Genomic DNA, 54574 nt, shown 5'->3' with positions numbered 1-54574 from the left:
AGCCGACGGCTCGGGGGGCACCGCACACGCAACGGGTCCTCTCCCGGTCGGCGGACCCACCCGCTGACCTTCGAGGTCCCGTCGCCCACCGCGGGTCCCCACCGCCCCTCCACGGCGGCGGGGACCCGTTCGCACGGCACCGCACCGTGGGGCGGGGCGGCCGGGGCGGAGTAGGGTCTGCGCCGTACCACCGCTCGGCGTCCTCCGTGGACGTCGTCACCGCCACGGAGGGCGTACCCGAGGAGATGACGGATCCCGGCCCGCACGGCACCCGGGCGCTCCCCGGTACCCCCGGGTCCGCCAGTACGCCCTGGAGCGCGTACCGGGCCCTGACCCGTGCGTACCCGCGGGCCTGGAAGCTCGGCCTCAACCTGGCCTTCTGCCGCTGCTTCGCCGTGCCGTCCGTCGCGCGCGTGCTGATGTCCACCGGCCGGATCACCGGCGATCCACTGCTGCGCGCGAAGGCCACCGGGGCCGCGCTCTTCCAGGTGCTCGACGAGGGCCCCGACAGCCCGGCCTCGCTCCGTGTCCTGGAGCACCTGCGCCGCGTCCACGCGGGACTGCCCGTCGGCGACGACGCCTTCGTCTACGTGCTCGGGCTGTTCTGCGTCCACCCCCTGCGGTTCATGGCCGCCCACGGGCCGCGCCGCCCCACGGCGGCCGAGGAGGAGTCCGCGCACGCCTTCTGCACGCTGCTCGGCCGGCGGATGGGCATCGGACCCCTCCCCGCCACGTACGGCGAGTTCGCCGCCGCCCAAGACGCCTACGAGGAACGCCACTTCGGCCGGTCACCTGAGGGCCTGGCCCTGTGGGCGGCCTCCCGCCGGGTCTTCAGGGAACGGCTGCCGGGACCGTTCTCCGCGATCGGACCGCTGCTCGCCGAGGCGCTGATGGGCACGGCCGCCCCCGCCCTGGGCATCCCCGCCCGGCCCCGCACGAGTGCGGTGGCCTGGCGGCTGCTGCGGCGCTACCTGGACCGCTGACCATCGCCGGGCCCGCCGCGGCAGCGGCTGCCGCCGGTCAGGACAGGATCTCGACGTACCCGTCGGTGCCGTGCACACGGATCCGCTGCCCGTCGCGGATCAGCCGGGTGGCCCGTTCCACGCCCACGACGGCCGGCAGGCCGTACTCCCGGGCGATCACCGCGCCATGGGTCATCAGGCCGCCCACCTCCGTCACCAGGCCCGCGATGCCGACGAACAGCGGCGACCAACTCGGGTCCGTGAAGGTGGTGACCAGGATGTCGCCGGCCTCGAGATCCGCCTCCCCGATGTCGAGGACGACGCGGGCCCGCCCCTCGACCGTCCCGGCGGACACCGGCAGACCGGTCAGGGCGCCGGCCGGCACGTCGTCGCGCCGGTACGCCCCGGTGAGGGCCTCGCCGTCCGAGGTGAGCACCCGGGGCGGTGTGAGCGCGTGGTACGAGCGGAACTCTTCCTTCCGCTGCCGGATGAGCCCGCCGTCCACCTTGCGGGAGCGCACGACCTCGTGGAACTCCTGGAACGTGAGGTGGAAGACGTCCTCCGCGTCGGCCAGCACACCCTCCCGCACGAGGCGCCCGGCCTCACCCATCAGGGCCTGCTTGTAGACGAAGTAGCGGCTGACGATGCCGTACTTCGGGTACTCCCGGTACCCGATGAAGGTGCGGACCCGGTCGATCATCCATGCCGCCTCGTCGGCCTTCCGCTCCCCGTCCGGCAGGGCCCGCAGGCGCGACAGCACGTCCCGTTCCTTCTCCTCCGCCTTCCGACGCCCCTCCTCGAAGCGCCGCCCGGCCGCGCCCGGCGCGAAGTTCCGGACGTTGTCGAGGATCGCGGGCACAAGCGCGGTGGGGCGTTCACGCCAGCGCGGCCGCGTGATGTCGATCTCGCCGACGCAGCGCATGCCGTACCGGTCGAGGTAGTCCCCGATGGCGTCGCGCGCCTCGGCCCCGCCGGGGAACTTGGGCAGTTCGTCGAGGAAACCCTCGTCCAGGGCGCCCTGGAGGAACGCCACCACCTCCGTGTGCGGGCGGATCACGTCGGCGACGTCGAGCAGCGCCAGTCCCATCTCCGACGTGATGTTGTCGGGGGCGGACAAGGTGAGCGTGTCGGCCGCGTTCTTCTCGCCCAGCCACTCACCCAGCGTGTCGTTGAGCCACCAGGTGGCCTCCATCCCCGCCATGATCGCCTGCATGCTCAGCGGTTCACCGAGGGCGCGCTTGTGCTCCGCGAAGGCCTCCAGCAGGAAGTCGAACAGCGCCGGCCCGGTCTTCGCCCGGATGTCGCGCTCCAGGGCGGCGACGGACGCCCGGCTGCGCTCGATCAGCCCCGTGACGACGGCCGGGTCGTTCGCGATCGGGTCGGGCCGGCCGCCGCCGGGCGGACCGCCGGGGGCCGGGGCCGGCTCGGGGTCGGGGAGCAGGGGGACGAAGTCGTCGCGGTCGAGGACGGTCTCCAACGCGTCCCTGACCAGCGGGTCGCCCTTCCCCATGACGTCCAGGAGGGCGGCGCGGCTCGCGGGGGAGGCCAGGCGCCGGGTGACGTCGACGAACAGCCTCCCGCCGGCCTCGTGCATCGGCACCATGGCCGTCAGCTGCCACATGGAGTAGCCCAGCGGCTTCATGGGGTCGGTCATCATCTGCTGGTGGCCGACGGAGACGTAGACGTGGTTCTCCTGGTCGTCGCTCTCGGGGACGGGGAAGAGCGTCGTGATCGGCCGGCTCTGCACGATCGCGAAGCCGTCGTCGTCCAGGCACCATTCGATGTCCTGCGGGCGGCCGAAGTGCGCCTCGATCCGCCGCCCCAGCGCGACGAGTCGAACGGCCTGCGCGTCCGTCAGCGCCGGCTGCTCCTGGCGCCGCGCGTCGACCTCCACTTCCCGCGTGCCGCCGGCCGGCAGGGCGTGCACCGCACGCTCCTTGGCGGCGATCGTCCTGGTGACGACCTCGCCGTCGCGCACCGTGAACACGTCGGGGTTCACCAATCCGGAGACCAGGGCCTCGCCGAGGCCGAAGCCGGCGTCCACGGTGGCGACCTTCCGGTTGCCGGTGACCGGGTCGGCCGTGAACAGGATCCCGGACGCGTGCGGGAGGACCATGCGCTGCACGACCACGGCCATGTGGACCGTGCGGTCGTCGATGCCGTTGCGCCGGCGGTAGGTGACGGCCCGCTCGGTGAACAGCGAGGCCCAGCACCGGCTGATGTGCCGGAGGACCGCCGTCGGCCCCATGACGTTCAGGTACGTGTCCTGCTGGCCCGCGAACGAGGCGGTCGGCAGGTCCTCCGCCGTCGCGCTGGACCGGACGGCGCAGGCGGCGCCCTCCCCCAGCTCCGCGAACGCGCCGACGACCTGCGCCGCGACGTCGTCCGGGACGGCGACGCCCTCGATGACCCGGCGGATCCGCGCGCTGAGGGTGGCGATCGCCTCCCGGTCGTCGGGGTCCACGCGCGCCAGTTGATCGAGGCGGTCGTCGATCGACGGCGCCTGCGCCATGATCCGGCGGAAGGCGTCCGTCGTCACGCAGAACCCGCCCGGCACGCGGACGCCCTCGATCCGCGACAGCCTGCCCAGGTGCGCCCCCTTGCCCCCGACGAGCGCGACCTGCGTCCGGTCGACGTCCCGGAGATCCAGCACGTACTGCTCAGTCATTCGCGTTACCTCCGAGGCGGCCGCGCTCCGTCGCACCGCGCTGGGCGATCGAAGCACCGGCGCCTCCCACTCTGTCTGCCTCTTGCCGAGCCCGTCCCCGTCCCGGGTGGCCGTCCCTCTGACGGGTCGGGCGGCCCGGTCGGACGACGATTCTGCGCCGTGACCGGGGCCTTGCGGCAAGCCCCCCAGTGCGCTATAAGTTGAGAGTGGCAAGGAGAGGTCTCCTTGCCCTTTCTGTTTTCCGCCTCCGCTCGCCGTGGAATTCACCGGCACGCGGGCGCCCACCCCGGGAGCACGGGCCAGGTGAACGGAACGCGCGAGCACCGGCGCACGGTGAACCGGCTGTGGCAGGAACATCGGCGTGCCCCCTTCCCGCCAGGGCTGCGAGGTGCCGAGCCGGCGGGCGTCGCCATGGTGCTGCTCGACGCGACCGTCGCAGGGTGCGCTCTGTCGCTGCCCTCCCCCGTACGCCGGCACCCCCCGCGGACCCTGCCGCTGGAACCCGTCAAGGTCGCCATCGACCGCATGCTGCGGCAGGACCTCGACGCCCCGCCCGGCGCCCGCCACACCATCAGCCGCATCATCGAACGCCTGCGCACGGAGGAGGACTTCACCGGCGCCTCGTACTCCACCGTCCGCGACCACGTGCGCGCCCGCCGGATCGCCCTGGCGGCGCAGTCCGGACCTCCCGAGGGATGACGCGGTGTGTGTGTTCGTCACAGCCCCTCCGCGGTCGCCGACATGGGCGTGCCGCCGCCGATCGTGCGGCCGGAGCCCGTTCGACCATGTGCGACGATCACCCCATGACCTCACGCCACGCATCGGCCGCGCTGGTGCTCTCGGCGCTGTTGGACCGCTCGCTCGAGCAGATCGCGGAGGCGGCGGCGGACGCCCGCCGGTTCGACCGGGAGACGGTCATCACGGCGGCGGACGTGTGGGACAACAACCTTCGTCCCCTCTTCCTCGCCGTGAGCACGTGCCGGGCCCGGGAACGCGAACGCCGCGCGCTGGCCGCCCTGCGGTGGATGGCCGTGCTCGGCATGAACAGGCGCACCTGGATGACCGAGCAGGCGGCCCTGGCCGGACACGAACTCGACGCGGTCCTGCCGCCGACGGAGCCGTACGTCCCGGGCCGTGACTCCCGCGGGCACGTCATGGCCCCGATGGGCCGCATCACCCGGCAGGACCTCGACGAGGTGCTGCCGGACTACGACCTGCCGGGTGCCACCGTGCGCGGCCTCAGGGTGGAACGCGCAGGCGCCGGCCTGAGTGCCCACCTCACGCTGGTCGTTCCCCGTGCGTACGCCGTCGGGCAGGACCCGCCACCGGAGCCTGCCCTGCTCCACGTATGGCTGGACGACGTCGCCGCCGGAGCGTTCGAACCCTCCGACACGCGAGGAGCGACGTTCTCCCCCGGCCCGGACGGGACGGAACTGGCCCTCGGCACGGACGGCCATCTCCGCGCCGCATCGGGCGAGTTCCGTCTCGACGACCGATCGTGGCACCTGTCCACCGCCGGCCGGCGCGCCGACGCGGTCGTCCCGCCCCGCACCGAGCGATCGGGCCGGCGGCCCGCACCGCCGGTCCGGGGCCGGCTTGGCACCGACGCCGACGCTGCGGCCGCCATGCTGCACCGTGCCATGCTGGAGATCCGTTCGGTGCGCTACGCCACCCGCGCCGACCACGTCCCCGTGCTCGAATTGTGCCGGGCCTACTCCGGTGCGGGCCGGGCGGTCCTGGCCGCGGGGTCCAGGCACGGCAGCCGCCGCCGTGAGGCGGCCTTCCGCGACCTGATCCGGACCTGGACCGACCGGGGCGGACCGGGTCTCGTCGGCGCCCCCCGTCCACCGGACGACAGCACGCTCGTGCCAGGGGCGCCCTCGGAAGCCGTCCTCGTCATGGCTTCCTGGACCGCTGCCCACACCAGGTACGGCGCGGAGCGCCAGGCCGAGGCGCTGCTCCAACTCGCCCTGCCGCCCCGCCCCGACACGGCCCGGCCGGCGGTGTGGCGGCTGCGGACCGTCGTCTGCCCCGGACCGGAGGCGTTCCGGCTGCGCACCGCCGCTTTCCGGGGCCCCGGCGTCCTCCTTCGGTCAGGGCCGCCGGGCGGGGCCGGTGGACTCGACCTGCACGAGGGGGCCTTGCGTGTCGCCGCCGAGGGGCGGGACGCGCCGGTGGGCTGAACCCCGCGTGGCGGTCACTTGGTGGCGTAGACGGCCGTGTAACCGCCGATGAGGGGGCGGGACTCCGTCGTGGCGAAGCCGGCCTCCCGCAGCCACCGGGTCGCGTCCGCGACCGTGTACTCGGAGCCGCCTTCGGTGTCGATGAGCATGTTCAGCGAGACCAGCAGACCGTAGGTGTTGTGGCGGCGGTCGTCGTCGATCATCGCGTCGTACACGATCAGGGTGCCGCCCTCGGGCAGGGCGTCGTAGGCCTTGCGGAGCAGGAACCGGCGCTGTTCGAGGTTCCAGTCGTGGAGGATCTGGCCCATGACGTAGACGTCGGACGGCGGGAGGGGGTCGGAGAAGAAGTCGCCTCCGTGGAAGGAGAGCCGCCCGGAGAGGCCGTGCGCGGCGGTGAACTCCTCGAACACGGGCCGCACCGGGGGAAGTTCGAAGACGGTGCCGGTCATCGCCGGGTGGGCGCGGAGCACCGCGGCCGGCACGGCCCCCAGCGCGCCGCCGAGGTCGGTCACGTGCCGGCGGCCGGTCCAGTCGAAGTCGGCGGCCAGTGACCCTGCGAGGGGGGCGCTGACACCGTTCATGCCGCCCAGGAAGTTGCGCCACGCCACGGGGTCCTGGCTCAGCGTGGCGAAGAAGGGGCGCCGGAGTGCGTGACTTCGTTCTGCTGGATGCCGCTGCGCAGGGCCTCGGTGAGGTTGTCCCAGAAGCCGAAGAGGCGGGTGTTGGCCATCTCCAGGATCTCGCCGACGTAGGAGGGCTTGGCCCGGTCCAGGAACACGTCGGCGGCGGGGCTGTTGCGGTAGACGCCCGCGTCGTCGCGGTCCAGCAGGCCCAGCGACACCAGGGCGTCGAGGAAGTCCTCCGAGGACCTGGGGTGCAGGCCCACTTCGGCGGCGAGGGACGCACGGTCCCGGCCGCCCCGCGCCAGGACGGTGAAGACTTCCAGCTCCACCGCGCTCAGCAGGGTCTTCGACGCCATGAATCCGAGGCCCAGTTGGAGGATGGGCTCCGGTGTGATCGGTTGGTCGGCGGTCATGCGTGTCTCCATTCGCTGGGCAGGGGTCTCTCGGGTCGATCGGGTGTCCGCGGTCAGAGGGTCTTGATCTGGCCGCCGTCGATGAGCACCTCGGCGCCGGTGATGTTTGCCGCCACCGGGGAGGCCAGGAAGAGGGTGAGGCCGGCGACCTCCTCCGGCTCGGTGATGCGGCCCGAGGTGATGCCCATGCTCTGGGGCACCACGACGTCCAGCGCCTCCTGGGCCGTGGTGCCGGCGGCGGCCGCGGTGGCGTCCGCGAAGGCGCCCGGGGCCGTCCAGAACGGGGTGCGGACCGGGCCGGGAGAGATCGTGTTGACCCGCACGCCCTTCGGCCCGAACTCCTCGGACAGCGACTTGCCGAGGTTGTTCAGCGCGGCCTTGGCCGCCGAGTAGTCCACGACCATGGGGAAGGGCGTACGGGCGTTGACGGAGCCGATGTTGACGATCGCCGCGCCCTCGGCCCCGACCAGGTACGGGAGTGCGGCGCGGCTGGCGCGGACGGCGCTGAAGAAGGTCAGGTCGAAGATCCGCTGCCAGTCGGCGTCGGCGACGTCGAGGAACCCGCTGCGGGGTTCGGCGGCGCCCACGTTGTTGACGAGGATGTCGATCCGGCCGTGGCGCTCCACGGCACGGCGGACCAGTGTGTCGGCCCCCTCGGGGGTCCCGAGGTCGACGGGCACGACGGTCACGTCGTAGGCGCCGGCCAGCGCGTCGAGTTCGGGCGTGGAGGTACGGCTGCCGGCGACGACGCGGACGCCTTCACGGGCCATCGCCTCGACGACCGCGAGGCCGATGCCCTTGCTCGCCCCGGTGACGACGGCGACCTTGTCCTTGAGGTGCAGTTCCATGACGTTCCTTACTGGATTGATTGATACAGAATTAAGGTGGACGGAGACCCCGCACGCACCGTACGGGCCGAAGTCCGCCTACGGCCGGTCCAGGGCGCGCATCGCCACGGCGAGGGCGTCCTCGACGAAGGACCGCCCGAGCCGGGCACTGCCCACCACCCGCAGCCCCTGGACGAACGTGGCCAGGAAGCGGGCGAGCTCGACCGGGTCCTTGCCCGGCGGCAACTCGCCCCGGGCCTTGGCCCGTTGCAGGGCCCGGGCGAGGGACGACTCGACCTGGCACAACGCCGCGGCGGCGCGCTCGAGGGAACCCCGTGAGGGGATCGCCCGATCGGCCTCGACCACGACGGCGAGGACGTGCCGCACCGCGGGCCGGATCTCGGTCGCACGGTCGAGGATCTCCACGAGGTCCTCCACCCGGAGGGCGGAGGACCGCCCGAGGGTGCGACAGAACAGGTGCGCCGCCCGGCCGACCGCGCGGTCGGCGTCGAATTCCCCGTTCTGTCCCATGTGGGAAGCGTAGCATGATTGTGGATCGTTCAATAAAGTAATCGCGCCGTTACCTTCGACCCCTCCCCTGACCTGCGGCGATCGCGATCCCCAAAGGAAGGGCCGGGAGGGGGCCGTCCGCCGTAGGGTGAGGGGCGCCGATGGAGGCCACCAGCCGAGGGAGCCACGGATGACGCGATACCTGATCTCGTCGATGACGGCGCGATGACCTTCCCCGAGGAGGACCTGCGCGAGGTGGCCAAGGCCTCCCATGAGGTGGTGCGCGCGGCTCAGGACGCCGGCGTGTGGGTCTTCGGCGGTGGGCTGCAGAGCCAGCGGGCGAGCGTCGTGGCCAGCGACGGGACCGTCGCGGACGGCCCGTACCCGGAGACCAAGGCCGTCCTCGGCGGGTTCTCGGTCATCGACGTGCCCTCACGCGAGGACGCGTTGGAATGGGCCGCCAGAATCGCCGCCGCGTGCCGCTGCGCGCAGGAGGTCCGGGAGATCATGCCCGACGAGGCCGTCTGACCGAAGACCACCCGCCGCGGCGGGTACCCGGGTCCCGTCGGCAGGTCGCCCGGGGTGCCCGGCAACGTCCGGCGACGTCCGGCGGGTGCGAACACGGCCGGGGTCAGAGGGAGGCCAGCCAGGCAGCGGTCTCCCCGGGGCGGCCGAAGCGGTGGGTGTCGAGCGGCGCGAAGCGGGGGTCACCCGTGCGCCGTTCGATCTCGAGGCGACGGCCCGCGTGTTGCGACCAGGCCCACCAGGCCGGATGCTCCCGGCTGAGCCACCCCGTCCAGGACTCCCGGTTCCCGCCGAAGAGCGGCTCGCGCATGACGGTCCGCCGCACGGACCGCCGCAGGACGCGGGGCATCACGACGCGCCGGGGGTAGTCCAGCCACACCACCGTGTCCGCCCTCCCCCACAGCAGGTCGCGGACCTCCGGATAGCCGAGGGAGTCGACGACCCAGCGCGGCCCGGCGGCGAGCCGCGCCACGTCCTCGGGGAACGCGGCGTTCACCGCCCAGCCGGGTCCGTCGAAGTACAGGGCGTCCATCTCGTGGTAGGGCAGGCCCAGGCGACCGCTCAACGCGCGTGCGAGCGTGGACTTGCCCGCGCCCGTGACACCCACCACCAAGATCCGCTCCACGGGGGTGCACCCTACCCGGGCCACGGCGGCACCTACCGCGCACCGCGGTGGAGGAACCGGGCGCGTCACGGCGCGGGCGAAGCCCCACGACACCCCCTGACCGGCCGCCGAACGACAAAGGCGCCCGTTTTGTCACAGAACGGACCCCGGCCCGGTCTACACGGGTGAATGGGGCGGATCCACGTCCCGGCCACTCCGCACCACCCACCTCCCCCAGGCGAAGGCGACAGTTCGATGACTACGAAGAGCAAGGGAACCAAGACGCTCGGTAAGCAGTCGAACAGGCTCGACATACCCGACACGGCGATCGCCGTGCTCGACGAGCGGGGAACCGTCGCCGGATGGACGCAGGCCGCGGAACGGCTGGTCGGCCACCCGGCCCGGGACGTGGTGGGCAGGTCGGCCGCTCTGGTGCTGCCGCTGTTCGAGGAGGGCCTGCCCACCGCGGCCTTCGTCCAGCACTGCCGGGCCCTCAACGGCTGGCCGGGCACCACGGCGGTCCGCCACCGGGACGGCCGGGTGATCGACGTGTGCCTGCGGATCACGATGCTCCGCGGCCTCGGCGGGGCGGCGTGCTGGCTCCTCTCGCTGGCCGACACCGGCACGTTGTCCGGGGACACGATGAGCGGCGTGGTGCGCGGACCGCTGCTGTCCCGCGAGCCCATCGGCGTCACGGTGCGCGACCCGCAACTGCGGTGCGTCTTCGTCAACGACGCGATGCAGGAGCACGACGGCATCCCCTGCGTGGAACGGCTCGGCCGCCGGCTCACCGAGGTGCTCCCCGGCCCCAAGGCCGAAGCCCTCGAGGCCATGAGCCGGCAGGTGCTGCGGAGCGGCACCACCAAGGTGCACGAGTACCGGACGTGGCTGCCGGTGAGCAAGGGCCTCGAGCATCCGTTCGCGGTGTCGTTCCAGTGCCTGCAGGGCGCGGACGGCGAGTCGCTGGGGGTGTGTGTCATCAGTGCCGACGTCGTCGAGAGCCGGCTGGCGCGCGAGCGCCTCGCCGTCGTCGGCGAGGCCGGCGCGCGTCTGGGCGGAAGCCTGGACGTGATGGAGACCAGTCAGGAACTGGCCGACCTCGCCGTGCCGTTGCTGGCCGACTTCGTCGCGGTCGACCTCGGGCAGCCCTCCCCCTCCGGCGACGGCTGGCCGGTCCACGTCGGTCCGGTCGGCGAGCGCGGCCTTGCTCTGCGCCGTGCCGGGGTGGCCTCGATCCACGAAGAGGCCCCGGAATCGCCGTGCGTGCGCGGCAATCCGGTCACCGTCCCGCCGGCCTCGCCCTTCTCCACCGTCCTGCGGACGGGCAGGTCGCATCTCGAACCGGTCCTGGACAGCGCGCCTGGGGTGTGGATCGACCAGGTGCCGACCCTCGGGGAGCGGATCCGGACGCACGGGGTGCACTCGCTGATGGTCGTCCCGATCCGCGCTCAGCGTGCCCTGCTGGGCCTGGTGCTCTTCGTGCGCACGCAGGACCCCACCCCCTTCCAGGAGGCCGACCTGCTGCTGGCCGAGGAGCTCGTCGCGCGCGCCGCGCAAGCGCTGGACAACGCCCGCCGGTTCACCCGCGAACAGACCGCGGCCCTCACCTTGCAGCGCAACCTGCTGCCGCGCCGGCTGAGGGGCGGCACCGCGGTCGAGGCCGCCTCGCGCTACCTGCCGGCCGACATGGACCACGGCGTCGGCGGCGACTGGTTCGACGTCATCCCGCTGTCCGGCGCCCGGGTCGCCCTCGTCGTCGGCGACGTCGTCGGCCACGGGCTGCACGCCGCGGCGACGATGGGCACGCTCCGCGCCGCCGTACGCACCCTCGCCGACATGGAACTGCCGCCCGCCGAACTGCTGGCCCGCCTCGACGACACGCTGCAGCGGCTGGCCGAGGAGGACACCGACACCGTGATGGGAACGGCGGCGGTGATGGTGGCCACCTGCCTGTACGCCGTCTACGACCCGGCCACCCGCCGGTGCACCATGGCCAGGGCCGGGCATCCGCCGCCCGCGGTCATCGACCCCGAGGGCCGGGTGAGCTTCCCCGACCTCCCCACCGGCGCCCCGCTCGGCGTCGGCCTCGGCGACCCCTTCGAGGCCGTGGAGTTCGAGCTTCCCGAGGGCAGCCTCGTGGCGCTGTACACCGACGGCCTGGTCGAGTCCCGGGAACACGACATCGAGGACGGGATGAAGTGCCTCGGTGCCGCGCTCGCCGACCCGGACCGGGCGCTGGAGGAACTCTGCGACCGCGCCACGGAACCCTTCATGGGCCAGGCCTCGTGCGACGACGTCACCCTGCTCCTGGTCAGGACCCGCTCGCTCGGCACCAGCCGGTCCGCCTCCTGGACGCTGCCCGGCGGCGAGGGCGCCTCGCGCCGCGCACGGCAGCTGGTGAGCCGTCAGCTGAGCGCATGGGGCCTGGACGAACTCGCCGACGCCACGAAGCTGATCGTCAGCGAACTGGTCACCAACGCCGTCCGCCACGCGTCGGGACCGATCGGTCTGCGCCTGAAGCGGCACCAGGTCCTCACCTGCGAGGTGTCCGACAGCGAGGTCTGCGCCCCGCGGATCCGCAGCGCGGCGACCACGGACGAGAACGGCCGCGGCCTGTTCCTGGTCACCCAGCTCTCGCGCCGCTGGGGCTCCCGCTCCGCGGCCGACGGCAAGATCGTCTGGGCCGAACAGGACCTGCCTCCCGCGCCGGGCCCCGGATCACGCCTGCTGCGGGCGGGTTAGGGGCCCCGGGACCGGAGGCGTCCGCGGCCGGCATGAAGGATCCGCCCCGGCGCGCCGCGGGCTGGTGCAGCGCACCGAGTACCAGGTCGACGGGCCGCTCACCCAGCTGGCCCGAGACGTCCTGGGCTTCGGGGACACCGCCGAGCTGGGCCGGCGGGCGCAGGAGGCGGAGCGGGCCTCGCACTACGCCGGCGTGCGCTTCCGGCCCGGGTACGCCCGCGGGCAGGACGTCCACGAGGGCTACATCGGCCCCCGGCCGGGGGAGGCTGCCGCGCGGCCGTAGTCGCCCGAACGCTTCGGTCCGTCCGCGACGGTGCGACCACCGCGGACGGACCGACGTGTGCGCCGGCGACCGGACGGGGTGCGGCGGCTCAGCCGGTTCCCGCGTCGTAGGCCTGCTGGTGGCGGCGGATCTCCGTGTGCCGCTCGGCGGACCAGGACGCCAGCCCCAGCACGGTGGACAGCAGCGAGCCGCCGAGCATGGTCAGCGAGTACTCGACGCGCGGCGGGACTTCGGGGTAGGCGGTGCGGTCGACCAGCCCGCTGCGCTGGAGCTGCTTGAGGGTGAGGGTGAGCATCCGCTGGGAGATGCCGGGGATGGCGTGCGCGAGGTCCGAGTAGCGCACGGGCCCGTCGGAGAGCGTGCCGATGATCAGCACGCTCCACTTGTCGCCGACCAGGTCGAGGATCTCGCGGATGAAGTCCGCGTCCTCGTCGCCCCAGTGCGCGCACGGTCCTGGCACGCGCCGCACACTCGCCCTCACGTCGGTGCGTCCCCTCCGCATGTCGCTGCCGCTGCCCACGTCCGCCGCCTCCCTCTCGTGACCCACGCACATCAATGTGCCTTTTGTATCGCTTCTCACACTAATGCAGAGTGTGGCTACGAACAGAAAGTGAGTTTCAGGAGGAGTCCACCATGCAGATCGACTTCTGGTCCGACATCGTCTGCCCCTACTGCGCGTTGACCGACAACCGGCTGCGGCTGGCGCTGGAGCGGTTCGGGCACGCCGACGAGGTGCGGATCGTCCACCGCTCGTTCCAGGTCCATCCCGACCTGCCCCGCGAGGGCATCACGCAGCGCCGGCTCCTGGAGAGGCACGGGATCACCGCGTCGAGGGGCGAGCAGATCTTCGCGCCGATCGAACACGCCGCGCGGGCCGAGGGGCTGGAGCCCTTCCACGCGCTGGAGCGCACCCTGGGGCCGACCGGCCTCGTCCACGAACTGCTCGCCCTCGCCGACGACCTGGGGCGCGGCGGCGAGGTGTGGACGGCCGCGTTCCGTGCCCACTTCGGGCAGGGACGCGAGCTGTGGACCGGGGAGCAGGTCCTCGACTTCGCGGTCGAGGCCGGCCTCGACCGCGAGGAGGCCGCCGGGGCGTTGCGCGAGGGGCGCTACCGCGCCCGGGTGGCCGCCGACCAGCGCGAGGCGGAGCGCCTGGGGGCGCGGGGAATCCCGTTCCTCACCCTCGACGGCGCCTTCGCCGTCCACGGAGCCGTCGGCGTGGACGAGCTCCTGGCCGCGATCACCAGGGCCTGGGACGCGGCCCACCCGGAACCGGGGCCGCTGCCGACGCTCGCCGGGGCGGCCGACGCCTGCGGGCCGGACGGCTGCGCGGTCCCCCGGCGGCCCGGGCCCTGAGCGCGCCGCCCCGCCGGGGCCCGCCCGCCGCACCCCATTCCCATACGCACACGCACACGCACGAAACGAAAGCGCCACCACCATGTCCTACCTGCTGCGCATCGACGCCTCCGCCTCCGGCGACGCGTCCGTCTCCCGTCAGGTCGCCGACTCCTTCACCGACGCATGGGCCGGAGACGTCGTCCGCCGCGACCTCGCGCTCGACCCCGTCGCCCACCTGGACGCGGCCGGAATCCTGTCCCGTACGACCCCCGCCGCCGAGCACACCCCCGAGCAGAGGGCCGCCGCCTTGCTCCAGGACGAACTGGTGGCGGAGTTCCTCGGCGCCGGGGCGTACCTCTTCGCCGTGCCGCTCTACAACTACGCGATGCCGTCCGTCTTCAAGGCGTGGCTGGACCACATCATGATCGTCGGCAGGACGATCGGGCTGCCCGGGCCGGCGCCCAGCGCCGGGCGTCCGGCCGTCGTCGTCTCCGCCCGGGGCGGCGGCTACGGTCCAGGCGCGCCCCAGCACGGCAAGGACTTCCTGCTGCCGGCGCTGGAGACCATCCTCGGCGATCCGCGGCTGATGGCACTCGACGTCCGTCCCATCACGCCCGAACTCACCTACGCGCCCACGGTGCCGTCGCTCGGCCACCTGCTCCCCCAGCACCTCGCCTCGCTGGAGGACGCGCACGCGCGGGCCCGCCGTCAGGCGCTGGAGCTCTCCGGGGCGGCCGGTCATCCGGCGACCACGGGCCCCGGGGCGCCCTGAACGTCCGGGGCCGCCTGGTTCGGCGCACCTGTCGGGAGGTCTCGCGGACGTCGGCCACGTCGAACTGGCCATAGGGCGGCGCGTGCACGAGGCCGGCGACCCGCTCCCGGCACCGGGCGAGCCGCCCCGCCGGCGCCCGCTCGCGTCGGGTCACAGCGGACGGCGGCGGCGCCGTGTATCGCCGGCGTATCGAAAATCGCATACGCCGTGGCAACGGCGCTCCGGCTCCAATGGGGGCATGGACCACAACCCACCCATGTCGGCACCGCTCCGCCGCGCGAGCGCGGCCGTGCTCCGCGGCCTGGCGCTCCTCGGCGTGGTGAGCGCCCTGTTCGCCCTGCGCCGGCCGCTCATGATGTCCGCTCCGAGGTGCATGGCCGGGCAGTGGCACGGCTGCCTGGGCACCTTCAACGGTGTGGTACTCATGACCCTGGTGACGCTGCCGCTCGCCGTCCTGGTGGCCTGGGCCCTCGCGCATCGCCGCCGTACCGCCGGCGTCGCGTCGGCGTGGCGGCTGTCGCTGGCCGAGGTGGGCATGTTGCACGGGACGGTGCCGTTCCTGTGGATGACCATGATGCCGGGCGCCGGGGTCGGTGTCGTCCCGCCGCGGGTGAGCCTGGTGCCGCTGCGGGACCTGGTCACGATGGGGCCGGGCGGGATCGTGGGCAACCTGCTGGTCTTCGCCTCCCTGGGGTTCTTCGCCCCGATGCGGTTCACGGCGCTGACGTCCGTGCCGCGCGTCCTGGCGCTCGGGGCGGGCTGCTCGGTCCTGGTCGAGACCGCGCAGTACGTCCTGCGGCTGGACCGGGTGTCCTCCGTGGACGACGTACTGGTCAACGCCGCGGGCGCCGCGCTCGCCGCGCTGGCGTCCCGCCGCTGGTGGCGCAGCGGAGCGGCGGCTCCGTCGGACCGGCCTCGCCCCGAACCGGCGCCGGCGGGCTGAACCGCGTGCCCGGCGTGCCCCCGTCCTCGCATGCGCGCGCGACGCGTCGTGCGAGGATCACACCCACGCGAGCGGTGAGGCGCGGGTGAGGGGCCGTGGGTCCGTTGTCGGTGGCCGGTGTTACGTTCTGTGACATGACGGATCACGCGCTGCGACTCCTGCGGCAGGACCGCCGGTCGGCGGAACTGGCCGCCTTCCCCTTCGGCTTCGACCTGGGCCGCGCCGCCCACGGCCATGTCGAGGAGGTCCGCCTCGCCTCGGGCGAGCCGCTGGAGACGCTCGCCGGGGACGACACCGGCGGTACGTACTTCCTGTGCGCGGACGGCTCGGTGCTCTACGCCGACTCGGAGGGCTCCGCGGGGATCATCGGCTCCGGTGTCGACGAGGCCCTGGAGATCCTGATCGGCCTGCCCGGCTGGCGTGGCTGCGCACGGCTGTCGCCGGACGACCGCGAGCAGGAGATCCTGGCGTACGTCGCGAAGACCGAGGACGAGATCCGTGAGCACTACGGGATCGACGAGGAGCGGGCCGAGCTCCGTGCCGCACTGGGCTTCCCCGAACGCTCCCCGGTCGAGCTGGTGGGCAGGCTGCGTGCCGCGCTGCTGCGCACCGAGCCGGACTTCGTACTGCTCAACGCGGACGAGGGGTGCGCGTACGACACATTGGGCCCGGCCGGCCCCCCTCTGTGGGAGCCGGTGCTCGCTGCGGGCCGCGCCGATCTCGCCCTGTTGAGGGAGGGCGAGCCGACCGCATGGCGTGACGTCGCCGAGGACCCGGTGCGGCGCCGGATCACCCTGCGGGCGGCGCAGTTCGACCGCGCCGAGGGCGATCCCGAGCTGCTGCGCCATCTGCTGCGGCACGAGGCCCGGTCGTCGATGACGGACGAACTGCGGCTCGCGGCGGTGCTGGTGGGGCTGCACGGCGACACCGCGGATCTGCCGCTGCTGCTCGAGGTCCGGCAGACGGACTACGACACCGCGATGGGCCTGGGCGGCATGCCCGAACCGGGCGCCGGCGCGGACGAGTTGCGGCGGTGGGCGCGGGAGCTCGACGAGTCGATGTTCGGGACGGAGCCGTCCGACGAGCCGGTGTACACCTGGACCGACCTGGCCCGGGACCAGGGGATGACGAACCTCGCACGGGTGACGCTGATCCGTGAACTCGACACCATCCTCATGGACCAGAGCAGGCTCCGCCTCCCCGGGGCACCCGACACCCTGACCACGGCTGAACTGAGCGCGATCGCCGGGGACTTCGAGGAACTCGGCGACCTTTCCCAGGCGCTGCGCGCCCGCAGCCTGCACGCCGCCCTCCAGGAGAGGCCGTACGAGCGGGCCTCCTCCCGGCACAGCCTGGCCCGCCTGGAACGGGAGGCAGGCCTGCTGTCGCGGGCGGCGCAGAGCCTGGCCGCCGTACGGGACGCACTGGCCACCCCGGGCGACGGCGCACTGCGCCACTGGAAGGAGGTCAATTTCGGCCGCTTCATCGCCGAGGAGCACTACCGGCTCGCCCTCGCCCTGGCCGACGCGGGCCGTCCCGAGGAGGCCCGTGCGCTCCTCACGGCCGCCGACGCGATACGCGGCGCGCTCACGGAGAACGCAGCGAAAGGCGTCCGCGAACTGGCCGAGCGGACCGCTGCGCGAGTGCGCGAGCTCGGCTGAGGACGGCACGGCGGCCCGCCCGGTCCGCTCGGGCCGCCGTGACACCGTGGAGTCGTGAAAGCGCGAGGTTAGGCTTCGGGGATGCGCGTACTGATCGTGGAGGACGAGCCGTACCTGGCGGAGGCAGTCCGTGACGGTCTGCGGCTGGAGGCGATCGCCGCCGACATCGCCGGCGACGGCGACTCCGCCCTGGAACTGCTCAGCGTCAACTCCTACGACCTCGCGGTCCTCGACCGGGACATACCCGGCCCCTCCGGCGACGAGGTCGCCCGGCGCATCGTCGCCTCCGGCAGCGGCATCCCGATCCTCATGCTCACCGCCGCCGACCGGATCGACGACAAGGCCTCCGGGTTCGGGCTCGGCGCCGACGACTACCTCACCAAGCCCTTCGAGCTGCGGGAGCTCGTCCTGCGGCTCCGGGCACTCGACCGCAGGCGCGCGTACGCAAGGCCCCCGGTCCGCGAGATCGCTGGCCTGCGGCTCGACCCCTTCCGCCGCGAGGTCTTCCGCGACGGGCGCCACGTGGCGCTCACCCGCAAGCAGTTCGCGGTGCTCGAGGTCCTCGTCGCCGCCGAAGGCGGGGTCATCAGCGCCGAGGAGCTGCTGGAACGCGCCTGGGACGAGAACACCAACCCCCTGACCAACGCCGTGCGGATCACCGTCTCCGCACTGCGCAAGCGGCTCGGCGAACCCTGGGTCATCGCCACGGTGCCCGGCGTCGGCTACCGGATCGACACCGGCGCGGACGCCGCAGGCCGCGGCAGTGCCCCTGCGTAGACGTCCGGGGCTCACCGCAAGGGCGCACGGCGGCCGCGGTCGGTGCGGGCAGCTCCTCGGGGGATGCGGAAGATCAAGCGCTGCTACGGTGGCCCCCATGGCATCGGTCAAGCAGTTCCAGGTCACCTTCGACTGCGCGGAACCCCAACGCGTCGCGCGTTTCTGGTGCGAGGTGCTGGGATACGTCGCACCGGAGCCGCCCGAGGGGTTCGCCACGTGGGACGACTTCAACGGCTCGCTGCCGGCTGAGGGCCGGGACGCCTGGTTCTCGTGCGCCGACCCCACGGGAGTGGGACCGCGCATGTACTTCCAGCGCGTTCCCGAGGGCAAGGTCGTCAAGAACCGGATGCACCTGTGCGTGCGGGCCGCCACCGGACTCGTCGGCGAGGAGCGGCTGGCCACGCTGGAGGCCGAGTGCGCACGGCTGCTCGCGCTCGGCGCGGTCCGCGTACGCCTCCTGGTCGCCGACGGGGAGAACGAGTCGTGCATCGTGATGCAGGACGTCGAGGGCAACGAGTTCTGTCTCGACTGAGCCCCTCCCGAACGCCCTCCCCCGGACGGCGGTTGCCGGACGGCCCTTAACATGGGCCCATGCCCCACACACCGTCACGGGTCGAACTGAGCCCGCTCACCCTCGCCGACCAGGACGAGTTCTGCTCGCTCGTGCGGGCCAGCGTCGAACTCCATTCACCCTGGATGCGGTTGCCCAGGACGGCGGAGGAGTTCCGGACCTGGATGGACCGCTTCAGCGACGGCACCAACCTGGGCTACCTGATCCGCGTCGTCGAGACCGGTGCGGCTGCCGGCACCGTGAACATCAACTCCGTCATCCGGGGCCGTTACCAGGGCGCGTCGCTGGGCTATGCGGCGTTCGCCCCGTCCGCGGGGCAGGGCTACATGACCGAAGGCATCGCCGTCACCCTGCGCCACGCCTTCGACGACCTGCGGCTCCACCGGCTGGAGGCAAGCATCCAGCCGGCCAACAAGGCGTCCCTGGCCCTGGTCCAGCGCCTGGGATTCCGCTACGAGGGCCTGTCGCCCGCCTACCTCTACATCGACGGGGCCTGGCGCGACCACGAACGCTGGTCCATCACCGCACCGTCGCCGTGGACCCCCGACCCGTCGCTCCCCGAGGTCTAGGTACGTCCTCCGCGATCATGTTCGGTAGCATCCGGCCCATGGCGATACGGGGGTGGCGGCTGGGCGTCACGGCTGCGGTGGCGGTGCTCGCGGCGATCTGTGCCTCCGCTCCGGATCCCCTGCAGCTCGTCCGCACGGCGTCGGACCTCGGTCCCCTGCCGGCCGACCGCTACGGCTTCACGGCACGGGACTACGGGCGATCGCAGCGGGCGACGGCGTTGCTGGTCCGGCAGTGCATGGCGGACAAAGGTCACCCGGACTTCCCGCTCGACCCCCGCGACCCCCGGGACATCACGGGCACCACCGCGGTCGGCATCGCGGTCGGCACCGACTACGGCGTCCTCGACCCGGACGCCGCACGCCGCTGGGGCTACGGCTGGGACCCCGCGAAGGACGCGGCCGCCCGGCCGAAGGGCCGCCGCATGACCATCGCGGAGTACACGGACCTGCCGGAGTGCAGGAACGAGGCGGAGCAGCGAGTGGGGCGCGGCGTCGACTTCGGGGAGGACTGGCTCTACGCGGCCAAACGCGGTCTCGAGGTCGGCACGGCGGTCGAACGCGACCCGCGCGTCCGCGCCGCCTGGGACGCCTGGTCCCGCTGCGTGGCGGCACGAGGATTCACCCGCTACCCGGACCCCGTCGCGGCGTACACGGACGACGCCTGGCGTCGGAACGCCGACGGCAACACCCGCCACACGGAACGCGAGAGGGCCACGGCCGTCGCGGACGCCACCTGCAAGCGCCGCCTCCACACGGCCGAGATCTGGCACGCCGTGCAGGCGCGGGAGCAGACCGCGGACATCGCACGGCACCGCGACCACTACGCCGCCGCCCAGCGGGCGATGCGCAGGTACCGGGCCAACGTCGACACGGTGCTGCGCGATCTCGGGTAGGGCTACCGGTGGACCCGCGCCCCGCCGGCCGGCCCGACCGACCGCCCGGCCATGACGGACCCGTGGTTCAGGAACGGTGCCGGACGAACCGAAGGTAGGCGAAGGACTCGCCCTCGCGGGGAGCGCGGGCCCAGGAACGGGTGGTGAAGGTCGGCAGCCGCCCCTGGGTCAGCGCGAAACGCGGCAGCGACAGCCCGAGTTCGGCGTGCAGGGCCTCCAACGCGCGTCGCTCGCGGTCCCGTTCGGGCTCCTCCGGACGGAACAGCCGTGCGGGCTCCAATGCCTCGGGTATCCCGCCGGAACGCTCGATCTCCGTACCCCGCACGGTGAACGCGTAGAGCTCCTCCCCTCCCTCGGCCACCGACACGTGGAACGCCGCCGGGCGGCCGACCGGGGACCGGCTGTCCGGTTCGCGCCACACGACCACCGCGCGCCCGGACGAGGACGCGGCCGCCGCAGGGGACACGAACCGCTCCCCGAGTCGCCCGTGGGAGTGACCGTCGAAGGCGAAGGCCCATCCCTCGGCGCTGCGGCCGGTGGCCACCACGATACGGTCCTCCCAGGGCTCCACGCCTTGCCGGTCCTCGGGAACCGGCGCCCGCCAGGGCACCATGCGCAGGTGGACGGGCGCGCTCAGTCCGGCCCCCTCCTCGCCGATCAGGCCGGGCAGGCGGGCGGGGTCCACCCCTTCGGCCCAGACACAGCGGTATCCGTCGAACGGCTGCCCGTGCAGCGCGGGTTCCATCAGCCAGGCGAGACCCGGCGGATCGAGGTCGGGCACGGGCTCGGGCGCGGTTCCCGTCTCCCCGGCACGCGGCGTCGCGAGGATCTCCCGTCCGCGTTCCGGGGTGACCAGCGGCCCCAGGACCGGATCGGCGAGCAGGCCGATCGGGGCGATCAGCTCGGGTCCGGGCGCCTCCCACAGCGGGAGCGCGTCCCGCAGGATCCGCCACGCGGCGTCGGTCGCGCCCCAGCGGGCCGACTCCCGGGCCTCGGCGACGGCCCGGCCCCACGGGCCGGGGGGCGCGTAGCGGTGGGTACCGTCCCGCATCGCGTCCAGTACGGCCCTCGCGGCATCCCGGCCGGCTCCGCGGGCGGTCATCGTCACGAGCCGGCGTTCGTCGTCGCCCGCCCGCCGTCCGCCGCGTGCCGGCTCCATGGCGTCCAGCGGCCCGACCTCGGACAGGTAGCGCGGATCGGGCAGCAGGTGGCCGTAGTGCCTGGACTCGCGCGGGGACAGCAGGTGGCGGATCTGCTGCAGCAGGACGGCGCTGCGGGGCCGGGTGAAGGACCGTGCCTCCTCGAGCAGGGGCAGGGCCTCCTCGTACCGTCCGCGAAGGGCCAGCAGGCGCGCCTCCTCCACGTGGGCGTCCTGGGCGCGCGTGGTCGCGTTCAGGAAGTCCGGCCTGTCGGACCGGCTCCCGTGGAAGCCGCGGTACCCGGCCTCCATGTAGGCCCGGAACGAGGGGTGGCGGACCGGGTATTCACCGCTCCATCCCTTGAACACCCAGAGCGCCCACTCACCGTCCTCGTCGAGGTCGCCGGGGTCCAGCAACGCGTGCGACATGTCGGACTCCGTCTCCAGCCGCAGCGCCCGGCGCCACATGCCGGCCCTCAGGACCTCCACCTCGCTCCGGTCGTCGCCCAGTTCCTGCTCGTAGAGCGGTGACATGTCCATCGGGTCACGGAACCAGTCGATCTCCGCGACACCGCCGAGCCGGTACACCCCCGCCGTCTCGTCCACGTGCCACCCGTCGCTGACGGCCAGGAACCCCCGGTACGAGGGCGGCAGCCGGCACCCCAGCCGCTCCTCGGCCGCGGCGATCGCCGCCTCCCCCGCGCCGGGCCTGCCCGGGTCCGCGGTCTGCCCGCCGTCCTCGTCCCCGCCGGCGCGCGGAACCCACTCCTCGCGCCAACGCCCCAGGAACCCGTGCCAGTCGAACCCGTCGCCACCCATGACCGGATGGTCTCACCCGCCACCGACATGACGCCCCGACCACGGATGCCGTCCGCTCACGCAGGCGCACCGTCCCCGCCGGGCAGCGACCGGGCGGTACGGCATCCTTCCATCCTCCGCCCCGGTCCCGGTGCTCACCGCCCGGTTCGCTGCGGCTCGCCCTTGGTGTCGCCGGGGGCGGAACCGTCCTGCGCGGCGCCCGGTGGGACGGCGTCCTGGGGAGGGGCGCCCCGGGCGGAGCGGGTGTCGTGCCAGGAGACGGCGAAGGTGACCGCGAGGACGGTGATGATGAAGCTCAGCGACGCCCAGACGGGGACCTTGTAGAAGTCGGTGAGCAGCAGCTTCACCCCGACGCCGGCGAGGATGACGCCCAGGCCGGTCTGCAGGTGGCGGAACCGGCGGGCGGCACCGCTGATGAGGAAGTACGCCGCGCGCATCCCCAGCAGGGAGAAGGCGTTGGCGGCGAAGACGACGAAGGTGTTCTGGGTGACCGCGAAGATCGCCGGGATGCTGTCGACGGCGAAGACGACGTCGGTCGTCTCGATGACGACCAGTGCGGCCAGCAGCGGGGTGACCGCCCAGGCTCCGTTCACCCTGACCAGCAGTCGCTGGCCGTGCAGCCGCTCCGTCACGGGAGCCACGCGGCGCAACGCGCGCAGCACGAGGTTGCGGTCGGGGTGGACCTGGGCCGCGCCGTGCCGCAGCACCTTGACCGCGGTCAGCAGCAGGAGCGCGCCGAAGACGTAGATGGTGGCGTGGAAGGCGTCCAGCAGCGCCGCGCCGACCAGGATGAACACCGCGCGCATGGCGAGCGCGCCGATGATGCCCCACATCAGCACCCGGTGCTGGTAGCGGTCGGGGATGCCGAAGTATCCGAAGATCAGGGCGAAGACGAAGATGTTGTCGACGGACAGGCTCTTCTCGATGAGGTAGCCGGCCAGGTACTCCTCGGCCAGGACCGGGCCCTTCCAGAGCAGCAGCAATCCGCAGAAGCCGAGTCCCAGCAGCACCCAGACGACGCTCCACACGGCGGCTTCACGCAGGGAGATGACGCCGGCCCGGCGGTGGACGACGAACAGGTCCAGGACGAGCACCACCGCCAGGAAGGCGATGAGGACGATCCAGGCGGTGACCGGTATGTGCATACCGGCCGCCTTCCCGGCTTTGCCACCGCTTTAACCATTTATGACCCATTGCGTACTATGGGAGTTGCCTGCGCGAGGGGTGCCGTCGCGATGCGTCGATCCGCTGGGCAACTCCTCCGGCGCGGCCCGCCGGTCGACGACCGCCGGCCCCCCTTCGACGGCTCCCCGGGCGTCAGCCGGCCGCGGGGCGTGGGGCGCGCAGATGGGCGCGCCGGGCCAGCTCTTCCTCCTCGACCAGGGTGAGCATCGGCTGCCCGGGCGCGCACAGCATGGTCACGACGAACTCGGTCCGCGCGTCCGTCAGGGCGTTGCCGTCCTGGTAGTGGATCACGTCGCCGCCCGGTTCCCAGAAGCTCTCCCCGGCCTTGATCACGCGTTCCGGCTCGCCCTCGAGCTCGAAGAGGACCGCGCCCTCGACGACGTAGCCGAAGGCCGGCCCCGAGTGCCGGTGCGGCGGCACACCGGGGTCACCGGGTTCGCGCCATACGACGATGGTCATCGCCGAGGCGCCTTCCGGGACGAACGGCGGCCTGACGTCCTGGAGCGTCTTCAACTGCGTCTTCCACACCTCCGAGCGCGGCTGCCCGCCCACCCGGCCTTCCGATTCCCTGTCCGACACCGCACCGCACCTCCGTAATGCCGCTGTTCACGCACGAGATGGGGCCGACTGGACGTCGGCCCCACCGGTTCCGCTACCTTCCGCCGCCACCGCCCCCACCGCCGTGACCGCCACCGCCACCTCCGTGGCCGCCGCCACCGCCGCCGTGGCCACCACCGCCACCGCCGTAGCCGCCGCCACCGTGACCACCACCGCCGTAGCCACCGTCACCATGACCACCGTGGCCGTAACCGCCGTGACCATGACCGCCGTAGCCGTAACCGCCGTGACCATGACCGCCGTAGCCGTAACCGCCGTGACCATGACCGCCGTGACCATGACCGCCGTGACCATGACCGCCGTAGCCGTGGCCGCCGTAGCCGTGGCCGTAGCCCCAACTTCCGTCACCCCAGCCGCCGTGGCTCACGGCGGACACGGGCGCGCTGGTCGGTGCGGCGACTGCCGAAGAGGCCGCACCCCCCAGGGCGAGCGCGAGGCCGGCCATCGCGGCGAGGGGCCACCTGGGAATACGCATGACACATCTCCCTTGCCAGGTTGGTTCCTGGGCCTGGAGGCGCGGGACCACTCGCGGCTGTCCGCCCGAGCGGCCCGGGCCTGGTCGCGGGGATCGGAGCCCCGCAAGTCAACTACTGATGCACAAATTGGCGCTTATCGCCACATTCTCACCAGAACCATGCTCTGTCCGTGATGGCGTGGAGTCAATACACCCACGCGCCACGGCCGGCACCTCGGAGCGGTCCCGCCACCCGTCATGCGCCGGCGTCGTCCGGTTGGGGCGGCGTCGTCTTGACCGGGAGGTCCAGACGGAGCCGGTAGCCACCGTCGGCGGTCGGGCCGCAGGTGAGCGTGCCGCCGAGCAGCGCAGCGCGCTGGCGCAGTCCCGTCAGGCCGTAACGGGCACTGGGCAGCGGGATGGTCGGCCGGGTCGGGGCGCCGTTGGTGACCGTGAGGTGCACGGTCTCACCGCTCCGCCAGAGGCGGATGGCCGTGGCGGCGCCCGGGGCGTGCTTGCGCACGTTGGTCAGGCCCTCCTGGACGGTGCGGTAGAGGGCGCGCTGGACGGAGGGGGCGAGGTCACCGGGCAGCTCGTCGGTCAGCCTGGCGTCGATGCCGCTGCCCGCGATGAGGCGCTCCAGGTCGGCCAGGGACGGTTGCGGGGTCAGGTCGGTGGGGCGGTCACCGGCGGCGCGCAGCACGCTGACCATGTACCGCAGCTCGTCCAGGGTCTGCACGCTGAGCCGGCGGATCGTGCCGGCGGCGTCCTTGGCCTGGGCGTCACGCGTACCGACCTGCAGGGCTCCGGCCCGCACGGCGATCAGACTGACCTGGTGGGAGACGACGTCGTGCATCTCCCGGGCGAGCTGCGACCGCTCGGCGGCCAGTGTGGTCTGGGCGATCAGCAGCCGCTCGTGCCGGCGGGCCTTGGAGATCTCCGCGATGCGCTGCGAGAGGTCCCTGCGGGCCTGCACGAGCTGCCCGAGGAAGACCGCCGCGGCCGCGGTCGCCGCGGTGTAGCCCAACGTGACCAGGTCGTCCCCCGAGACGGTGATGTCCGGCGCGAGGTCACAGAGCGTGAACGCCACCACGCCGACGGCCAGGACGACGCGCCGGCGCGACACCGAGGCGAGGGTGTACAGCGCCGCCAGCGAGGCGAAGATCGCGTCGGAGAAGAACACGGCCGGCAGGGTCACGAGGAACGTCACCAGCGGGAAGCCGTGCCGCAGCAGAAGCGCGAAGGCCCCGCCCAGCGCGCACGCCATCTGCCGGGGTTCGTCGACGTGGACGTGGACCCACACGTCGAAGAGCGCCACGAGGACCAATGCGCCGTCGAGCACCGCGGACGGCGGACGGCGGAGATTCACCTGACCTCCTGGTCCCTTGGCGGCCGCGCGCCGCCATTCACGACCATAACAGTCGACAACGGACGAAACCGCGCCACCGCTTGCCGGGGAGGGACCGCTCACAGACGGGGCGCGGCGTTCCAGCTGGCCAGAATCGGCAGGATGCGCGCGGTGGAGGAGTCGGGTTCCGCGGTGTAGACGACGAGGCGCTGGTCGGGCTCGTGGGGTGCGCAGACGATCTCGATGTCGAAGGTCAGCGGCCCCGCGCTGGGGTGCTGGACGCGCTTGGCCACCGACGTGTAGTCGCGGACGGCGTGGTCGTCCCACCAGCGAGCGACATCGGCGTCGGTGGCGCGCAACTCGTCGACGAGCGCCGTGAGGCGGACGTCCTGCGGACGGCGGGCGGTCTCCCGGCGCATCGTGGCGACGGTGGCCGACGCGAAGTCCTGCCAGTTCACGATCCGCTCGCGGGCGACCGGGTCCTGGAACATGAAGCGGACGAACGACGTGCCCGGCTCCAGCGGACGCCCGAGGACCTCCATCAGCAGCCCGTTGCGGGCCAGCACCTCGCCGCGGTGGCCGAGCAGCAGCACCGGCACGTGGTCGAGCGTGCGCATCACCCGCAGCAGCCCGGGGTCGGGGCGCTGGGCCGCGGCAACGTGCGCGGTGGCGGCGCGGCGCCGCGCGGTGGGTGCGGCCAGGTCCCGCAGGTGCGCGCGTTCGACCTCGTCCAGGCGCAGCGCCCGGGCCAGCGCGTCCAGGACCTCGTCGGAGATGTTGGCCTGGCGGCCCTGTTCGAGACGGCTGTAGTAGTCCGGGCTCAGGCCCGCGAGGACCGCCAGTTCCTCCCGCCGCAGGCCCGGTACGCGGCGGGCCCCGGGGAAGGCCTCGATGCCTGCCTGAGCGGGGGTGAGGCGGTCCCGGCGGGAGCGGAGGAAAGCCCCCAGCGCGGCGCGGTCACGTGGCATGGCTCCAGGGTAGGCGGGCCCACGCCGCCCTGGGTGGTCCTGGCATGCCCAGGTACGTCCTGACCTGGCCCGATGCCGAGGGTCCGGCTTAGACAGGGAGCCATGAACACTTCTCTTCGCACCATGGACGGCACACCCTCCACCCCCGGCTCCCGGCTGGCCGGCCGTACCGCCGTGATCACCGGCTCGACCAGCGGCATCGGCGCGGCCACGGCCCGCACCCTGGCCGGCGAGGGCGCCCACGTCGTCGTCAGCGGCCGCCAGGGCCCCCGCGGGCCGCAACTCGTCGACGAGATCCGGCGGGCCGGCGGCCGGGCCGACTTCGTCGCGGCGGACCTGACCGGCGGCTACGAGGAACTGCGCGCCTTCGCCGCCCGGGCCACCGAGGCGCTCGGCGGACGCGTCGACATCCTCGTCAACAACGCGGGCATCTACCCCGCGACGCGGACCGAGGATCTGCCGGACGCGGATCTGGACGCGATGCTCGCGGTCAACGTCCGCGCACCCCACGTCCTGGTCGCCGCGATGGCGCCGGCCATGGCCGAACGGGGCAGCGGTGCCGTCGTCACCATCGGCTCCTGGATGGCCCGGGTCGGCAGCCCCTACGCGGCGATGTACACCGCGACCAAGGCGGCGGACGAACAGCTGACCCGCAGCTGGGCCGCGGAGTACGGCCCGCGCGGCGTACGCGTGAACGCCGTCGCCCCCGGCGCGACCCTCACGCCGGGCAACGAGGCGGCCCGCGCGGAGCTCGACGCGCTGACCGCCACCACCCCGGCGGGCGTGGTCGTCCGGCCCGAGGACATCGCCAAGGGAGTCCTGTACGTCGTCAGCGACGACGCGGCCATGGTGCACGGCATCACGCTCTACGTGGACGGCGGGATCTCCGCCACCCGCCCGTCCTGACCGTCGCGCGCACGCGTCGCCGGAGGCGCTCGGCCGGGGTGTCCCGCCGAGCGCCTCCGGCGTTCCCGGTCCGGTCGGCGGCCGCCGACCGGCCGCCGACGGCTCCCATGTGCGACCGTTCCGCCACGTATCTACGCTTTGGTTGTAAAGCGCGTCGAAGAGACCGGGAGGTGGGCCCGATGGCGAAGGTGCTCTTCATCGTCAGCGGTGCGACGTACTGGGTGCTCAAGGACGGCACCAGGTACGCGACGGGGTACTGGGCCGAGGAGTTCGCGGTGCCCTTCAAGAAGGTCACGGAAGCCGGCCACGAGGTGGTCGTGGCGACACCGGGCGGCGTCGTCCCGAACGTCGACATGATGAGCCTGCGCCCCTCCATGGCGGGCGGTGAGGAGGGCGCCCTGGAACTCGAGGCGATCATCCGTTCCGCGGAGGCCATGCGGCGGCCGCTGGCGCTGGCGAACGTCCGCCTCGAGGACTACGACGCCCTATACCTGCCCGGCGGCCACGGCCCGATGTCGGACCTCGCGTACGACGCCGACGTCGGCCGCCTGCTCACGGCACAACTCGCCTCGGGCAAGCCGCTCTTCATCGTGTGCCACGCCCCCGCCTCGCTGCTGGCCACCCGCATCCACGGCGAGTCGCCCTTCAAGGGCTACCGGTGCACCGGCTTCACGAACGAGGAGGAGGAAGCCGTCGGACTGGCCCCCCGCGCGACGTGGCTGCTGGAGACGGCCCTCAAGGAGGAGATCGGCGTCGACTACAGCCGGGGCCCGATCTGGGAGCCCTACATGGTGGAGGACCGCAACCTCGTGACCGGCCAGAACCCCCACTCCTCCGCGGTCCTTGCGGACCGGCTCCTGGAGATCCTCAAGTGAAGGCTCCCTGACCGTCCCGGGCCGGTCCGCGGGCGGGACGGCGCCTCTTCGTCCGGTCACGGCCCTGCCCGACTCCCCCGACACGGCGCATGATTGGCCCCCTGACACCAGAAGTCGGCCAGGGGGACGCCATGCGCCGTACCATCGCCATCTGCGTGACCGCCGTCCTGTTCGCGGGAGGCGCCGCCGGCTGCACCGACGAGCCGAAGAGTCCGGGCGCCGAGAAGAGGGAGAGGTTCCTCGACGCCGCGCATGCGGCGCACTTCGAGAGCTGGGCGGAGAAGGGGCCCCCTGACGACGAGCTGGCCCCCTTCCCGGGGCAGTGGTGGACGCGCTGGCCGCGGGCCGCAGCGTCGCCGACATCCTCAACCCGAGGGTCCTGTACCCCTTCGGACCGCAGTGGGGCACGAAGGACGAGGACGCGAAGGAGTTGCTGGTGCTGGGGGGGGACGTCTACTGCCCGGACGCCAAGGCGCGGGTGGTCGAGGAGCTGCGGCAGGGCGGCGCGTCCTGACCTGACCGGGGGGGCGGCGCGGTTGCCTCTCCCCCGCCCACGACCAGGGTGCCCGTCCCGGGAACGCGCCCCCCGTCCGCGCGGAAGGACGGGGGGCGCGTTCCCGGGCCCGCTCCGGGCGTCTCATTCGCCGGCTGGGTCCTCGGTCTCCCAGCGCAGCAGGTCGCCGGGCTGGCATTCCAGGACCTCGCAGAGCGCGGCCAGCGTCGCGAAGCGCACCGCCTTGGCGCGGCCGTTCTTGAGCACCGCCAGGTTCGCGGGCGTGATCCCGACGCGGTCCGCGAGTTCGCCCACGGACATCTTCCGCCTGGCCAGCATCACGTCGATGTCGACGGAGATCGGCATCAGATCACCTCGTCCAGCTCGGCCTGCATCTGCTTCGCTTCGACGTCGCGCGCGACGGCCTGCGCGAGCAGCATCCGCAGGACGAGCACGAGCAGCGCGACCCCGAGGATGGCCACGCCGATCCCGCCCATGATGACGGTGACGCCCGGGTCCTCCCGCTGACCCGGCGCGTTGATGGCCGTGACGGTGAACCAGACGAGGGCCGCCGCCACGATCGAGCCGATCACGACGTCCACGTACCGGAAGGCGGCGTGGGAGAAGACGGTTCCTCGGCGCACCATCGTCACCAGCCGCCATACGCAGACCCCGGCGACCTGGACGGACACCATGCCCAGGATCGTGACCAGGCGCAGCGGGGTCAGCGGGAGCGTCCCGTCCTCCGGATCGGTGGCCAGCGCGAACACCATCCCCACCTGTATGAACACGGTGCCGGCGAGCACCACCACGAGCACGGCGCGCAGCGCCCCCACTGTCAGCTTTCCCACAACCCATCCTTTCATCGACTTCCGATGGAAATCTATCGAGTTTCGATAGATGAGGCAAGGCGCGGGACGGACGGGCGACGGCTTCGGCGCGCAAGCACGAAGAGGTGGTCCGAGCGACGCGGACCGTGCCGGCGGGCGGGTGCTCCACGGCACGAAGGACTCCCGGCCCACCGGCAGGCCCGCAGTCGCGGGGCTTCCGCCCCGCCTGCCCCGGCCTCACACTGTGGCGGTGAACTCGTACGAAGCCACCCCCGCGGGGCACGGGCCTCTTCCGCGCAGGCCGGTCCTCCCCGACCTCGCCGCGGTTCGGGAGCGGGGTCCGGACGACCTGCTGGAGGCGAGGTGGCAGGGGGGCTGATCCTGAGCCGGCGGTGGATGCGCGAACGTCACGAGTCGCTCAGGCCGGGACGTCCCTACCCGGGCATCGTCCCCCTCCTGCACGCCGCGTACGCGGAACCGGGACTGCGGCGGCTCTTCCCCTTCACGAGCCACTTCGTCCTGTGCCTCAGCAGTTCCACCACGCACCCGTACGACGTGCGGGTGCCGTCCGTGGAGCCGTTGCGCGACGGCCGGTTCCGCGTCCGTCAGCCCCGCAGTTCCACGGTGATCGGCCACACCGGCACCCCCGAGGAGGCCGTCGCCCTCGTCGCCGCCCACCTTCCGCCCGGGCCCTTCCCGGACCCGGGCGCCCCGGGTGGCAGGCCCGGCCTCAGGGAACGAGCACGATCCGGCCCGGCAGGTTGCCCTCGGCCAGCCGTGCGTGGGCCTCCGCCGCCGCGTGCAGGGGGTAGGTCCGCGCCACACGGGCCCGCAGCACCCCCTGGTCGGCGAGCCGGGACAGCTCGGCGAGCAGGTCACCGTCGGCCCGCACGCCCATGGCGTCGACGCGTATGCCGCGCTCGGGCCGGGGTTCCTGGCCGGGCCACAGACCGGCGTAGGCGCCTCCGTCGCGAACGGCGGCGAGCGCGTCCGGTCCCAGCCGGGCGGCGTCGAGCACGCCGTCGAAACCGGCTGCCCGGGCGGCCTGTCCCCGGGCCAGGGGTCGGCGCCGCGGGAGAGGAGGAACTCCTCGTGCACGGCGGAGTCGAGCCCGGTGACCTCCAGCCCCTGCCGGTGGGCGAGTTCCACCGTGTGGGCGCCGACGCCGCCTGCCGCCCCGGTGACCAGCAGTCTCCCGCCCGGCACCAGGGAGAGCAGGTGCAGCGCCTGGGCGGCGGTCGTCGCGTTCAGGGGAAGGGTCGCGGCGTGGACGTCGTCGAGGGTCGTGGGGGCCGGTGCGAGGGTGCCGGCGTCCAGGACGACGTAGTCTGCGTGGGTGCCGAGCGGCTTGTGATGCCCGGTGGCCAGGGCGATGACACGGTCGCCGGCCGACCAGGACGTTCCGGGCCCGACGGCGTCCACGGTTCCGGCGACGTCGAAGCCGAGGCCGATGCGCTCCCGGCCGCCGAAGACGCCCGACCGCATGGCCGCGTCCACGGGATTGAGCGCCGCCGCCCCCACCTTGATCCGGACCTGGCCCGGCCCCGGGACGGGCACCGGGTGTTCGGTGATCTCCACCGCGTCGGGGCCGCCGAAGCGGGTGACGGTCGCGGCACGCATGAGCATGGTGTTCTCCTGCCTGAGGGGGTGTGGTGACACGTCGAGCGCCGCCGGACGATGCACGGCGGGCGGGTCTCCGGGCGTGCGCACGCCTGTGACCCGGCTTCTTACGTTTGGTGCGCAACCTCATGATGAGTCAGCATGGACGGCGTCACAAAAGGCACAGGCGTGTGCGCAACCGGAAGGACATGGGCGTCATGGACGACGGCACGACGGACGAGCGGCATGCCGTACTGGCGGGTCCCTGCGCCCGCTGGCCCATGGAGAAGGGCGAGGGCATCCGGCACATCGTGGACCGGGCCGGCGACAAGTGGACCGTGCTGGTGATCGGCACGCTGGAGCACGGGCCCATGCGCTACACCGACCTGCAGCGCTCCGTCCCGGGCATCTCCCAGCGCATGCTCACGCACACCCTGCGCCAGTTGCAGCGCGACGGCCTCGTCACCCGCACCGCCTACCCCGAGGTGCCGCCGCGGGTGGAGTACGCACTGACCGACCTCGGCACCACCCTGCTCAACGCCGTCACCGTACTGATCGACTGGGCCGGCACCCACCACGACGAGATCCGCGCCCACCGTTCCCGCTTCGACGAGGCAGCCGCGGCCACGCCCTGACTCCCCCCGCACGACCGCGCGTTGACGGACCCGCACGGCGACGATCACCCGACGGCCGCGCGGGCGGCCACCGGGTCCGCGCTCGTCGCGAACCCGGACACCGGGGACACGCACGCCGTGCCGGCTCTGCCCTAGGGTTGCGCCCGTGCCAAGAACCACCTCCCCCTCTCCCGCGGCCGCGACCGCGCCCTCGGACGCCCGGAGGACCGGGGCATGAGCCACGAAGTGCCGGCGGACCTGCTGGAGATCGCCGACGCGCTGCTGCCCGGCGCCCCACTGGACCGGGCCCGGTTGGCCGCCGACGGCAACATCCATCACGTCGTGCTCCTCCCCGGGGTCGCGGCCGTGCGGATCGCCAGGCGTCCGTCGGCGGCGGAGGCCCTGCCACGCCGGACGGAACTGCTGCGCGCGGTCGCGGCGGCCGGACTGCCGTTCGCCGTACCCGAACCGCTCACGCCGGTCAGCGACTTCGACGGCCGTACCGCCGTCGCCGTGTCCTGGCTCGACGGCACCGCACTGCCCGAAGGCGAAGGGGACCCGGAACAGATCGGCGAACTCCTGCGCGCCCTGCGGGAGACACCCCTCACTCCGGCGCTCCGCCGGGCCCTGGCCGGCTCCCCGGAGCAGCCCCCCGCACGAGGCTGGGCCCGCGTCCTGGCCGAGGACGTCATCCCCCGGATGCCGGCACACTTGCGCGACGAGGGCCGGCGCCGCCTGGACGCCGCGCTCGCCCTGGGTCCCGTCCCGGACGCGCTCGTCCACGGCGACCTCGGCGGTTCCAACGTCCTCTGGGGACCGGACGGCAAGCTGACCGGCGTCCTGGACTGGGACCTCGCGCTGCCCTTCGACCCGGCCGTCGACGCCGCCTGCATGGCCTGGCACGGCTGGAACAACGTCCGCGAAGCCGTCGACCACGAGACCTACCGGCGCGCACGCGTCTGGGACCGGACCTTCGGCATCGGGCACCTCATCGCGGTCCTGCCCGGGAGAACCCTCTCGAACGTGGACGGTTACCTCGACCACATCGTGCCCTGGCTCGAACACGACGCCCGTGAGGACGGGAGCGGGGCGGCGGGCGCCGCAGGCCCCACGCGGCCAGGGCCGTGAGGACCGAGGGCCGCGGGTGTCAGCCGGCCCCGTCCGGGCCGGAGCCGTACCGGCGTTCACGGACGGCGCCCACGACCTGGGCGACCCGGGCGTCGAAGGCGTCGAGTTCCTCCGCCTCCGCCGCGTCGGGGACGAACACCCGACGGTCGCACGGGACGCCTGCCCGCCAGATCCGTTCGACGGCCCGGGTCCCGGTGACGTCGGTCAACGGGTCGCCGGACACGAGGAGGAGGTCCGCGCGCCGACCGGGCGCGACGAGCCCGCGGTCGGCGAGGGCGAACACCCGCGCCGGAGCGGCGGTCGCGGCGTCCAGCGCCTGGGCGGGCGTGAGGCCGCAGCGCGCGAGCAGTTCCAGCTCCCGGTGCAGACTCGCCCCGAACACGGTTCCCGGGTTCGGGGCGTCGGTGCCGGCCAGGATCGTCACGCCCGCGCCGGCCAGCCGGCCGACGTTCTCCTCCGCCCGGCCGTAGGACGGCGACTGCCGTCCGCGCCGCCCCGATGGGCCGGAGGTCAGCCGCCGCAGCTGCGCGTCACCGAGTTTCGCGGCCAGTCGCGGGTCCGCGGCGACGGCGGCCCCGCCCGGTTCGCCGAGGACGTTCTCGAGGGTCGCCAGCGTCGGGCCGACCGCGATCCCGGCCTCGGCGATCCGCCCGGCCAGGGCAGCGTCCAGTTCCCCGTCCACGGGCACATGGGCGATGACGTCGACGCCCGCCGACACGACGTCCCGCACCCCGGCCACCGAATGGGCGTGCGCGACGACCACGAGTCCCCGGCGATGCGCCGCTGCGGTCAGCGCGGTGATCGTGTCCAGGTCCAAGGACGGCGTCGCCCACGGGCCCGCCGCACCCGAGGGGGCGAAGACCTTCAGGTAGTCCGAGCCCTCGGCGACCCGGTCCGCGACGAACAGCTCGGCCTGCCCCGGGCCGGTTACGGTCGGGAACGGGTCGTACATCATCGAGGGATGGCCGCCCGGCGCGGTGGCACCGACGCCCGCGGAACGCACGTCGGCCACGTCCGGCCGGGCGGCGGCCCGCCGCTTGGCCGCCGCCATCACCTCGGCCTGGCTGAACATGTCCAGTGCGGTGGTCACACCGAAGGTGAGCCCCTGCGCCAGAGCGCCGGGCACCAGGTGGATGTGCGCGTCGATCAGCCCCGGCAGGAGGGTGCCGCCCTCGGCGTCGACCACCTCGTCGCCGTCCTGTGCGGTGGAAGCGGTGGCGCAGTCCGTGAGGACGCCGTCGGCGAACCGGACCGACGTCCAGTCCCGCAGCCGGGTGCCGTCGAAGACCCTCGCGTTGACGATCGCCGTTGCTCTGGGCACGGGGCCCCTCCCGGACGGATGTGCTCGATGCTGACCGGGCGGGACGGTAGAGGGTCACGCGACGCGAGGTCAACCGGCCGCGGCGGCCCGCGCGGGGCGATCGTGGGTTCGCCGCCGGCGGACGGAATCAAACACGGGCCCCGGGCGCTGGGGAGTGGGTGAAGAAGATCGGATTCCTCTCCTTCGGCCACTGGTCGGACAGCGAGCATTCCCGGGCCAGGTCCGCCGCGGACGTCCTGCGGCAGTCGATCGACCTCGCGGTCGCCGCCGAAGAGATCGGCGTGGACGGCGCGTACTTCCGGGTGCACCACTTCGCCCGGCAGGCGGCCAGCCCGTTCCCGCTGCTCGCGGCGATAGGCGCGCGGACCTCGAAGATCGAGATCGGCACCGGCGTGATCGACATGCGCTACGAGAACCCGCTGTACATGGCCGAGGACGCGGGTGCCGCCGACCTCATATCGGGCGGACGGCTGCAACTGGGCGTGAGCCGCGGCTCACCGGAGCAAGTGGTCGACGGCTGGCGCCTGTTCGGCTACGAGCCCGCTCCCGGCGAGTCGGCCGCCGACATGGCCCGCCGCCACACCGAGGCGTTCCTCACGGTCCTCGGAGGCGAGGGATTCGCCGAGCCGAACCCGCGGCCCATGTTCCCCAACCCGCCGGGGCTGCTGCGGGTCGAACCGCACTCCGAGGGGCTGCGCGACCGGATCTGGTGGGGCTCCGCGTCGAACGCGACCGCCATCTGGGCCGCCGAGCTGGGGATGAACCTGCAGAGTTCGACGCTCAAGGACGACGAGACGGGCGAGCCGCTCCACGTACAGCAGCGCAAGCAGATCGAGGCGTACCGCGAGGCCTACAGGAAGGCGGGCCACACCCGGGAACCCCGGGTGTCGGTCAGCCGCAGCATCTTCGCCCTGACCGACGACCTCGACCGGGCCTACTTCGGCCGCGACCGCAACTCCCGGGACCAGATCGGCATGATCGACGACACGACCCGGGCCGTCTTCGGGCGCTCCTACGCCGCGGAGCCGGAGGAACTGGTGAGGCTGCTGCGGGACGACGAGGCGATCCAGGCCGCGGACACCCTCCTGCTGACCATCCCGAACCAGCTCGGGGTGGACTACAACACGCATGTGCTGGAGAGCATCCTCACCCATGTGGCGCCGGAACTCGGCTGGCGCTGACCACCGGCCGACGGGCGGGGGGCCGACGGGCCTCCCGCCCCGGCGGTGCCCCCGTCGGCCCGGTCCTCTACGGTCCTACCGTGGTCGCCGGTTGGACGGGCCGTCACTCACGTACGGCCGCCTCCCGCGGCGAGCCGTGCCTGACGGCGGGAGGTGCGTCCGGCCGGCGCGGGGCACGGATGACCAGGACGGCGAGCAGGACGGCGACGGCGGTCACGGCGGCCGCCACGGTCATGGCCGCGTTGTAGCCGGAGGTCAGGGCCTGGGGCAGGGCCTCGTGGGTGAGCGAGGAGGTCACGGTCGCGGCGGCGCCGGAGATGACGGCCAGCCCGAGCGCGCCCCCCGCCTGCTGGGATGTGGTGATCAGACCCGAGGTGACGCCCGCCCAGCGCGCCGGGACCCCGGCGGTGGCGGCGGCGTACATCGGGGCGAAGCTCATGCCGTAGCCGAGGGGCATGATCAGCAGCCCCGGCAGCACGTGCACGAGGTAACCGCCGTGCACGGGAAGGTGGCTGACCCACAGCATCCCGGTGACGACCAGGGCCGGGCCGAGGATCAGGAACGGCCGGAAGCCGAAGCGGCGGACCAGGCCGGCCATCCTGGTGGAGGTCAGGCCCAGGACGACGGGGAAGGGCAGGAAGGCGAGCCCGGTGCGGACCGCGCTGTAGTGCTCGACGTCCTGGAGGTAGAGGGTGAGCAGGAAGAACATGCCGAGGTTGCCGGCGAAGACCGCGGCCATCATGCCGTTCGCGCCCGAGACGTTGCGGATCTTGAAGATGCCGAGGTCCACCAGCGGCTCCCCGGCGCGCCGCTCGTTGACGGCGAAGGCGGCGAGCAGGATCGCGCAGGCGGCGAACCCGGTCAGGGTGCGCACGTCGGTCCAGCCCCATGCGGGCGCCTGGCTGAAGGCGAGGACCCCCGCCATCAGGCCGGCGGTGGCCAGCACCGCGCCGGGCGCGTCCGGCAGGCCGCGCCGCCCGGCACGTTCGGGCCGGTGCTCGGGGACGAGACGGGGCACGAGCGCGAGGACGGTCAGGCCGACGGGAACGTTGATGAAGAAGTTCCAGCGCCATCCGGCGTACTCGGTCAGCACACCGCCCAGGAGCAGTCCGACCGCGGCCCCACCGGTGGCGACCATGGACCAGTAGCCCAGGGCGCGGGCACGCCGGTGCCCGTCCGGGAAGAGCACCAGGACGGTGGACAGGGCCGCCGGGGACATGACGGCGGCGGCCAGGCCCTGCAGGCCGCGCAGCACGATGAGCAGCGGCACCGAGGAGTTCGCCCCGATCAGGAACGAGACCAGGGTGAAGGCCGCCATGCCGACGATCAGGGTGCGGCGGCGGCCGAGCAGGTCGGCGATCCGGCCGCCCAGGAGCAGGAAGCCGCCGAACGCGAGGACGTAGGCGGTGACCACCCACTGGATGGTGCTGTCGCCGAAGTCCAGTTCGCGTTTGATCACGGGCAGCGCGACGTTGATGATCGCGGTGTCGAGCACCACCATGAACTGCGCCGTCGCCACCAGGGCGAACACCGGCCAGGGACCGACAGCCCCGGGTATTCTCGCCGTGCGCATGACAGAGTCCTCACGGTAGGGCTTCCGGCGGGGGCGCGCGGAAGCGAAGGGGATGGGGAGAGCAAGTCGGGCGGTCCGCGTCTTCGCGCCGTCCGTCCGCCGGCGGTTCCGGGTGGCCGCGCCCGGGTGAGGGTGCAGCCCTGCCGTCAGCTCAAGCGGTGACCGAGGAGTTCACCCTCGGACTCCAGGCGACCGGCCGCGGCGTCGTCGCCGGCCTGCACGGCGCGCCAATAGGCGACCCGGTTGTCGATGTAGCGCTTGCGGGCCGCGAGGCGCCGCATCTCCGCCTCCAGTGCCTCGCCGTGCCCGGCCAGCATCTCGATCTTCATGGCGACCGTCTCGGAGGAGTGTCCGCGCGCCGCCATCAGCGCGCGCATCTCCTCGATCCCCAGGCCCGCGGCCCGAAGGTGGGCCAGCGACTCGATGCGGGTCAGGTCGCCGCGGGTGTAGGCGCGGTGGCCGCTGGAGGCGTCACGCGTGACGGGATCGATCAGCCCGATCTTCTCGTAGTACCGCAGCGTCCAGCCGCTCAGCCCGGTGATCCGGGAGACCTCCTGGACGCTCAGGACCGCCTCCGCCGCCTGCTCCGCGGTGCGCTCGCCCCGGGCCGCCCGTGCTTCGTTCATGCATCGAGTATCGAGAACTTGGAGCGCTCCAAGTCAAGCGCCGACTGCCGCCGGCCGTCGGAACGCTTGCGGGGGGGCACCTCCTGGGTCCATCCGCTCGCCCCCGTGCTCGATGCGATCGCCGCTCGGCAGGCGTGGTGCCGATTGCCCTTCGATATGCGGCGGCCGCCCACCGAGGGAGCGAAATGCATTCACGAGAACACGGGCTACCAGGGGCGCTACATCAATGTGGCGCCGGGCGGCCGGATCGCGGACATGAAGAAGAAGGCCCTCGTCGTCTTCCACGGCGACGGTGCGATTTTCGCCAATCCCGGCGAATTCAACGACGTCACGTCTTCCTTCAAGGCCCTGTAGGCGCCATCGACGGCTGACGGCCCGGTCCTGCCGCCCCCACCGGGCGGCAGGACCCGCGGTTCGCTCTGCTACAACGGCACCTCATGGGTGTCAGGGAGCGCGAGCGCAAGGTGTGCCGGCCGCTGAGGCGGGCCGGCCTCGAGGTGATAGCGGACGCCGTGCCGCCCCACGGCTCGTCCGGCGGCTCCATGAGGACTGGTACGAACTCGCCGTCTCCTCGGGGCTTCGCCATGATGGCGCTCGACAGCAGCGTGTTCGTCCGTGCCTCGACGGGCGAGACCGGCGTCGACGTGCTCGCGGTACGCCACCCGGACCGCTCGGCGAACGTCCGGCGGCACCTGGCGTCGATGGCGCGCAGTCCGTACGTCGACCGCGAGCTCAGGGAGCGGCTCGCGGCCTGGCTCGCGGGACGCTGAGGCCGGGGCCCCGGTCGCCCCGGCCCTGACCCGGCCCTGACGGGGCCGCTACTTGGCCATGCCCAGCGCGGTGTCCGTGGGCTTCGGGAGCAGGAACCCGTCGACGTAGAGGTCGACGTGCTCGTTGTAGAACGCGACCAGGCCCGCGATGCGGTTGGCGTGGATGGTCGGGAAGTCGTACCCCCAGGCGATGTCCTCGTGCGAGCCCGTGTCGCCGTCGAACGACCAGTAGCCGCTCGTCGTCCCCTTGTACGGGCAGCGCGTCACGGTGTCCGAGCGCCGCAGCCGCGCCCAGTCGACGTACATGCGCTCGATGTAGTAGCGGGTCGGGAGGCCGGTCTCGAACAGCTTCACGCAGTTGGGCGCCTCCGCCAGCACGACCCCGTCCACCTCGACCCGGACGCCGCTCGACGAACGCAGCGCGTCCACCCGCGAGTAGGGGCTCCTGGGGTGCACGAAGACCGGCTCGTCCTCCTCGAACCAGAAGTCCACCGCGTCCCATTCGAAGCGCACGGTGCCGTGGAGGGCTTCCGGGGCGTCCTCCTCCCACACCCACGCCGCGCCCTCGCGGACCTCCGGGCCGATCCGCAGGGCGTGCCGCCGCGCGGAGCCCGCGCCATGGTGCTCGCTGTGGTGCTCGTCGACGAGCACGCCGTCGACCAGGTCCTCGACCGGGATGCTGAACTGCGGGTAGGCCCGCCACTCCCAGACGTACAGGGCACGGCGGGTGTCGAAGACGACACGTCCCCCGACCAGCCCCCGGACCCTGCGCGGCACCGGCTCGACGTGCCCGACCGGGACGATCAGGCTCGGGTGCAGGACGCTCTCGTTCGCCATGGTGGTGACCTCGGTCCACTCGTTCCTCTTGCGGCCGCCGCGCACGGCGTGTTCCGTACGGCGAACGGCCGCGGGCATCTCCCGAGGGGAGACCGACCGCAGGGGGGAACCGTGACACGCTCCGGGCCTTGGGGGCTGACGGCGACGCGTGCGGGCCGGAGGCGGACGGCGGTGCCGGGTGGCCCCCGGCGTCCACAGCACCACCCCCGGCGAGGCGCGCAGGGGCACGCGTCCGCCGCGGCGGCCGGCCGCGTCAGCCGCCCCAGGCCTCGGTGAACCTCAGGGGGTCGTGGAAGTACTCCCTGGACCACACGATCCTGCCGTCCTCGACGCGGAGCATCGCCATCAGGTCGAGCGCCTCCAGCACCTGGCCCTGCGCGTCGAGGATGTTGTCGGTCCTGTGCATCAGGACGACGTCCCCGTCGGCACGGACGCGGTGGACGTCGATGCCGAAGCCCTCGGCGCCGAGGATGTCCCTGGCGCGGCGCAGGTCGTCCAGCAGCGCGTCCAGGCTGTCCACCGGGTGGTCGTTGGAGGTGACCGACCGCCAGCTGACGTCGGGGTGGACGAACCGCTCGCAGGCGGCGACGGCATCCTCGTAGGTGGGGCCGAAGGCGGCGCAGAAGTCACGCGTCACGTCCATCGGCGATGCGGTGCTCAATGCCTTACATCCTGTTCGTATCGGGCCGGGCGGCTGCCCAGGGCCCTCACTCCCATCCGGCGGAATCGGCTGCCCCCGGAACGGCGGTCGGCGCCCACGGCACATCGCGCCGGGCAAGCGCGTGCCGAAGGTGCTCCCAACTCGGCCTCACGGCCCGGAACCTGATGCTTCCCCTGGCTCGGTAGGGCGGGCGCGAAGTTGACGCAAGGACCATACGCCATAATCGACCGGTCACCTATTCCGTCGGCGCTCTGTTCGCATGATGAGACGCCACCCCGCCCGCGGCGGACGAGGGGTTCCGGCCGCACCCCTCCGCATCTGCTTGACGAATCAAGCACACCCTGGGGTCGATCGTACCGGGTCCGGGCACCAGGCCGTCCCGGTCGCCGGAATCGCGAAGGGGGCGCGCGCCGCCGCGTCGGTGCGACCGCCTGGCGATCGAACATCTCCCCAGGAAACGGGACATGGCAGACGAATCAAGAGTCGCTCAACGTTCGGTGGCCATCACGGGCGCCGGGACGTGCCTCGGACGGCAGGATCACGCCGGCCCTCTGCGACATCACGGACGGGGCGGCGGTGGCGCGTTGGGCGAGCCGGGGCACCCCAGCCGTGGGCACCGCGGGGCTGGACGTGCTCGTGCCTGAGGAGCATGGAAGCCGGTGGGATGACCATCGAGCAAGCGGCGGCGGAGCTGACGGAGCTGATCGACACGGCGCCGCTCCCGGCCCGGATCCCGGTGGGCGAGGAGGCCAGGGAGATCCTCCGCATGGTGCGGGACTCCCCCGCGGCGGAACTCGACGCCCTGCGCCGGGAACTGGTCGGCCTGACCGAGGGCTGAACGGCGCCCCGCACCGGAGCGCGGCTCGCCCAGGTGCGGGCGGCACCGGAACAGGCCCGGCGCGCCCCTGGGGGTGCGCCGGGCCTGTGGCGTGCCCGTTGCGGGTGTTCGCCGGCGTTCCGCCGTCCTGCTCCTCCTACGTGCCTACCACCAGATGACGGCGTATCCGTCGCCGCCGTCGAGGGCCGGCTGCAGGGCGACCAGGGCACCGTTGCCACCGGTGCCCGCACCCGCCGGACTGGGCTCGACGATGCCGTTCACCGCGGGCCGGCCACCCTGGCCCACCACGCCGCTGCTCACGGGCGGCTGGCCCGCCGCGCCCGGACGGGTCGTGCCGCTCCCCGAACAGGTACCGGTTCCACCGGGACTGGGAGTGGCCGCGAGCGAGCCGGCGTGTCCGCCGGCACCACCGGTGGCGGTCGCGAGCGGCCCGCCGGGGCCGGACAGGATGGTGGCCGTACCACCGACGCCGTCCGTGGCGATCGTCGAGGAACCGGCGCCCCCTTGGCCGATCGTCACGGTGTAGGGCGTGCCGGGCGTCACCGGTACGGCGCACCAGGCGAAGCCGCCGGCACCCCCGCCTCCGCCGAGGACGAGAGGGACGCCGATTCCACCGCCGCCGCCCCCGGCGCCCCACACCTGGACGAAGACCTTGGTGACGTCGGCGGGCGGGGTGAACGTCCCGTTGGCGGTGAAGTCCACCAGGTCGTGGGGTGCGGCGCCGGCCCCGGGCGGACCCTGCGGTCCGGGGTCACCCTGCGGACCCGTACCACCGGGGTCACCCTGCGGTCCGGGAGGACCTTGCGGGCCCGTACCACCGGGGTCACCCTGCGGTCCGGGAGGACCCTGCGGACCCGTACCGCCGGCAGGACCCGCAGGACCCGCAGGACCGGCGGGACCCTGCGGCCCGGGGGGCCCGGGCGGACCGGGGCGGCCGGGATAGCCGGGATAACCGGGCCAGCCGTGGTGACCGTTATGTCCGTAGCCGGGGCGGCTCGGGCAGTACCCGGGGAAGTAGGGGAAGAGGAAGCACGGGTCGGCGAGACCGCTCCGGGCGTCGGGCTTCACGGCGCCCGCCTGACCGGCGTCGGCACCTTCCGCATGGGCGGCACCTGTCACAGCACTGGACGCAAGGGCCACGCCGGCGGCCATCGTCCACATCCGCAGAAGACCTCGGCGCCGCCGTTCGGACGCCCCAGACACGGCTATTCGGGACAACACGTCACCTCCAGGAAGGGGCTCGCGGGCGCGCGGCCGAAGCCGTCACCAGGAGAGGGAACCGTCAGGGACAGCGGCGAGCCCACAGCAAGAATCGCCCTGGGTAATGAGGTGTGCACATTCAGTAGCCAAAGCGGGTGACGGGACGTCGCATTCCCCGCGCGGAGCGCCCGCCGGGCAGCCGGCGGCAACGGGCGGCCCCCGACCCGCGCCAGGGGTCCTGGCCCGCAACGAGGCCCCGTGAGGCCGCCGTTGCCGCACCCTCTCCCCCGCGCCACATACTCGTTCGCAGAACCTAGGATCCCTAGGTTAAAGTGAAGCCCCCTAGGAAACAGGAGGGCGCATGGCACGAGCCGGACTGACGGCGGAACGGGTGACGGTCGCGGGCGCCGAACTGGCGGACGAGGTCGGCCTCGACCACGTGACCATGTCCCAGGTCGCCCGGCGGCTCGGCGTCAAGGACGCCAGCCTCTACACCCACGTCCGCAACCTCGAGGACCTGCGGGGCCGCATCGCGCTCCTGGCCGCCGACGAGAAGACCATCCTCATCGCCGAGGCCACCGCGGGCCGCGCCGGCAAGGAGGCGCTCGTCGCGTACGCGAACGCCTGGCGCACGTACGCCCACCGGCACCCCGGCCGCTACACCGCGACGCAGACCCCCCTGCGGATCGACCCCGAACTGGCCGCCGCGGCCCCCGGACCACGACGCGCCGTCGAGCTGACCTACGGCATCCTCCACGCCTACGGACTCGCCGAACCGGACCTCACCGACGCCGTACGGCTCCTGCGCAGCACCTTCCACGGCTTCGTCGCCCTGGAAGCCGCGGGCGGCTTCGCCCACCGGCGCTCGCCGGAACACTCCTGGCTCCGCGCCCTCGACGCCCTGCACACCCTCCTGGAGCACTGGCCCCGGGACCGAGACGGAGAAGCAGCCCCATGACGACGACCGACCCCACCACCGGCACCCTGCGGGTGGACGGCGCCACCCTGCACTACGAGGTACGCGGCCGGGGCCCCCTCCTCCTCCTGGTCCCGGGAGGCACCGGCGGTGCCGCGACCTTCGAGGACGTCGCCGACGACCTGGCCGCCGAGCACACCGTCGCCACCTACGACCCCCGCGGCATGTCCCGCAGCACCCTCGACGACCCGGACGCCGAGCAGCACGTGGCCGAGCACGCCGACGACGCGCTCCGCCTCCTCGACCTGCTCTCGCCCCACGAGCCCGCCTACGTCTTCGGTGCCAGCTCCGGCGCGATCACCGCGCTCCTCCTGCTCGCCGCCCGCCCCGGACGCGTCGCAGGCCTCGTGGCGCACGAACCGCCGGTCGTGGAACTCCTCCCCGACGCCGACGAACACCGGGCGCTCGTCGCCCGCGTCCGGGACACCTACCGCGAGCAGGGCCGACGCCGGCGATGGCGGCGTTCGCCGAGGGCATGAGGAAGGACGACGACGGCAGCGGCCCGGCGCCCGCGATCGAACTGCCCCCGCGCGCGGCGGCACGGGTCCAGCGGACCGCGGTCAACCTCCCTCTCTTCGTCGGACGCGTCGTCCCGGCCTTCATGGCGTACGTCCCCGACACCGACCGGCTCAAGGCGCTGTCGGACCGGATCGTCCTGGCCGCGGGCGAGGACTCGCGCGGCGAACTCCCGCACCGCGCCGTCGCCTCCCTGGCCGAGCGCCTCGGCACCGGGCTGCGCCTCTTCCCGGGCGGTCACGTCGGCCTGACCACGCATCCCGCCGAGTTCACCGCCCGCCTCCGGGACGTGCTCGGCGGCCGTTAGGCCCGGTCCCGACCCGATCGGGTGCGGTGGGGCTGCGGGGCGGCCGGGGCGGCTGTTCGATGGGCGGCAGCAGTCCCCGGCCCGCTCCGGCGCCCCGGCCCCGGCGCCCGGCGGGGCCGTTCGTACGGGCCGACGGCCGGGCAGGTGGTGCACCGTGGCACGCAAGGACGCTCCCGCCGGCCTCGACGCGGTCGCCGACGAGTTGTACCGGCTGCCCCCCGGCCGTTTCACCGCCGCCCGCAACACCCACGCGCAGGCCGCCAGGAAGGCCGGCGACCGGCCCCTCGCCGACCGGATCGCCGCCCTGCGCAGACCCACCGCCTCGGCCTGGGCCGCCAACCTGCTGGCCCGTGAACACCACGAGGAGACCGGCGCCCTCCTCGCGCTCGGCGAAGCCCTGCGCCGGGCCCACCGGAGTCTCGACGGGGAACAACTGCGCCTGCTCAACCGCCGGCAGAGGGAACTCGTACGCGCGCTGTCCCAGCAGGCCGGACGGCTCGCCGCCGATGCCGGGCACCCCCTCACCGCCCAGGCCGTGCAGGAGGTCGAGGAGACCCTGCACGCCGCGCTCGCCGACGCCGGCGCCGGCGAGGCGTTCGCCGGAGGCCGCCTCACCAAGCCGCTGTCGGCGACCTTCGACATCGCGGGCAGCACCGCGACCACACCCGTACGCGAGCCGGCCCGCCGCCCGCCGGGCAAGGAGCCGGCGAAGAGGCAGGCGAAGAAGGCCGCGAAGGCCGCCGACGACGAGGAGCGCGCCCGCCGCGCGGCGGAGCGCCGGCACCGGCGCGAAGAGGCCGCACAGGCCGGACGCCAGGCCCGCCAGGCCGAACGCGAGGCCCAGCACCGGGAGGCCGACGCCGCGGCCGCCCGGGCGGACCTCGACGCCGCCGAGCGCCGCCGCGCCGATGCGCAGCACCGCCTCGACGAACTGCTCGGGCAGGTCGAGGACGCGGAGCGGGCCCTCCGCGCGGCCCGCGACGATCAGGACCGCGCACGAAACCGGCACCGCGACGCCGGCGAGGCCGCCCGTGACGCGCGTCGCCGGGCCGGCGAGGCCACCGCCCACGCCGAGCGGCTGGCCGGAGCGCTCGGGAACGGGTCCTGAGGGGAACGCGGGGACCTCAGCCGGTGGGCCCGGGCCGGACCGGGCGACGCGCCCCGGTATCCCGGGCCCGGATCGCGAACGGCCGGATCGCGAACGGCCTGATCACCCACGGCCGGATCACGACCGGCCGGATCACGACCGGCCGCCGAACTGCCAGGGGTGGACCTCGATCCCTGCGTACGCGCCGGCCGTCAGGACGGCACGCGCGGTGTCCGGATCCGCAGCCCGGACGAGCGCGGCGGTGCCCAGCCATGTGCTGCCGTCGTCGGACAACAGGGGCCCGTACGCGATGAGTTCGTCCTGACCGTCCGGCACGACGAGGTCGGCGCCGCGCCCCTCACCGAGACCGAGCACCAGGTAGCGGCTGCCGCCGGTGCGGCCGCCGGGGAAGTCCCACATGGTGCGCCCCAGGAGGTTGCGCCACCGCCTCAGCAGCACGTCCCGGTGGACGCCGGCCTGGTGACCGGGCTCGTCGAAGGCGAACGCGCGGGCCGCCGCCGGGTCGATGATGTGCACGCTGCCGGTGGGCTCCCCGTCCTCGGCGGTGAGGGTCGGGCCGCGGGCGATCATCTCGCGCTCGAAGCCGTCCATGTAGGACCAGTGCGCTTCGAGCAGTTTCTGACGCAACGTCAGAGAGTCGGCCCGGTCGCGGTGGTAGCAGAAGAACTCCATGCGCCCACCCTCCACCACGGCGCGGGGCCGCGGCGCGGCATTTACCTCCGCTACCTCCGCCCACGGGGCCGACACCGGCTCATCCGCGGCCGGTGCCGCCGTGGCCGGGCGCCGGGGACAGCGCGGCGTCCAGGAGGATCTCGGCGGCCGCCCTCGCCACGTCCGCCGCTTCGGGGTCGGCGTCCATGCGCGCCGAGACGGCGCATCCGTCGTAGAGGAGGTGCAGACGGCGCGCCAGGGTCTCCGGATCCGGGACGCCGGCCTGGCGGGCGAGGTCGGTGAACAGGGCGCGCACCCATGCCCGGTAGTCGCGGGAGGCCCGTTCCGTGCCGCTGCCGACCTCGGCCTCGGCACTCGCCGCGATGAAGGCGCAGCCGCGGTGGCCCGGGCCCCTGAACGACTCCGACTGCGCGTCGAAGACGCCGAGGAGCCGGTCGCGCGGGGTCTCGCAGCGTTCGAGGAAGGCGAGGATGCGCGCGGTGGTGGCGGCGTGCCGCGACTGCAGGTAGGCGTGGACGAGTTCGTCCTTGCTGCCGAAGGTGTTGTAGAGGGAGGCCTTGGCCACTCCGGCCCGCTCGATGACGCGGTCGATGCCGACCGTCCGCACGCCCTCCGCGTAGAACAGTTCGTCGGCGGCGGTCAGCAGGCGTTCGCGCGCCGAGGGCCCGGCCCGGGTGTGCGCTCGCCGTCCGCTTGCGCTGTCGGCAGCCATCACGACCTCCTCCTCACCGGTCACCGGTACTCGTCCGTTCCCCGGGATCACCTTAGGCAATGCCGGGTCGTGACCGGTTGCCGCGCCGTTCGGTGAGCAGTCCGGTCAGGGCCAGCAGGGCCAGGACGATGACGGCCGCGCCGTACTCCCGGGCGGTGGCCAGCAGGCCCCCGGCGTGGACGACGAGGTACCCCGCGATCACCGACGGCACGCCAATGCCCAGGTAGGACACGACGTACAGCAGCGACAGCACCCCGGAACGCTCGTGGGCGGCGGTCAGCGGCATGACCGTGCGGATGCCGCCCTGGAAGCCGCCGCCGAAGCCGATCCCGGCGAGGGCGGAGCCCGCGAAGAACAGGGCGGACGAGCCGTTCTGCACGGAGACCAGGGTCAGGGCGACACCGGCGACGAGGGCGCCGATGCCGGTGAACATGACGCCGCGCGCGGGTGCCGCACGCAGCACGAGGGTCGCGGCGGCGGCCACTCCGGCCAGGACGAACAGGGCCAGCCCGCCGTACACGGCCGACGTGGAGTGGGTGAGGGTCCGTACGAGCGACGGGCCCAGGGAGGCGTAGAAGCCCGTGAGGGCCCAGACCGCGAAGAGGACCGGGGCGGCGTTGAGGACCGCGCGCCGCACCGTCCTGGGGAGCCTGACGTCCGGAACCAGCGTGGCCAGGGCGCCCGGGCCGGGTGTGAGGGTCTCGCGCATCAGGACGACGCCGAGTGCCTGCACGGCCATCACGACGAGGAGGGCCAGGTACACCAGGTGCGTCGGCGCGGGCAGGTACTGGACGAGGAAGGCCGACACCAGCGAGCCGGTGGCGGTGCCGAGACCCGGGGCGAGGGAGTTGGCGACGGTCCCGCGGCGGCGGTCGATGTCCATCATCCCGGCACCGATCGCGCCCAGCGCGGCCCCTGTCGAGAGTCCCTGGACGACCCGGCCGACCTGAGTTCCGGCACGCCGTGGGCGGTGGCGAACACCACCATCGCCGCCGCCTGCGCGGTGAGGGCCGCCAGCAGGACGGGCCGGCGGCCGAGGTGGTCGGACAACCGGCCCAGGGTGAGCAGCGAGACCAGGACGGCGATCGCGTACACCCCGAACACCAGGGTCGTCGTCACGGGGCCGAACCCCCACTCCGCCTGGTACACGGCGTACAGCGGGGTGGGGGCGCTGGAGCCCGCCAGGAAGGACACCACGATCGAGGCGAGCAGGTAGAACGCGGCCCGCGGCGGCAGCACCCCCTTGCGGGAGCTCCTCGACGCCGGTACGGCGCGGGCCGCCCCATGGCCGCCGGGACGGCCATCGGCCCGAAGGGCCCGGACGGTGTCGCGGTCCTGCGCGGTGCATTGCTCGGACATACCGCCGTCCCCTCGATCGAGTAGACAGGTCTGTTCAATCTCGCTGCACAGACCTGTCCAACACCGTCGGGAGGCGTTTCCTTCCCCGGGTACGCCCTGTGACGGGCGGCGCCGCGGCGACCCTCCGCCGCGGCCGTGCCGCAGCTGTGCTCAGGAGCCGGCGGGCCCCTGGCCGTTCACGGCGAGCGCCCGCTCCAGGAGAGCGGGGTCGCCCAGGGACATCGGGTGGGCCAGGCCGTAGAAGACGGCGCCGGTCGCCTCCGCGATGGTGGCGTCCGTCAGCGAGGCCTGCGCGAGCTGCATCATGCCCCAGCGCTGCTTCTGCACCTCCTCGGGCACCTCGGCCCCCTCGATCGCGTCGCGGAGCGCGGCGTCCGAGCCGGCCGACACGGCCCACACGGCGTCGACCGCCACGTCCTGCAGGGCGAAGAACCCGGTGGCGGGCGCGGCGAGGTCGACCGGCCCGTTGAGGTACTCGGACAGGCAGGAGGCGTGGAAGGCGGCGGACGTCATGCCCTGGGCGTAGGTGGCGTTCAGGGACGCCACCGAGTCGCCGACGCTCACCAGACGGGACGGGTAGCGCGACAGCCCCGTGAAGTCACGGCGCCGGCTGTCCGACTGGTGGAAGTTCAGGACGGCCCGGGTGACGGTACCGCCGGTCACCTCTGCGAACGGGTACGGCAGCTTCCGGCACAGCGCGCGGAACTCCTCGATCGTCCGGGGAGCGCGGCCGTCCGCGTGGGTCGTCAGCCCCACGAGCCACTGGCCGCCCTCGACGGGCTTGACCAGCGCGACGGCCAGGCCGTCGGGCCCGGGCGGCAGGGTGAAGCGCGCGCCCGTGAAGAAGGGCTCCTCCGCGTGCCGGCCGGTCCGCTCGAAGAGCGCGGTCGCGTAGTGGACCCCGGTCTGCATGCGCTGCAGCGGGGGCTTGTCGAAGCCCGCCCGCTCGACCCATTCCGGCGCCTTGCTGGACCGCCCCATCGCGTCCACCACGAACTCGGCGGGCAGCGTGCCGGCGACGCCGTCGACGGTGTGGCGCACGCCGGTCACCCCGCCGTCGTCATCGAACTCGAGGCCCGTCGCCTGCGCCGTCAGGGTCTCCACGTTGGGCAGGGCCAGGACCCGGCTGCGGATGCGCGACTCCAGGAACGGGCGGGTGCAGAAGAGGAACTCGGTGTCGCCGACGCGCAGTTGCTCCTGGCCGTCGACGTACATGGTCGTGCGGTCGGGCCGGAGAAGGACGCCGCCCAAGTCCCGCGCCTCCTGCGTGAAGCCCGGCAGCCAGCGCTCCACCTGTGCGAGCCCGCCGGGCTGCAGGCCGTGCACCTGGGCGTCGTGGGCGACGCCGGCGCGGGAGCGCCCGTCCACGTTCGTCGTGTCGCGCTCGACGATCACGACCTTCCGGGCGTGGTCCGCGAGGACACGGGCGGCCAGCAGTCCCGCGACACTGCCACCGAGCACGCACACCGTGTCGAACAGCACGGGGGGTCGCTGGGGCAGGTCCGTACGGACGATCGTGTCGAACACGCTGATGGGCGAGACAGCCACAAGTTCTCCTTGCCCCCCGATGGCGACGTGCGCCATCCCCGGGCTTCTCTCCGTGGCCGGCCACAGGCTCGGCCACTGCGGTGTGCAAGAGCATTGGTGCGGATCGGCTACCGCGACCGGGCGGGGCCGGCGGCGCTCGGGGAGCATGCGGCCCCCCGAGGCGTTCGCCGGTCTCCGCCGTCCCGGCCCGGTACGCCGGTAGGACTCCTCGCCGTGCTCCTGGGTGTGCGCGGGCAGGACCGCAACGGGGCCGGACCGTAACGCCCGGGCGGCGCGAGGAGGGACGGCTTCGGTCGACATGGTTCGAGCTCTCCTTCCCACCCCGCCACGCACGGGGGTCGCCGCACCCGGCCGCGACCGACGCGCGACGGAGCACAGGAGGGGGTTACTTGACGCGGCAAGTATATGCCCCAACCCGCCTGCCCTCCCGCCGCGTTGAGGGGGTGCGACTCACCCCCTCTCGACGCGGCAGCACACCGCCGGCGTCTGCTATGCCGCACACCCGGCGCCGCCACGGTGGAGGAGCCGGGTCGGCGACCGGCACCCGGCCGGGCCGGCCCGCACCCGCCGGCGAAGTCGTGGGCGGCGCCCCCCGACGCCACGGAGGCCGACGGGATCCGCCGCACGCCGCCGGGAGCGCCCGCCGGGAACCGCCTGGTCACGTGCCGAAGGTCACCACGAACGGCACCGCCCCACCGCACTGAGGAGGGGACGGCCGCGCCCGTCACGGTGGCAGCGTCAGACGACCCATGCGGCCGCCCGGGACCAGGGGCATTTGACGCATGCGGCCGCCGGGGAGCGACTGAGACAGTGGCCTGGGCCGCCGGAAGCCGCACTGATCTGCACTTTCCTCCGTCCTGATCACCCTGCGCACTCCGTGTCACCCGGCGGCACCCCGCCCGTGCCACCGAAGGCGGTCCGCACACCGAGGGCCGCCGGCGGGTGCGCGGGGCCTGCCCGATACGGGCCGCCTGGCATCGCGGGGGGATGCCAGGCGGCCATACAAGGAAGAGACAATGGCTCCACTCGTCGATGAACCCGTGGCCGATACGCGTGACATGTACATGGCTCACACCGCGATGCGCCGGGAGTTCAGACTGCTTCCCGAGCTCATCCGGTCCGTCACGCCCGGCGACACCCGGCGCGCCGAGGTCATCGGCGCGCACGCGGAGCTGGTGTGCCGGATCCTGCACACGCACCACGAGGGCGAGGACAAGCTGCTCTGGCCCAAGCTGGTCGAGCGGGCGGGCCTCGACGCGGAAGCCATCGTGCCGATGATGGAGCAGCAGCACCACGCCATCGAGGAACTGCACGCCGAGGTCACCGGACTGCTCAGGGGCTGGGTCCCGACCGCCCAGGGCGGCGAGCAGCTCGCCGAGGCGTCCGAGCGGCTGCTGACGGTGCTCATCCAGCACATGGCGCTGGAGGAGAAGGAGATCCTGCCGCTGGCCGCGAAGCACGTCACCGCGGCGGAGTGGCACCAGCTGGGCGAGCACGGGATGCAGAACACGCCGAAGAAGGACCTGCCCCTCGCCTTCGGGATGGCCATGTACGAGGGTGACCCCGAGGTCGTCAAGGCGGTCCTGGCGACGGCCCCGCTGCCGGTCCGGATCATCGTCCCCTTCCTGGGGCGCCGCCGGTACGCGTCCCACGCCCGGCAGGTCCACGGAACGGTCAGGCCGCCCCGCATCGGCGCCTGAGGCGTCCGGCCGGCACGCGGGCCCGGGAACGGCCGCGGCCTCGCCGTACGGAGCGGGAACCCGGGACCGGCACCCGGCCGCACCGCCCGGCGGGCCGGCCAGCCCCGGGTTCGCCGGGCCTTCCGCCCACGGGCCGCGCGGGCCTGCGGAGTTCCCGAAGAGACGTGCGGCCGGCTGCGGGCTTCCTGCACGTCCCGGGCAGCCGCGCGCGTTCGCCTTCCCCGTCCGCCGGCCGGGCCCGGCGCCCGGAGCCCGCACGACCGCGCTCCAGCAAGGGGACGTCGGCGCAACCGTTTTCGGGTGCGGAGTACGACCCGGTCGAGGTGGCACGACCACCGGTCCGCGCACGGCGGCACGGCACGGCGCCCCCCTTCAGCCCGTCTTGTATGTATTGACCAACAAATGTGAAGAATGTATCAATCACGCCGTTTCGTGTTTGCGGGTGTCCCTCGCAATGTCTGCGGATGTCCCGTATTCCCGGCCGTCAGGGCCGTCGACGGCCGCTGCCCGGCCTACGGTGGCCGCGATGGGGTTCCCCGTGCGGACCGCGCCCGATGCGGAAGCGCCGCCGGGCCCCGGGGAACCGGGCAACTCCGCACAGTTCGCGAGGACATCGTGATCGAAGCATTCTGCACAGACATCCAACCGCCCGCCGAGCGCGCCGAGTACTGGAGGGACGCCGTCCAGCGGGCGTTCACCCGGCTGGACATCCGCACCGCGGAGACGTCAGAGCTCCACGGGGCGATACGCCGGACCTGCCTCGCCGGCGTCCAGGCCGGCTTCCTCGAGGCGAGCCGGCAGCAGATGGCGCGCACCGCGCCGCTCATCGCCGCCGACGGCGACGGCTCGCTCATGGTGAGCCTGCAGCACAGCGGCGGCAGCGTCGCGGTCCAGGACGGCCGGGAGACGCTGCTGTCCGCCGGCGAACTCGTCATCCTCGACAACCGGCGGCCCTACGTCCTGGACTTCACCGGCCCGGTCCGGCAGCACGTGGCCACGGTCCCGCGGCAGATGCTGGACCTCCCCGACTCCCTCCTGCGCCTGGCCACCGGCCGGGCCTATTCCCCCGGCCAAGGGATCGGCGGGGTCCTCGCCTCGTACGTCGACGGGCTGGTGACCACGACGGACCACTGCATCTGCGCGCAGGACGCGAACCGCTTCCTGCGCCAGGGCATCGTCGACGTGCTGACCGCCCTGGTCGCGCTGGAGGGGACCACCGGGGAGCAGTCCGCCGCGGAGCGGGCCCTGCTCCAGCACGTCCGCGCCTACATCCGCGGCCACCTGGACGACCCCGCCCTCTCCCCGGCGTCGGTGGCGGCCGCGCACCACGTCTCCGTCCGCTACCTGTACCAGCTCTTCCAGGACGAGCCCCTGACCGTCGGCCGGTGGATCCGGCGCCTCAGGCTGGAGGCCTGCCGCAGGGACCTCGTCCGGCCGGAGTTCGCCGGGCGGACCGTGGCGGCGATCGCGCACCGCTGGGGCTTCGCCAGCCACGCCCACTTCAGCCGCACCTTCCGGGCGGTCTACGGCCTCTCCCCCGCGGAGTGGCGGCAGGCCGGTGGCCTGCAGGCCACGCCCCTGCAGGCCACCGCCCACGTCCCCCGGCAGACCTGACAGGTCATCAATCCTGCGTCAGCTGCCCCGTGTCCTCACGCCGGGCCTCACCGGCGGGCCGGGGCAGCGCGGCCGCGGCCGGCTCCTCCACCCGGGTCAGCGCGACCATCGCGAGATCGTCGGCCGGAAGCGCGCCGGCGTGCTCGACGAGGTCCCGGAGGATCTCCCCGAGTGCGTCCGGCAGGCGATCGTGGTGGGCCAGGCCGTGCCGCACCCACCGCCACGCGGTCGCACGGTCCAGCAGCGGGTAGCAGTGCCCGGCGGCGTCGCGGGCCTCGACGAGCCCGTCGGTGTAGAGCAACAGGGTGTCGCCCGCGGCCAGTTCGAAGCACTCCTCGACGGCTCCGCACTCCCGCACGGCGCGCAGTCCGAGCGGGGGCGAGGGACAGCCCGCCACCAGGGCGACGCTCCCCCCACGGGCCCGTACCGGCGGCGGATGCCCGTGGTTGACCAGGCGGGCGAGCCGCTCGCCGTCGCGGACCTCCAGCAGCAGCGCGGTCACGAAGCGTTCGTCGGTGTCGCGGGCGCCGTCCTCGCTCTCGGCGAGGTGGCGCAGGAAGCTCTCCTCCAGGCGCGCCGACAGCTCCGTCAGGTTCGCGGCGCGCGGCGCCCATTCACGGAACGCCCCGAGCACGGCGGCGACGTCCTCGAAGGTCGGCAGCCCCTTGCCGCACACGTCGCCGATGATCAGACGCGTCGTCCGGCCGTTCCGTGCGACGGCGTAGAGGTCCCCGCCGACCTGTCCCCGGCCCCCGCAGGCCCGGTAGACGGAGGCGAGCCCCAGTGCGCCGATGCGCTCGGGGAGCGGCCGCAGCAGGGTGCGGCGCACGGTCTCCGCAACGGCACGCGCCCGCGCCGCCCCGTGGCGGTAACGGTCCTTCACACGGCCCATCACCATCGCCACCGCCCCCGCGGTGACCAGGGGGGCGAGTCCGCAGGCCAGACTCGGATGCGAGAACAGCGGCAGCGTCACGCAGACCGCGCACAGCGCGAGGATCCACACCACGCCCCCCACGACGGCCAGGTTCCGCATCTGTCGTCCGTCGTCCGAATCCTCCTCGAACTGTTCGATGTCCGGCATCGGCGTCACTTCCTCAAGGTCCGTGCGCGGGGCCGGGATCCGGCGGATCCACGAGGGTCCCGGACCCGCGCGGTGGCGTCCCACTTGTGAGGGACACCTCCGACCGTAGGAGGACTCGCTCCGGGCACCTTGCCCCGTTGTGCACCGTCCCTTGCCCACCCGTGCAGTGGCCGCGCACCGCGCCTCGGGGGTGGTCCGCCGGCGGCGCCTAGGGCGTGTCGTCAAATGAGCGCCGGCCGCCCGAAGGGCGGGCCCAGCGGCGTCTGGTGTGGTGCATCGCAAGGCGGAGAGTCGTCCTCGTAGTGGGCTACTCGGACGATTCGACAACGCAGCGAGGTGCCGTGCCAGGCGTCGCTGGGCAGGCGGGCATTTGACGACACGCCCTAGAAGACTGGTGAAGATCTTGGTGTGGGGCTGTTCGGCCGTAGGCCGGACAGCCCCTGTTTTGCTATGCGGTGGCCGGGTTGAGGTGCCAGATTCCGCCGGTGTGGGTGAGTCCGAGGTTGATGAGCCGGCGGAGGTTGAGGGCGGCGGCTCGGGTGTGGAGCCAGGTGTCGTTGGCGATGGTGCCGCGGTAGCGCAGGCGGCGGTTGCCGTGCTGGACGAGCCAGGCGACGGCGCGTTCGACCGGTGGTCGCCAGCGGCGGTAGTCGGCCTGCCATGCGGGGTCGGTGGCGGCCTGGCGGCGGGCGGCCGCGAGGAGGTCGTGGTGGGGGCGGATGGTCAGGATGCGTCCGGCTTTGGCCTTGGTGCATCGCTGACGCAGTGGGCAGCCGGTGCACCGGTCCTTGAAGGCGGCCGTGCGCTGCTGGTGCCGGCCGCCGGGGTCGGACAGAGCAACGGTGTGTCCGGCGGGGCAGGTCACCGTGGCGGCGGTGGTGTCGATGGTGAAGTCGTCGAGGGTGAAGCCGCCAGGGACGGCCGCCCGGAGTGGGGCGGGCTTGAGGAACAGCCGGTGACCTGCCTGTTCCAGGGCCTGGCGGGCCTGGCCGGTGGAGTAGGCGGTGTCGCCGAAGGCGTCCACCGGCCCGTCTTCGTCCGCGAGCAGGTGCAGGCCGACGGTGGCTTCGTGGTGCTCGGGGCCGGCGCCGGGCGTGAGGGTGACGGCGGTGTATAAGCCGGTCTCGGGCTCGAC

56 protein-coding genes and 3 pseudogenes are annotated in these 54574 nt (G+C 73.4%); 29 read left to right on the top strand and 30 right to left on the bottom strand.

The window, feature by feature from the left end:
* The first annotated feature begins 206 nt into the window (after positions 1-206).
* Positions 207-983 (top strand): oxygenase MpaB family protein, encoded by a 777-nt coding sequence (locus ACFZAU_RS20305; protein ID WP_500553309.1) that lies wholly within the window; start codon positions 207-209, stop codon positions 981-983.
* A gap of 37 nt (positions 984-1020) precedes the next feature.
* Here the strand turns inward: ACFZAU_RS20305 and rph are convergent, their stop codons facing one another.
* Positions 1021-3630, bottom strand: a complete 2610-nt coding sequence (rph, locus tag ACFZAU_RS20300) for a rifamycin-inactivating phosphotransferase (protein ID WP_500553308.1) — start codon at positions 3628-3630, stop codon at positions 1021-1023.
* A 303-nt stretch (positions 3631-3933) separates the two neighbouring features.
* Here rph and ACFZAU_RS20295 point away from each other — a divergent pair, with 303 nt between their 5' ends.
* Positions 3934-4329, top strand: a complete 396-nt coding sequence (locus tag ACFZAU_RS20295) for a hypothetical protein (RefSeq protein ID WP_500553307.1) — start codon at positions 3934-3936, stop codon at positions 4327-4329.
* Between the two features lie 104 nt (positions 4330-4433).
* Positions 4434-5813: a hypothetical protein gene (locus ACFZAU_RS20290; protein WP_500553306.1), complete on the top strand. Its 1380-nt coding sequence runs from the start codon at positions 4434-4436 to the stop codon at positions 5811-5813.
* Between the two features lie 14 nt (positions 5814-5827).
* Here the strand turns inward: ACFZAU_RS20290 and ACFZAU_RS20285 are convergent, their stop codons facing one another.
* From ACFZAU_RS20285 to ACFZAU_RS20270, 4 genes are all read right to left on the bottom strand, one after another.
* The gene (locus ACFZAU_RS20285; RefSeq protein WP_500553305.1) at positions 5828-6421 is read right to left on the bottom strand and encodes a methyltransferase; all 594 of its coding nucleotides are present in this window, start codon (positions 6419-6421) and stop codon (positions 5828-5830) included.
* A gap of 11 nt (positions 6422-6432) precedes the next feature.
* Positions 6433-6849, bottom strand: a complete 417-nt coding sequence (locus ACFZAU_RS20280) for a methyltransferase family protein (protein WP_500553304.1) — start codon at positions 6847-6849, stop codon at positions 6433-6435.
* Between the two features lie 53 nt (positions 6850-6902).
* Positions 6903-7697: an SDR family NAD(P)-dependent oxidoreductase gene (locus tag ACFZAU_RS20275; RefSeq protein ID WP_499600459.1), complete on the bottom strand. Its 795-nt coding sequence runs from the start codon at positions 7695-7697 to the stop codon at positions 6903-6905.
* Positions 7698-7775: 78 nt separating this feature from the next.
* A complete protein-coding gene (locus ACFZAU_RS20270; RefSeq protein WP_500553303.1) occupies positions 7776-8207 on the bottom strand; it encodes a TetR/AcrR family transcriptional regulator in 432 nt (143 codons plus the stop codon).
* Between the two features lie 204 nt (positions 8208-8411).
* On the opposite strand from ACFZAU_RS20270, the gene ACFZAU_RS20265 reads away from it, so the two are divergent.
* A complete protein-coding gene (locus tag ACFZAU_RS20265) occupies positions 8412-8714 on the top strand; it encodes a YciI family protein (RefSeq protein WP_500553302.1) in 303 nt (100 codons plus the stop codon).
* 103 nt (positions 8715-8817) lie between these two features.
* Here the strand turns inward: ACFZAU_RS20265 and ACFZAU_RS20260 are convergent, their stop codons facing one another.
* Entirely contained in the window at positions 8818-9336 is a 519-nt protein-coding gene (locus ACFZAU_RS20260) for a P-loop NTPase family protein (protein WP_500553301.1), read from the bottom strand.
* Between the two features lie 234 nt (positions 9337-9570).
* Between ACFZAU_RS20260 and ACFZAU_RS20255 the strand changes: the two genes are divergently transcribed.
* Both ACFZAU_RS20255 and ACFZAU_RS20250 read left to right on the top strand, forming a co-directional pair.
* Positions 9571-12057 (top strand): SpoIIE family protein phosphatase, encoded by a 2487-nt coding sequence (locus tag ACFZAU_RS20255; protein ID WP_500553300.1) that lies wholly within the window; start codon positions 9571-9573, stop codon positions 12055-12057.
* A gap of 64 nt (positions 12058-12121) precedes the next feature.
* On the top strand, positions 12122-12340 hold the full coding sequence (locus tag ACFZAU_RS20250) for a hypothetical protein (RefSeq protein ID WP_500553298.1): 219 nt from the start codon (positions 12122-12124) through the stop codon (positions 12338-12340).
* An 88-nt stretch (positions 12341-12428) separates the two neighbouring features.
* Here ACFZAU_RS20250 and ACFZAU_RS20245 read toward each other — a convergent pair whose 3' ends face one another.
* Positions 12429-12800, bottom strand: coding sequence for a winged helix-turn-helix transcriptional regulator (locus ACFZAU_RS20245; RefSeq protein ID WP_500553297.1), 372 nt, complete (start codon positions 12798-12800; stop codon positions 12429-12431).
* 173 nt (positions 12801-12973) lie between these two features.
* Between ACFZAU_RS20245 and ACFZAU_RS20240 the strand changes: the two genes are divergently transcribed.
* The 8 genes from ACFZAU_RS20240 to ACFZAU_RS20205 all read left to right on the top strand — a co-directional run bounded on the left by ACFZAU_RS20240 (position 12974) and on the right by ACFZAU_RS20205 (position 19864).
* Positions 12974-13696, top strand: a complete 723-nt coding sequence (locus ACFZAU_RS20240) for a DsbA family oxidoreductase (protein ID WP_500553296.1) — start codon at positions 12974-12976, stop codon at positions 13694-13696.
* Between the two features lie 82 nt (positions 13697-13778).
* Positions 13779-14450 carry an FMN-dependent NADH-azoreductase gene (locus ACFZAU_RS20235; protein WP_500553295.1) on the top strand — a complete coding sequence of 224 codons (672 nt, stop codon included), beginning with the start codon at positions 13779-13781 and terminating at the stop codon, positions 14448-14450.
* A gap of 238 nt (positions 14451-14688) precedes the next feature.
* On the top strand, positions 14689-15393 hold the full coding sequence (locus ACFZAU_RS20230; protein ID WP_500553294.1) for a VanZ family protein: 705 nt from the start codon (positions 14689-14691) through the stop codon (positions 15391-15393).
* 134 nt (positions 15394-15527) lie between these two features.
* On the top strand, positions 15528-17054 hold the full coding sequence (locus ACFZAU_RS20225) for a hypothetical protein (protein ID WP_500553293.1): 1527 nt from the start codon (positions 15528-15530) through the stop codon (positions 17052-17054).
* A gap of 81 nt (positions 17055-17135) precedes the next feature.
* The gene (locus ACFZAU_RS20220; RefSeq protein WP_500553292.1) at positions 17136-17831 is read left to right on the top strand and encodes a response regulator transcription factor; all 696 of its coding nucleotides are present in this window, start codon (positions 17136-17138) and stop codon (positions 17829-17831) included.
* 97 nt (positions 17832-17928) lie between these two features.
* Positions 17929-18363: a VOC family protein gene (locus tag ACFZAU_RS20215; protein WP_500553291.1), complete on the top strand. Its 435-nt coding sequence runs from the start codon at positions 17929-17931 to the stop codon at positions 18361-18363.
* A gap of 59 nt (positions 18364-18422) precedes the next feature.
* Positions 18423-18971 carry a GNAT family N-acetyltransferase gene (locus ACFZAU_RS20210; protein ID WP_500553290.1) on the top strand — a complete coding sequence of 183 codons (549 nt, stop codon included), beginning with the start codon at positions 18423-18425 and terminating at the stop codon, positions 18969-18971.
* 38 nt (positions 18972-19009) lie between these two features.
* Positions 19010-19864: a hypothetical protein gene (locus ACFZAU_RS20205; protein ID WP_500553289.1), complete on the top strand. Its 855-nt coding sequence runs from the start codon at positions 19010-19012 to the stop codon at positions 19862-19864.
* A 67-nt stretch (positions 19865-19931) separates the two neighbouring features.
* On the opposite strand, the gene ACFZAU_RS20200 is transcribed toward ACFZAU_RS20205, so the two are convergent.
* The 6 genes from ACFZAU_RS20200 to ACFZAU_RS20175 all read right to left on the bottom strand — a co-directional run bounded on the left by ACFZAU_RS20200 (position 19932) and on the right by ACFZAU_RS20175 (position 26394).
* Positions 19932-21821, bottom strand: coding sequence for an SMI1/KNR4 family protein (locus ACFZAU_RS20200; RefSeq protein ID WP_500553288.1), 1890 nt, complete (start codon positions 21819-21821; stop codon positions 19932-19934).
* A 134-nt stretch (positions 21822-21955) separates the two neighbouring features.
* Positions 21956-22966: a TerC family protein gene (locus ACFZAU_RS20195; protein ID WP_500553287.1), complete on the bottom strand. Its 1011-nt coding sequence runs from the start codon at positions 22964-22966 to the stop codon at positions 21956-21958.
* A 172-nt stretch (positions 22967-23138) separates the two neighbouring features.
* Positions 23139-23558, bottom strand: a complete 420-nt coding sequence (locus ACFZAU_RS20190; RefSeq protein ID WP_500553509.1) for a cupin domain-containing protein — start codon at positions 23556-23558, stop codon at positions 23139-23141.
* A gap of 54 nt (positions 23559-23612) precedes the next feature.
* Complete coding sequence (locus ACFZAU_RS20185) at positions 23613-23903, bottom strand: hypothetical protein (RefSeq protein WP_500553286.1); 291 nt, start codon at positions 23901-23903, stop codon at positions 23613-23615.
* A 431-nt stretch (positions 23904-24334) separates the two neighbouring features.
* Positions 24335-25447, bottom strand: a complete 1113-nt coding sequence (locus ACFZAU_RS20180; RefSeq protein WP_500553285.1) for a sensor histidine kinase — start codon at positions 25445-25447, stop codon at positions 24335-24337.
* 98 nt (positions 25448-25545) lie between these two features.
* Positions 25546-26394 (bottom strand): helix-turn-helix transcriptional regulator, encoded by an 849-nt coding sequence (locus ACFZAU_RS20175; protein WP_500553284.1) that lies wholly within the window; start codon positions 26392-26394, stop codon positions 25546-25548.
* A gap of 102 nt (positions 26395-26496) precedes the next feature.
* Between ACFZAU_RS20175 and ACFZAU_RS20170 the strand changes: the two genes are divergently transcribed.
* From ACFZAU_RS20170 to ACFZAU_RS20160, 3 genes are all read left to right on the top strand, one after another.
* Complete coding sequence (locus ACFZAU_RS20170; RefSeq protein WP_500553283.1) at positions 26497-27300, top strand: SDR family NAD(P)-dependent oxidoreductase; 804 nt, start codon at positions 26497-26499, stop codon at positions 27298-27300.
* A gap of 179 nt (positions 27301-27479) precedes the next feature.
* Positions 27480-28175, top strand: coding sequence for a type 1 glutamine amidotransferase domain-containing protein (locus tag ACFZAU_RS20165; protein WP_500553282.1), 696 nt, complete (start codon positions 27480-27482; stop codon positions 28173-28175).
* Positions 28176-28497: 322 nt separating this feature from the next.
* Positions 28498-28689 carry a hypothetical protein gene (locus ACFZAU_RS20160; protein WP_500553281.1) on the top strand — a complete coding sequence of 64 codons (192 nt, stop codon included), beginning with the start codon at positions 28498-28500 and terminating at the stop codon, positions 28687-28689.
* A 123-nt stretch (positions 28690-28812) separates the two neighbouring features.
* On the opposite strand, the gene ACFZAU_RS20155 is transcribed toward ACFZAU_RS20160, so the two are convergent.
* Both ACFZAU_RS20155 and ACFZAU_RS20150 read right to left on the bottom strand, forming a co-directional pair.
* Positions 28813-29034: a helix-turn-helix domain-containing protein gene (locus ACFZAU_RS20155; RefSeq protein ID WP_499600494.1), complete on the bottom strand. Its 222-nt coding sequence runs from the start codon at positions 29032-29034 to the stop codon at positions 28813-28815.
* A complete protein-coding gene (locus ACFZAU_RS20150; RefSeq protein WP_500464142.1) occupies positions 29034-29519 on the bottom strand; it encodes a DUF2975 domain-containing protein in 486 nt (161 codons plus the stop codon). Before ACFZAU_RS20150 ends, ACFZAU_RS20155 begins: the two co-directional genes overlap by 1 nt.
* 24 nt (positions 29520-29543) lie before the next feature.
* On the opposite strand from ACFZAU_RS20150, the pseudogene ACFZAU_RS20145 reads away from it, so the two are divergent.
* Positions 29544-30176 (top strand): annotated as a pseudogene (locus ACFZAU_RS20145) (DUF6193 family natural product biosynthesis protein); the annotation flags it as partial.
* A 52-nt stretch (positions 30177-30228) separates the two neighbouring features.
* Here ACFZAU_RS20145 and ACFZAU_RS20140 read toward each other — a convergent pair.
* Complete coding sequence (locus tag ACFZAU_RS20140) at positions 30229-30516, bottom strand: zinc-binding dehydrogenase (RefSeq protein WP_500553280.1); 288 nt, start codon at positions 30514-30516, stop codon at positions 30229-30231.
* Positions 30517-30845: 329 nt separating this feature from the next.
* Positions 30846-30983: pseudogene (locus tag ACFZAU_RS20135) on the bottom strand (alcohol dehydrogenase catalytic domain-containing protein); the annotation flags it as partial.
* A gap of 332 nt (positions 30984-31315) precedes the next feature.
* Between ACFZAU_RS20135 and ACFZAU_RS20130 the strand changes: the two are divergent.
* Both ACFZAU_RS20130 and ACFZAU_RS20125 read left to right on the top strand, forming a co-directional pair.
* Positions 31316-31732 carry a winged helix-turn-helix transcriptional regulator gene (locus ACFZAU_RS20130; RefSeq protein ID WP_500553508.1) on the top strand — a complete coding sequence of 139 codons (417 nt, stop codon included), beginning with the start codon at positions 31316-31318 and terminating at the stop codon, positions 31730-31732.
* 213 nt (positions 31733-31945) lie between these two features.
* Positions 31946-32839, top strand: a complete 894-nt coding sequence (locus tag ACFZAU_RS20125; RefSeq protein ID WP_500553279.1) for a phosphotransferase family protein — start codon at positions 31946-31948, stop codon at positions 32837-32839.
* 19 nt (positions 32840-32858) lie between these two features.
* On the opposite strand, the gene ACFZAU_RS20120 is transcribed toward ACFZAU_RS20125, so the two are convergent.
* Positions 32859-34160, bottom strand: a complete 1302-nt coding sequence (locus tag ACFZAU_RS20120) for an amidohydrolase family protein (RefSeq protein WP_500553278.1) — start codon at positions 34158-34160, stop codon at positions 32859-32861.
* 158 nt (positions 34161-34318) lie between these two features.
* On the opposite strand from ACFZAU_RS20120, the gene ACFZAU_RS20115 reads away from it, so the two are divergent.
* Positions 34319-35341 (top strand): LLM class flavin-dependent oxidoreductase, encoded by a 1023-nt coding sequence (locus tag ACFZAU_RS20115; protein WP_500553277.1) that lies wholly within the window; start codon positions 34319-34321, stop codon positions 35339-35341.
* 103 nt (positions 35342-35444) lie between these two features.
* On the opposite strand, the gene ACFZAU_RS20110 is transcribed toward ACFZAU_RS20115, so the two are convergent.
* Together ACFZAU_RS20110 and ACFZAU_RS20105 are read right to left on the bottom strand one after the other, a co-directional pair.
* The gene (locus tag ACFZAU_RS20110; protein ID WP_500553276.1) at positions 35445-36914 is read right to left on the bottom strand and encodes an MFS transporter; all 1470 of its coding nucleotides are present in this window, start codon (positions 36912-36914) and stop codon (positions 35445-35447) included.
* 146 nt (positions 36915-37060) lie between these two features.
* The gene (locus ACFZAU_RS20105) at positions 37061-37540 is read right to left on the bottom strand and encodes a MerR family transcriptional regulator (protein ID WP_500553275.1); all 480 of its coding nucleotides are present in this window, start codon (positions 37538-37540) and stop codon (positions 37061-37063) included.
* 18 nt (positions 37541-37558) lie between these two features.
* On the opposite strand from ACFZAU_RS20105, the gene ACFZAU_RS20100 reads away from it, so the two are divergent.
* Both ACFZAU_RS20100 and ACFZAU_RS20095 read left to right on the top strand, forming a co-directional pair.
* Positions 37559-37894 carry a hypothetical protein gene (locus ACFZAU_RS20100; protein WP_500553274.1) on the top strand — a complete coding sequence of 112 codons (336 nt, stop codon included), beginning with the start codon at positions 37559-37561 and terminating at the stop codon, positions 37892-37894.
* Between the two features lie 83 nt (positions 37895-37977).
* Positions 37978-38310: a hypothetical protein gene (locus tag ACFZAU_RS20095; protein ID WP_500553273.1), complete on the top strand. Its 333-nt coding sequence runs from the start codon at positions 37978-37980 to the stop codon at positions 38308-38310.
* 48 nt (positions 38311-38358) lie between these two features.
* Here ACFZAU_RS20095 and ACFZAU_RS20090 read toward each other — a convergent pair whose 3' ends face one another.
* On the bottom strand, positions 38359-39147 hold the full coding sequence (locus ACFZAU_RS20090; protein ID WP_500553507.1) for a DUF427 domain-containing protein: 789 nt from the start codon (positions 39145-39147) through the stop codon (positions 38359-38361).
* Positions 39148-39400: 253 nt separating this feature from the next.
* Positions 39401-39808 (bottom strand): nuclear transport factor 2 family protein, encoded by a 408-nt coding sequence (locus ACFZAU_RS20085; protein ID WP_500553271.1) that lies wholly within the window; start codon positions 39806-39808, stop codon positions 39401-39403.
* 664 nt (positions 39809-40472) lie between these two features.
* On the opposite strand from ACFZAU_RS20085, the gene ACFZAU_RS20080 reads away from it, so the two are divergent.
* On the top strand, positions 40473-40646 hold the full coding sequence (locus tag ACFZAU_RS20080; protein ID WP_500553270.1) for a hypothetical protein: 174 nt from the start codon (positions 40473-40475) through the stop codon (positions 40644-40646).
* A gap of 144 nt (positions 40647-40790) precedes the next feature.
* On the opposite strand, the gene ACFZAU_RS20075 is transcribed toward ACFZAU_RS20080, so the two are convergent.
* Entirely contained in the window at positions 40791-41348 is a 558-nt protein-coding gene (locus ACFZAU_RS20075) for a glycine-rich domain-containing protein (RefSeq protein WP_500553269.1), read from the bottom strand.
* 859 nt (positions 41349-42207) lie between these two features.
* Between ACFZAU_RS20075 and ACFZAU_RS20070 the strand changes: the two genes are divergently transcribed.
* The 3 genes and pseudogenes from ACFZAU_RS20070 to ACFZAU_RS20060 all read left to right on the top strand — a co-directional run bounded on the left by ACFZAU_RS20070 (position 42208) and on the right by ACFZAU_RS20060 (position 44753).
* Positions 42208-42804: a TetR/AcrR family transcriptional regulator gene (locus tag ACFZAU_RS20070; protein WP_500553268.1), complete on the top strand. Its 597-nt coding sequence runs from the start codon at positions 42208-42210 to the stop codon at positions 42802-42804.
* Positions 42801-43645: pseudogene (locus tag ACFZAU_RS20065) on the top strand (alpha/beta fold hydrolase). The gene ACFZAU_RS20070 and the pseudogene ACFZAU_RS20065 overlap by 4 nt, the downstream one beginning before the upstream one ends.
* Positions 43646-43799: 154 nt before the next feature.
* Positions 43800-44753 carry a hypothetical protein gene (locus tag ACFZAU_RS20060; protein WP_500553267.1) on the top strand — a complete coding sequence of 318 codons (954 nt, stop codon included), beginning with the start codon at positions 43800-43802 and terminating at the stop codon, positions 44751-44753.
* A 132-nt stretch (positions 44754-44885) separates the two neighbouring features.
* Here the strand turns inward: ACFZAU_RS20060 and ACFZAU_RS20055 are convergent, their stop codons facing one another.
* The 5 genes from ACFZAU_RS20055 to ACFZAU_RS20035 all read right to left on the bottom strand — a co-directional run bounded on the left by ACFZAU_RS20055 (position 44886) and on the right by ACFZAU_RS20035 (position 49044).
* Entirely contained in the window at positions 44886-45425 is a 540-nt protein-coding gene (locus ACFZAU_RS20055; protein ID WP_500553266.1) for a YciI family protein, read from the bottom strand.
* 79 nt (positions 45426-45504) lie between these two features.
* The gene (locus tag ACFZAU_RS20050) at positions 45505-46137 is read right to left on the bottom strand and encodes a TetR/AcrR family transcriptional regulator (protein WP_500553265.1); all 633 of its coding nucleotides are present in this window, start codon (positions 46135-46137) and stop codon (positions 45505-45507) included.
* A 52-nt stretch (positions 46138-46189) separates the two neighbouring features.
* Positions 46190-47023, bottom strand: coding sequence for a hypothetical protein (locus tag ACFZAU_RS20045; protein WP_500553264.1), 834 nt, complete (start codon positions 47021-47023; stop codon positions 46190-46192).
* The gene (locus ACFZAU_RS20040) at positions 47020-47496 is read right to left on the bottom strand and encodes an MFS transporter (RefSeq protein WP_500553263.1); all 477 of its coding nucleotides are present in this window, start codon (positions 47494-47496) and stop codon (positions 47020-47022) included. The genes ACFZAU_RS20045 and ACFZAU_RS20040 overlap by 4 nt, the downstream gene beginning before the upstream one ends.
* A gap of 150 nt (positions 47497-47646) precedes the next feature.
* A complete protein-coding gene (locus ACFZAU_RS20035) occupies positions 47647-49044 on the bottom strand; it encodes an FAD-dependent oxidoreductase (protein WP_500553262.1) in 1398 nt (465 codons plus the stop codon).
* Positions 49045-50102: 1058 nt separating this feature from the next.
* Between ACFZAU_RS20035 and ACFZAU_RS20030 the strand changes: the two genes are divergently transcribed.
* Together ACFZAU_RS20030 and ACFZAU_RS20025 are read left to right on the top strand one after the other, a co-directional pair.
* Positions 50103-50744, top strand: a complete 642-nt coding sequence (locus ACFZAU_RS20030) for a hemerythrin domain-containing protein (RefSeq protein WP_500553261.1) — start codon at positions 50103-50105, stop codon at positions 50742-50744.
* Positions 50745-51359: 615 nt separating this feature from the next.
* A complete protein-coding gene (locus ACFZAU_RS20025) occupies positions 51360-52358 on the top strand; it encodes a helix-turn-helix domain-containing protein (protein ID WP_500553260.1) in 999 nt (332 codons plus the stop codon).
* Positions 52359-52365: 7 nt separating this feature from the next.
* Here the strand turns inward: ACFZAU_RS20025 and ACFZAU_RS20020 are convergent, their stop codons facing one another.
* Entirely contained in the window at positions 52366-53439 is a 1074-nt protein-coding gene (locus tag ACFZAU_RS20020) for a PP2C family protein-serine/threonine phosphatase (protein ID WP_500553259.1), read from the bottom strand.
* A 448-nt stretch (positions 53440-53887) separates the two neighbouring features.
* Positions 53888-54574 (bottom strand): transposase (locus ACFZAU_RS20015; protein ID WP_500553258.1); only part of this gene is annotated, 687 nt, incomplete at its 5' end.

It is taken from the genome of Streptomyces sp. NPDC008238, assembly GCF_042956445.1.
Lineage (GTDB): Bacteria > Actinomycetota > Actinomycetes > Streptomycetales > Streptomycetaceae > Actinacidiphila.
The sequence above is the reverse complement of the archived record's forward strand: the minus strand, read 5'-3'. Positions and strand labels throughout refer to the sequence as shown.

Excerpts from the sequence above, each read along its gene's own strand:
- ACFZAU_RS20200 (WP_500553288.1), bottom strand. The coding sequence starts at position 21,821 with ATGGGTGGCGACGGGTTCGACTGGCACGGGTTCCTGGGGCGTTGGCGC.
- ACFZAU_RS20165 (WP_500553282.1), top strand. The coding sequence starts at position 27,480 with ATGGCGAAGGTGCTCTTCATCGTCAGCGGTGCGACGTACTGGGTGCTC.
- rph (WP_500553308.1), bottom strand. The coding sequence starts at position 3,630 with ATGACTGAGCAGTACGTGCTGGATCTCCGGGACGTCGACCGGACGCAG.
- ACFZAU_RS20030 (WP_500553261.1), top strand. The coding sequence starts at position 50,103 with ATGTACATGGCTCACACCGCGATGCGCCGGGAGTTCAGACTGCTTCCC.
- ACFZAU_RS20020 (WP_500553259.1), bottom strand. The coding sequence starts at position 53,439 with ATGCCGGACATCGAACAGTTCGAGGAGGATTCGGACGACGGACGACAG.
- ACFZAU_RS20185 (WP_500553286.1), bottom strand. The coding sequence starts at position 23,903 with ATGGTCACGGCGGTCATGGTCACGGCGGTTACGGCTACGGCGGTCATG.
- ACFZAU_RS20220 (WP_500553292.1), top strand. The coding sequence starts at position 17,136 with ATGCGCGTACTGATCGTGGAGGACGAGCCGTACCTGGCGGAGGCAGTC.
- ACFZAU_RS20275 (WP_499600459.1), bottom strand. The coding sequence starts at position 7,697 with ATGGAACTGCACCTCAAGGACAAGGTCGCCGTCGTCACCGGGGCGAGC.
- ACFZAU_RS20225 (WP_500553293.1), top strand. The coding sequence starts at position 15,528 with ATGACGGATCACGCGCTGCGACTCCTGCGGCAGGACCGCCGGTCGGCG.
- ACFZAU_RS20210 (WP_500553290.1), top strand. The coding sequence starts at position 18,423 with ATGCCCCACACACCGTCACGGGTCGAACTGAGCCCGCTCACCCTCGCC.
- ACFZAU_RS20265 (WP_500553302.1), top strand. The coding sequence starts at position 8,412 with ATGACCTTCCCCGAGGAGGACCTGCGCGAGGTGGCCAAGGCCTCCCAT.
- ACFZAU_RS20125 (WP_500553279.1), top strand. The coding sequence starts at position 31,946 with ATGAGCCACGAAGTGCCGGCGGACCTGCTGGAGATCGCCGACGCGCTG.
- ACFZAU_RS20080 (WP_500553270.1), top strand. The coding sequence starts at position 40,473 with ATGACCATCGAGCAAGCGGCGGCGGAGCTGACGGAGCTGATCGACACG.
- ACFZAU_RS20290 (WP_500553306.1), top strand. The coding sequence starts at position 4,434 with ATGACCTCACGCCACGCATCGGCCGCGCTGGTGCTCTCGGCGCTGTTG.
- ACFZAU_RS20230 (WP_500553294.1), top strand. The coding sequence starts at position 14,689 with ATGGACCACAACCCACCCATGTCGGCACCGCTCCGCCGCGCGAGCGCG.
- ACFZAU_RS20040 (WP_500553263.1), bottom strand. The coding sequence starts at position 47,496 with ATGTCCGAGCAATGCACCGCGCAGGACCGCGACACCGTCCGGGCCCTT.
- ACFZAU_RS20170 (WP_500553283.1), top strand. The coding sequence starts at position 26,497 with ATGAACACTTCTCTTCGCACCATGGACGGCACACCCTCCACCCCCGGC.
- ACFZAU_RS20175 (WP_500553284.1), bottom strand. The coding sequence starts at position 26,394 with ATGCCACGTGACCGCGCCGCGCTGGGGGCTTTCCTCCGCTCCCGCCGG.
- ACFZAU_RS20110 (WP_500553276.1), bottom strand. The coding sequence starts at position 36,914 with ATGCGCACGGCGAGAATACCCGGGGCTGTCGGTCCCTGGCCGGTGTTC.
- ACFZAU_RS20215 (WP_500553291.1), top strand. The coding sequence starts at position 17,929 with ATGGCATCGGTCAAGCAGTTCCAGGTCACCTTCGACTGCGCGGAACCC.
- ACFZAU_RS20090 (WP_500553507.1), bottom strand. The coding sequence starts at position 39,147 with ATGGCGAACGAGAGCGTCCTGCACCCGAGCCTGATCGTCCCGGTCGGG.
- ACFZAU_RS20050 (WP_500553265.1), bottom strand. The coding sequence starts at position 46,137 with ATGGCTGCCGACAGCGCAAGCGGACGGCGAGCGCACACCCGGGCCGGG.
- ACFZAU_RS20255 (WP_500553300.1), top strand. The coding sequence starts at position 9,571 with ATGACTACGAAGAGCAAGGGAACCAAGACGCTCGGTAAGCAGTCGAAC.
- ACFZAU_RS20205 (WP_500553289.1), top strand. The coding sequence starts at position 19,010 with ATGGCGATACGGGGGTGGCGGCTGGGCGTCACGGCTGCGGTGGCGGTG.
- ACFZAU_RS20195 (WP_500553287.1), bottom strand. The coding sequence starts at position 22,966 with ATGCACATACCGGTCACCGCCTGGATCGTCCTCATCGCCTTCCTGGCG.
- ACFZAU_RS20055 (WP_500553266.1), bottom strand. The coding sequence starts at position 45,425 with ATGGAGTTCTTCTGCTACCACCGCGACCGGGCCGACTCTCTGACGTTG.
- ACFZAU_RS20105 (WP_500553275.1), bottom strand. The coding sequence starts at position 37,540 with ATGAACGAAGCACGGGCGGCCCGGGGCGAGCGCACCGCGGAGCAGGCG.
- ACFZAU_RS20070 (WP_500553268.1), top strand. The coding sequence starts at position 42,208 with ATGGCACGAGCCGGACTGACGGCGGAACGGGTGACGGTCGCGGGCGCC.
- ACFZAU_RS20095 (WP_500553273.1), top strand. The coding sequence starts at position 37,978 with ATGGGTGTCAGGGAGCGCGAGCGCAAGGTGTGCCGGCCGCTGAGGCGG.
- ACFZAU_RS20270 (WP_500553303.1), bottom strand. The coding sequence starts at position 8,207 with ATGGGACAGAACGGGGAATTCGACGCCGACCGCGCGGTCGGCCGGGCG.
- ACFZAU_RS20155 (WP_499600494.1), bottom strand. The coding sequence starts at position 29,034 with ATGCCGATCTCCGTCGACATCGACGTGATGCTGGCCAGGCGGAAGATG.
- ACFZAU_RS20235 (WP_500553295.1), top strand. The coding sequence starts at position 13,779 with ATGTCCTACCTGCTGCGCATCGACGCCTCCGCCTCCGGCGACGCGTCC.
- ACFZAU_RS20240 (WP_500553296.1), top strand. The coding sequence starts at position 12,974 with ATGCAGATCGACTTCTGGTCCGACATCGTCTGCCCCTACTGCGCGTTG.
- ACFZAU_RS20280 (WP_500553304.1), bottom strand. The coding sequence starts at position 6,849 with ATGACCGCCGACCAACCGATCACACCGGAGCCCATCCTCCAACTGGGC.
- ACFZAU_RS20130 (WP_500553508.1), top strand. The coding sequence starts at position 31,316 with ATGGACGACGGCACGACGGACGAGCGGCATGCCGTACTGGCGGGTCCC.
- ACFZAU_RS20045 (WP_500553264.1), bottom strand. The coding sequence starts at position 47,023 with ATGATGGACATCGACCGCCGCCGCGGGACCGTCGCCAACTCCCTCGCC.